Source organism: Szabonella alba (assembly GCF_016765775.1).
Taxonomy (GTDB): Bacteria; Pseudomonadota; Alphaproteobacteria; order Rhodobacterales; family Rhodobacteraceae; genus Szabonella; species Szabonella alba.
The window spans coordinates 1-57671 of record NZ_JAESVN010000001.1; the positions used below are offsets into that span (position 1 = coordinate 1).

Genomic DNA, 57671 nt, shown 5'->3' on the forward strand with positions numbered 1-57671 from the left:
CCTATGGCTATGAACAGCAATGGGTGCAGCGCAGATATGGCGGCGAGGTGCCGGATTTCTGCGCCCATCTGATGCGCGACTATCCGGCGGTGGCAAAGGGGCTCGAACTGCCGGGGAAGCTGCCTTACGCCGATTATGTGCGCCGCCTGTCCGCGATTGACCTGTTTCTTTATCCGCTGCGGCATGGCGTGGCGAATTGGGGCCTGATGGAAATTCTGGGCCGGGGCGGTTGCGTTATCGCGCCCGATCGCGGCTATCCTGCCGAACTGATCACCAGCGGCGTGAACGGTGTCTTGCTGCCCGATGATCCCGAGGCATGGGTGGCGTCGATCAAGGCCCTGAAGGCCGCGCCCGAACAGCGCGCCCGTCTGGGCCATGCGGCGCGCATCCTTGGTCAGGGGCAGACGCTGCAGGCCGTTGCCCCGCGCTACATGGCGCTGTTCCGGCAGGCGATGAACACCCGCGACCGGCGTCGGGTGGCAGGCTGATCCGGGGGCGCACAGGGCGGCCGCGTGTCAGAACTGCTGGCCCGTCCACACGCCGGCAAGAGCGATGGCCGCGCCGAGTCCCAGCCAGATCAACGGTTGCCAGCGCGAGGGCCGTTCAGGCTGCGGCGCATCGGTGGATTGTCGGATCAGTTGCGCTTCGACCAGTCGCGGAAGTTTCGGGCCGAACCGCGCCAGCACCAGCGCGGTGCGCTGCAGGTCGCGCAGCAATGCCATCGGCCCGACATTGCGCTTGATGTAATCCTCGACCACCGGGCGGGCGACCTGCCAGATGTTGATATTGGGGTCCAGACTGCGCGCGACCCCCTCGACCACGACCATCGTGCGTTGCAACAGGATCAGTTCGGTCCGCGTCTGCATCCCGAAACGTTCTGTCACCTCGAACAGATAGGCCAGCAGCCGCGCCATGGAAATGCGGCTGGCATCCATGCCGAAGATCGGTTCCCCCACCACGCGCAGCGCGCGGGCGAATTCGTCGATATCGCGGTCGGCAGGCACATAGCCCGCCTCGAAATGCACCTCGGCCACCCGGCGATAATCGCGACGGATGAAGCCGAACAGAATCTCGGCATAGACGCGGCGGGTATATTCATCCAGCCGCCCCATGATGCCGAAATCCAGCGCCACGATGGCACCGTCCGCTGCGACCTTGAGATTGCCCTGATGCATGTCGGCATGAAAGAATCCGTCGCGCAGCGCATGGCGCAGGAACAGCGACAGCACCCTTGCCGCCAGCGCGCGGCGGTCATGGCCCGCGCCGTCCAGCGCGGCATTGTCGGCCATCGCGATGCCCTCGACCCAGCCCAGTGTCATCACCTGCCGCGCCGACAGGTTCCACAGCGGGCGGGGCACGCGGAACCCTTCATCCCCTTCGGTATTGGCGGCGAATTCCCCGGCGGCGGCGGATTCGAGCCGCAGGTCCAGCTCCCCCAGCACCACCCCCTCGAAATGGGCGATCACCTCCATCGGGCGCAGGCGGCGGGAAAAGGGGGCAATCGTTTCAATCGCACGCGCCGCGAAATAGAAGGCGTCAATATCCTTGCGGAAGGCGCGGTCGATGCCCGGCCGCAGCACCTTGACGGCGACATCCTCACCGGTTTCGGCCAGCCGCGCGTGATGCACCTGCGCGATGGAGGCGGCGGCAACCGGTTCGGAAAATTCGGAAAAGATCGTATCGACCGGCAGACCCAGTTCCTGCTCGATCATCACCCGGGCGGTTGCGGTGGGAAAGGGCGGCAGCTTGTCCTGCAGGTATTTCAGTTGCAGCGCCATTTCATCGCCGACGATATCGGGGCGGGTCGAAAGGATCTGGCCGAATTTGATATAAGCCGGGCCAAGGGCTGTCAGCGCCCGCGTTGCGGGGGGCAGGGCGGGATCGCCCCGCAGCCCCAGCCATTTGAACGGCCAGCCCAGTATCCGGGCGGCAACCCGCAGGCGGGGCGGCGCCTTGAACGCCTCAAGCACCACGCCGATCGCGCCGGTACGTTCCAGCGTGGCAAGGGTCCGGACCAGCCGGATGATATTATGCGGACCGCGCATCAGCCGCGCCTCTCTGGCCCTGCGGGCGCCCCGATCATGACCGCGCGCTGCGCCACCATCAGAGTTTCCATCCCGAATGCAGCGCCGCGACCCCCAGCGTCAGGTTGCGGTACTTCACCTGACCGAACCCCGCCGCGCGGATCATCGCGGCGAAACTGTCCTGATCGGGGAAATTGCGGATGCTTTCCACCAGATATTGATAGCTGTCACGATCCCCGGCGATCACCTGCCCCATGACCGGGATCACGTTGAAGGAATAAAGATCATAGGCCTTTTGCAGCATCGGATTGGGGAGCTGGCTGAACTCCAGCACCATCAGCCGCCCGCCGGGTTTCAGCACGCGGTAAGCCTCGGCCAGTGCATCATGGATGCGCGTCACGTTCCGGATGCCGAAGGATATCGTATAAGTGTCAAAACTGCGATCCGCGAAGGGCAGCGCCATCGCATCGCCCACCACCCAGTCCAGCCGGTCGCCCATCTTTTCGGCCTCGGCGCGGTTCCGGCCCTCGACCAGCATCTGCTCGGTCATGTCGCAGACGGTCGCACTGGCCCCCGGCGCACGGCCAAGAAAACGGAAGGCCACATCGCCCGTCCCTCCGGCCACATCCAGCAGCCGTTGCCCCGGCCGCGGCGCAAGCCAGTCCATCATCGCGTCCTTCCACAGCCGGTGCACGCCGCCCGACATGACATCGTTCATGACGTCATATTTGCTGGCGACCCGGGTGAAGACGCCATGCACCATTCCGGCCTTGGCGGTTTCATCGACGGTGCGGAACCCGAAATGGGTGGTCTTTCCCTCGCCCTGATCCATGCTGTCCAATCCGCTGGCCTGTGATCCCTGACCTTTGGGGATATACCCAAGCGCGGCAAAGGAAAACACCAGAACGCCGGGCGCGGCATCGCGTTCCGCAGGCGACCCGCGCAATCCACTCTCCGATCCGCCCCTTCGCCCCTTTGCGGTTTGACCCTTGCCGCAGGCCGCACTTGCCCCCTTATTGTCCGCATCCGCCTTTCCGGCTCCGGCCCGGGCCCCGATCCGGGGTGGTGCAGTCATGAGGATCCCGATGCCCGAACTTCCCGAAGTCGAGACTGTGCGGCGCGGGTTGATCCCCGCGATGGAGGGGCGCGCGATCCTGCAGGCCGCCGTGAACCGCCCCGACCTGCGCTGGCCCTTTCCCCCGCGCATGGCCGAACGCCTGACAGGGGCGCGGGTGCTGGGGCTGCGGCGGCGGTCGAAATACATCCTTGCCGATCTGTCGGGCGGTGAGGCGCTGCTGATCCATCTGGGCATGTCGGGGCGGATGCTGATCTCGGGCGTGCAGATCGGGGAATTTCATCACCCTCACCCCGCGCCGTCAAAACATGACCATGTGTTGCTGGACATGGAGGGCGGCGCGCGCGTCACCTTCAACGATGCGCGCCGCTTCGGGGCTATGGACCTGATCGCGGCGGGGACCGAGGCGGATCATCCACTGCTGGCGCGGATCGGGCCGGAACCTTTGGGCAATGCCTTTGACGGGCCCTATCTGGCGGACCGGCTGGCCGGGCGGAACACACCGATAAAATCGGCGCTGCTGGATCAGCAGATCGTTGCCGGTCTGGGCAATATCTATGTCTGCGAGGTGCTGTTCCGGGCCGGGCTGCACCCGGCGCAGAAAGCAGGCCGAATCGCCCGGGCGCAGATCGAGGCGCTGGTGCCCATCATCCGCGAGGTGCTGTCCGAAGCGATTGAGGCGGGCGGATCCTCCTTGCGCGACTACCGGCAGGCGGATGGCGAACTGGGCTATTTCCAGCATGTTTTCCGCGTCTACGGGTGTGAGGGCCAGCCCTGCACGACACCCGGCTGCGGCGGGACCGTGGCGCGGATCGTGCAGTCGGGGCGGTCGTCCTTCTTCTGCCCGCAATGCCAGAGATGACTTGATCCTCCGGCCCTGCCTGCTACAGAGTCGCCCCCAAGCCGCAAACGAGGGGACATCGGATGGCCTATGAAACGCTGATCGTCGAGATCGAGGACGAAATCGCCCTGATCCGGCTGAACCGTCCCGAGGCGCTGAACGCGCTGAACGCCAAGCTGATGTCCGAACTGACCGCCGTGCTGGCGGCCGCGGATGCCAATGACAAGGTGCGCTGCATCATCCTGACCGGATCGGACAAGGCCTTTGCCGCCGGGGCGGATATCAAGGAAATGGCGGAACGGTCCTTCGTTGATGTCTTCGGCGGGGATTTCTTTGCCCCCGAGGCCGAGGCGCTGTTGCGTGTGCGCAAACCGATGATTGCCGCCGTTGCGGGCTATGCGCTTGGGGGCGGCTGCGAACTGGCGATGATCTGCGATTTCATCATCGCGGCTGACACCGCCAAATTCGGCCAGCCCGAGATCAATCTGGGCGTGGTGGCGGGCCTTGGCGGCACGCAGCGACTGACCCGTTTTGTGGGCAAGTCGAAATCCATGGACATGCATCTGACCGGGCGCAACATGGATGCCGCCGAGGCCGAACGCTGCGGGCTGGTCAGCCGTGTCGTGCCCGCCAAGGACCTGATTTCCGAGGCGCGCAAATCCGCCGCCAAGATTGCCGGGAAATCGGCACTGACCGTCATGGCCGTGAAAGAAGCGGTGAACCGCAGCTATGAGACGACGCTGCGCGAAGGGCTGCTGTTCGAGCGCCGCCTGTTCCACGCCCTGTTCGCGACCGAGGACCAGAAAGAGGGCATGGCCGCCTTTCTGGAAAAGCGCACCGCGCAGTTCCGCGACCGCTGACCGGCGGGGCGGCGACCGTGCGGGGTTTCCGGGGCCGCGCGGCATGGCCCTTTCATGGGCCGGGTTTGCAGGCTGGGGCGATTCGGGGCTTTTCTTTCTGCCCGTTATCGCCTAAAGGCAGCGCCAGACATGCGCGTGAGGCCCGCTCTGGCCAGATCTTCCGGTGATTAACCCGGGGACGGGATATCCCGCGTGAATGACTTTTGAACGCGACCCGACCCGAAACCAGACGAGAGAAGATAAAAGCCTATGGCCAATACGACCCAGTCCAAGAAACGCGCCCGCCAGTCCGAGACCCGCTTTGCCATCAACAAGGCCCGCCGTTCGCGCATCCGCACCTTCCTGCGCAAGGTCGAGGAAGCCATCGCATCGGGCGACGAATCCGCGGCCAAGGCCGCCCTGCACAACGCCCAGCCGGAACTGGCCCGCGGCGTATCCAAGGGCGTGCTGCACAAGAACACCGTTGCGCGGAAAATGTCGCGCCTCGCCAAGCGCGTGAAAGCGGTCGAAGCACCCGCTTCCTGAAAACTCAAATATTTTCAATATGTTGTAAGGGCGCATCCGGGATGCGCCCTTTTGCATTCATGGCCCCGGACAACAGAATCGTTGCCGATTTGCACAGCAGCCGGGATTCGCCCCGACGGATTCAGTGTCAACTGCGAAGATCGGTTGCCCTTGCCTTGTCGGGATTGGTAGCGTCATCAGGCGATTCACTTCGTCCTGGGGGACATGACTTGACCGCAACCCGTTCCGGACCGGATGCCGTGGTATCCGGATTATCTTTGGTTGGGTTGTGATTGGGGCATCAGGGTCTGTGCCGACGTAGAACCAGTGAAACAGTCTTCTGAGCCTCCGTATCCCGCGATACGGGTCTCTAGACTGTTTTAACGGCTCTGTCCTGCCGGATCCCGGACTGTGCGATTCGCGCGATTGGGTCCAACCCCGTCCGGGGTCGGAAATGCAGGTAGAGCTGGACAGGTCTTTTGGAATGACAAACGAGAATTGGGTGCAGGTCCGTGAAGAATTGCGCAAGCGGGTCGGCAAGAACAATTACACCAACTGGATCGAACCGCTTGAGTTCAGCGCCCTGAAGAACGGTGTTGCACGTTTTTCCGTGCCGACCAGCTTCTTTGGCGACTGGGTCTCGCGCAATTTCTCGGACCAGATCCTGCAGCATCTGCTGCGCGCCGGGGCCGAGGTGGAGCGGATCGAATTCGCGACCGCCCCCGTCACCCGCCCGCAGAAATCGGCAGCCCAGCCCGCAAGCGCACATCCGGCATCACCTGCGACCGGCACCGCCGAGCAGGACGCCCCCGAGCGCGGCCCCGCCGAGCGTCCCGCCACCGAGGAGGAAGTGCCCGGCGCGCCGCTGGACCGGCGCTTCACCTTTGATTCCTTCGTTGTCGGCAAGCCGAACGAACTGGCCCATGCCGCCGCGCGCCGCGTGGCCGAGGGCGGGCCTGTCACCTTCAACCCGCTGTTCCTCTACGGCGGGGTCGGTCTGGGCAAGACCCACCTGATGCATGCCATCGCCCATGAATTGCAGCTGCGCCGCCCCGATCTGCGCGTGCTTTACCTGTCGGCCGAACAGTTCATGTATCGCTTCGTGCAGGCGCTGCGCGAAAAGCAGGTCATGGATTTCAAGTCGCTGTTCCGGTCGGTCGATGTGCTGATGGTCGATGACGTGCAGTTCATCGCCGGCAAGGAAAGCACGCAGGAAGAATTCTTCCACACCTTCAACGCGCTGGTCGATCAGAACAAACAGATCGTCATTTCCGCCGACCGCGCGCCCTCGGAGATCAAGGGGCTGGAAGAGCGCATCCGGTCCCGCCTGCAATGCGGGCTGATCGTGGATCTGCACCCGACCGATTACGAATTGCGTCTGGGGATCCTGCAGCAAAAGGCGGAATTCTATCACAGCCAGTACAAGGGACTGGTGATTGCGCCGGGGGTTCTGGAATTCCTTGCGCATCGCATCTCGACCAATGTGCGGGTGCTGGAAGGTGCGCTGACGCGGCTTTTCGCCTTTGCATCCCTGGTCGGACGTGAAATTTCGATGGATCTCACGCAGGATTGCCTTGCCGATATCCTGCGCGCCTCGGACCGCAAGCTGACGGTCGAGGAAATTCAGCGCAAGGTGGCCGAACATTACAATGTGCGCCTGTCCGACCTGATCGGACCCAAACGGGTGCGCACCATCGCGCGGCCCCGGCAGATCGCCATGTATCTGTCCAAGGCGCTGACCTCGCGGTCCCTGCCCGATATCGGGCGGCGCTTTGGCGGACGCGACCATACCACGATCATGCATGGCGTGAAGAAGATCGAGGAACTGATGGCCACGGACAGCCAGTTGTCCGACGATCTTCAGATGCTCAAGCGCGCGCTGCAGGGATAAGCCTGCGATTCGCCGGGCAATGCTTGCCAAGACCGGCAAAACCCGGCTTAACTGCCGCAAATTCGGGGCATCCGGCCCGGCAGAGGATCAAGGGGCGGCAAATGCCCCGCCCTTTTCCTGCTTGGCCTTGTGAAATGACACGGAACCGCTAATTTCGGCATCCCGGCAACGGGGATGGGCCAGAGGGACGGATATGAAGATCAGCATCGAACGCGGCACGCTTCTGAAAGCGGTGGGACAGGCGCAATCGGTCGTCGAACGGCGCAACACGATTCCGATTCTGGCCAATGTCCTGATCGAGGCAGAGGGGGACAGTGTTTCGTTCCGCGCGACCGATCTGGATATCGAGGTGGTGGACCGCGCGCCCGCCATGGTGGAACGCGCCGGCGCGACCACGGTTTCGGCGGTGATGCTGCATGAAATCGTGCGCAAACTGCCCGACGGCGCATTGATCGTGCTGTCCGAGGATGCGGCCTCGGGGCGGCTGACGGTTGCGGCGGGCCGGTCCACCTTCAGCCTTGCGACGCTGCCGCGCGAGGATTTTCCAGTGATGGCCAGCTCGGAATATTCGTCGAATTTCGCGGCCCCCGCGCCTGTGCTGCGCCGCCTGTTCGACAAGGCGAAATTCGCTATCTCGACCGAAGAGACGCGCTATTACCTGAACGGCGTCTATATGCATGTCTCGACCGGTGAGGATGGCCCCGTGCTGCGCTGTGTCGCGACCGACGGGCACCGTCTGGCGCGCATCGACGCGCCCCTGCCCGAAGGCGCGCAGGGAATGCCCGGCGTGATCGTGCCGCGCAAGACCGTGAATGAGTTGCGCAAACTGCTGGATGACGATTCGGCGACCATCGCGGTTTCGGTTTCGGAAACCAAGGTGCGGTTTGCAACGCCCGCCATCTCGCTGACCTCAAAGGTGATTGACGGCACCTTTCCCGATTACACCCGTGTGATCCCGACCGGAAACACCCGGCGGCTTGAGGTGGATGCCAGTGAATTTGCCAAGGCGGTGGACCGTGTCGCCACGGTTTCCTCGGAACGCTCCCGCGCGGTGAAGCTGAGCCTGGATGAGGACCGGCTGGTGCTGTCGGTCAACGCCCCCGACAGCGGTGCCGCCGAGGAAGAACTGGCCGTGGCTTACGGCGATGAGCGGCTGGAGATCGGTTTCAACGCGAAATACCTGCTGGAGATTGCCAGTCAGGTGGATCGGGAGAATGCGGTTTTCCTGTTCAATTCTTCCGCCGATCCGACGCTGATGCGCGAAGGCAATGATACCAGCGCCATCTATGTCGTGATGCCGATGCGCGTGTAACCCGGCCTGACAAGGGGGGCGCTGCCCCCCTCGGCCCTGGCGGGCCACCACCCGGGATACTTTTCGGACAGAAAAAGACGCACAGAAAAAGGAGCAGCCCCTGCGTGGTCTGGCCATTACGTCGCTGACGCTGTCGCATTTCCGCAGTCACCGGCTGACGCGGATGGAATTCGATGGCCGTCCGGTCGCGATCCGGGGGCCGAACGGCGCGGGCAAGACCAATGTGCTTGAGGCCGTTTCGCTGTTGTCGCCCGGTCGCGGGATGCGCCGCGCGGCGACCGAGGATTTTGCGCGGCGGCCCGAGACCATCGGCTGGAAGATCCGCGCGACACTGGACGGGTTCGAGGCCGGGCATGAGGTTGAAACCACGGCCGAGGGCGTTGAGGCGCGGCAGGTGCGTATCGACGGCAAGGCGGCCCCGCAACTGGCCCTTGCCCGGGTGCTGCGCGTGGTATGGCTGGTGCCCGCGATGGACCGGCTGTGGATCGAGGCGGCCGAGGGGCGGCGGCGGTTTCTGGACCGGCTTGTGCTGAGCTTCCGGCCCGATCATGCCGAGGTTTCGCTGGATTATGAAAAGGCGATGCGCGACCGCAACCGCCTGCTGCGCGATCAGGTGACCGATCCGCATTGGTATGCAGCGCTTGAGGCGCGCATGGCCGCGGCGGCGGCCCGCATTGACGAAAATCGCGTGGCCACGCTGACCCGGCTGGCGGCGGCGCAGGACGGGGCCGAAACCGGCTTTCCCCGCGCCGATCTGGCGCTGGACTTCCCCGAACCCGAACCGGAGGATCTGGCAGCAGCCCTTGCCACGGGGCGGCGGCGCGACATGGCGGCGGGGCGCACGCTGAACGGGCCGCATCGCGCCGATCTGGCCGCCACCCATCGCGACAAGGGCATGGCCGCCGCGCACTGTTCGACCGGGGAACAGAAGGCGCTGCTGATCTCGCTGATCCTTGCCAATGCCCGCGCGCTGGCCGCCGATCAGGGCCGCGCGCCGGTGATCCTGCTGGATGAGGTCGCGGCCCATCTGGACGAAACCCGCCGCGCGATGCTTTATGACGAGATCTGTGCGCTTGGCGCGCAGGCCCTGATGACCGGCACCGAGGCGCATCTGTTCGCGGATCTCGGGGCGCGCGGGCAATGGTTCGAGGTGGCGGAATCCGACGGGATTTCACTGGTAAAGGAGTGCAGCCCATGACGCCGCCGATGAAGCAGCAGCGCGTGACCCTGATAACCCTTGGTGTGGCCGATCTGGCGGCAGCGCGTTCGTTTTATGCAAGGCTGGGCTGGACAGAACATTCCGAAAGTCAGGAAACGGTCGCGTTTTTCCAGATGCACGGTGCGGCGCTGGCCCTGTTCGGGATGGATGACCTTGCCGCCGATCAGGGCCGCGCGGGGGCCGGGCTTGGCGCCGGGGCGGTGACGCTGGCACAGAATTTCAATACGACGGAAGAGGTGGACGCCGCCTTTGCCGCCGCCATCGCTGCGGGCGGCACGGCGCTGAAAGCCCCCGAGAAAGTCTTCTGGGGCGGCTATTCCGGCTATTGGGCCGATCCCGATGGCCATGTCTGGGAGGTCGCGCATAACCCGTTCTGGCCGCTGGCCGAGGATGGGAGCCTGACCTTGCCATGCCCGACGCTGCCATGACCGTTACCGCGCAACAGTTGATGCTTTATGCGCTGGCCATGGCGGGCCTTTGGGCCGTGCCGGGGCCGGTCTGGGTGGCGCTGATCGCGCGGGCCCTGTCGGGTGGCATGGCCGCCGCATGGCCACTGGCCGTGGGCGTCGCGCTTGGCGATCTGCTTTGGCCATTCCTGGCCATCATGGGGCTGGCATGGGTGCTGACGCTTTATGGTGATGCGCTGGAACTTTTGCGCTGGATCGCGGCGGCGGTCTTCATCGTGATGGGGGTGCTGCTGATCCGCGCCCCGGCCCGCGCCCCGGGAACCGACAGCCGCATGACGCGGCCCGGGCTTTGGGCCGGTTTTTCGGTCGGTGTGGCGGCGGTGATCGGCAATCCCAAGGCGATCCTGTTCTATATGGGGTTTCTGCCCGGGTTTTTCGATCTGGGCCGGGTCAATGCCTGGGACATCGCCGCGATTCTGGCGATTTCGGCTGTGGTGCCGATGCTGGGCAATCTGGGCCTTGCGCTGTTTCTGGACCGCGCCAGACGACTGCTGCAAAGCCCTGAAGCCATTGGCCGGATGAACACCGGATCGGGCATCCTTCTGATCCTTGTCGGGCTGGTGATCCCCTTCACCTGAGCGGCATGACGGCCGGGCGCGCAGGGGCAGATCACCTGCTGCGCGGCCCGGTGCCGCCTTGACCCGGCTTACCCCTAAATCTTGTGTCCAAGGCGTGACAATCCCCCCCCGAACCGCTATAAATCGCGGGCAATTACAAGGGTGCAGTGCACATGGCCGAAGTCGCCAGGAAACCAGCCGAATACGGCGCCGATTCCATCAAGGTTCTCAGAGGGTTGGAGGCGGTCCGCAAGCGTCCGGGCATGTATATCGGCGATACCGATGACGGGTCGGGCCTGCATCATATGGTGTATGAGGTCGTGGATAACGGCATCGACGAGGCGCTGGCCGGTCATGCCACCGCCGTTACCGTCAAGATCCACGCCGATAACAGCGTTTCGGTGCGCGACAACGGTCGTGGGATTCCCGTTGATCTGCATGAGGAAGAGGGCGTTTCCGCCGCCGAGGTCATCATGACCCAGCTGCATGCGGGCGGGAAGTTCAACAACACCGACGATTCCGGCAATGCCTATAAGGTGTCGGGCGGTCTGCATGGTGTCGGCGTCTCGGTCGTGAACGCCCTGTCGGACTGGCTGGAGCTGCGGGTCTGGCGCGATGAGACCGAATATTACGCCCGTTTCGAAAACGGCGAAACGGTGGAACATGTCCGCGAGGTCGGCCCGGCACCCGGACAGAAGGGCACCGAAGTGCGCTTCATGGCCTCCTCCAAGACCAACCGGGAAGACGGCACGTTCTCAAACCTCGAATACAGCTTCAAGACGCTGGAAACGCGGCTGCGCGAACTGGCCTTCCTGAATTCCGGGGTGCGGATCATCATCGAGGATGAACGCCCGGCAGAACCGCTGGTGACCGAGCTTTTCTATGAGGGCGGGGTCCGGGAATTCGTCAAATATCTCGACCGCTCAAAAAGCTCCATCATGGCCGAACCGATCTACATGATCGGCGAACGCAACGGCATCACGGTCGAGGTGGCGATGTGGTGGAATGACACCTATCATGAGAATGTGCTGCCCTTCACCAACAACATCCCGCAGCGCGACGGCGGCACCCATCTGGCGGGTTTCCGGGGCGCGCTGACGCGGACGATCAACCTTTATGCGCAATCCTCGGGTATCGCGAAAAGGGAAAAGATTGATTTCACCGGCGACGACGCCCGCGAAGGGCTGACCTGCGTGTTGTCGGTCAAGGTTCCGGACCCGAAATTCTCAAGCCAGACCAAGGATAAACTGGTCTCAAGCGAGGTGCGGCCCGCGGTCGAGAACCTTGTGAACGAGAAGATGGCCGAGTGGTTTGAGGAAAATCCGACGCAGGCGCGGGTGATCGTCGGCAAGATCATCGAGGCGGCCCTTGCACGGGAGGCGGCCCGGAAAGCGCGCGAACTGACCCGGCGCAAGACCGCGCTGGATGTGGCCAGCCTGCCCGGCAAGCTGGCGGATTGTCAGGAACGCGATCCCGCGAAATCCGAACTTTTCCTCGTCGAGGGGGACAGTGCGGGCGGATCGGCCAAACAGGGCCGTTCGCGCGCCAATCAGGCGGTGCTGCCGCTGAAGGGCAAGATCCTGAATGTCGAGCGCGCGCGCTTCGACCGGATGCTGGGCAGTCAGGAAATCGGCACGCTGATCACCGCGCTTGGCACCGGGATCGGTCGGGATGAATTCGACATCAAGAAGCTGCGTTACCACAAGATTGTCATCATGACCGATGCCGATGTGGATGGCGCCCATATCCGCACCTTGCTGCTGACCTTCTTCTTCCGGCAGATGCCGGAACTGATCGAAGGGGGCTATCTCTATATCGCGCAGCCGCCGCTTTACAAAGTGGCACGCGGCAAGTCCGAAGTCTACCTGAAGGATCAGGCCGGGCTGGAGGATTACCTGATCGCGATGGGGCTGGAAGGGGCTGTTCTGCGGCTCAGGGACGGCACCGATATCGCGGGCAATGATCTGGCCCGGGTGATCGAGGGTGCGCGGCAGTTCCGCCGGGTGCTGGACGCTTTCCCGACGCATTACCCCCGCGCCATTCTGGAACAGGCGGCCCTTGCGGGGGCCTTCGATGCGGGTAAGGCGGATGCCGATCTGCAGATGCTGGCGGATTCGGTGGCGACACGGCTGGACATGGTGGCGCTGGAATATGAACGCGGCTGGCAGGGGCGGATCACGCAGGATCACGGCATCCGTCTGGCCCGCGTGCTGCGCGGGGTTGAGGAAGTGCGCACGCTGGATGGCGCGGTCCTTCGGTCGGGTGAGGCACGGCGTCTGGGATCGGTGGCCGGGCAATCGGGTGGCGTATATCGCGACCCGTCGCGCCTGATGCGCAAGGATCGCGATCAGGTGATCCACGGGCCGACCGACCTGCTAAAGGCCATTCTGAGCGAGGGTGAGAAGGGCCTGTCGCTGCAACGCTACAAGGGTCTGGGGGAAATGAACCCCGAACAGCTTTGGGAAACCACGCTGGACCCCGAGGCGCGGACGCTGTTGCAGGTCAAGGTCGAAGACCTGGCCGAGGCTGATGACATCTTCACCAAGCTGATGGGCGATGTGGTCGAACCCCGCCGCGAATTCATCCAGCAGAACGCGCTGAACGTGGAACATCTGGATTTCTGAACCGGGCCCCATCATCCAGGCCCGGTTTCCGCGCCGGGATGACGGGGCCGGCCGGGGGGCACGAAACGGATGCAGCCCCTTGCCGGATGGGATGCATCGGTACCGCCAAGGCGCATCATGAAGTGTCAGGACGCATAGGCCCTCGCAGCAACCTGCGGGGGGCGGTGCCGTCGTGGATGCCGGGTCAGCGAGAAGAAGCGGTGTTACCTTGTATTCAGGGACGCTGTTCTATGTGCTTGGGCCCGTCACAATGGCGCTTGCTCTCCGGTTCGGCCACATCCCGGGGCCAGCCCCTGACCGGTAATATCGACACAGCCATCATGCAGATGCAGACCAAAGCTCACATCGGGATGGGCGGTCTGGAATGCGTCCAGCACCGGAGCAATCCGGGTGCGGCCCAGATCCACCGTGGCAGACAGCCGGATGGGTCCGGCGACACGGTCGATCCCGTATTTAATGCGGGTGTCCAGCGCGTCGGATTCGGACAGCAGGCGAAGCGCGCCTTCGGCCAGCGCGCGGCCTTCCTCGGTCGGGCTGATGGCGCGGGTCGTGCGGTTCAAAAGCCGCGTGCCATAATGCGCCTCCAGCGCGGCAAGCCGTTCGGACACGGTGGCCGGTGTCAGCCCGGTCTCACGCCCGGTGGCGGCGAGGCTGCCCTTTTCCAGGATGGTCAGAAACAGGCGCAGATTGACGAGCAGCACTGTTCGGAAACTCCGAATGATAACTTCGGAAACCTGTCAATTCCGCGGGCTTGCCGGAAGGCGTATCTCGGATCCGCCAACCCGGGGGATCGCCGCACAGATCGACGCGGGCCGCATCCGCACCATGCTGACCAGATGTTCCTGACCCATAACGGGCAGAACATGACGATCTGCCGCACCGACAACAGCGGCAGGGTGGAAGAACTGTTCGCCTATGGTTGAGTGTTCCGGCGGGGGCACGACCCATGACCCCGCAGCCCCCGAAAGCAAGGCAGATCGCCGATGTCTGAAAAACCGGATTTCCCCTTTTGCGCCGGTCGGCCCGTCTTTTTGGAAGGGGCGGCACTGGCTGATCCTGCGGGCGGCGCTGGCGCTGGGTTTTGCGGTGTTGCTCTGGCAGGCGTATCTGATCGGATTGATCGCTCATGGGATCCGTCGTCTGTTCAGTCGCAGCGGGTCGAATTCCAGGTTGGCGCAGGCCTGCTGACCGGCCTTGTCGCGGCGCCCGGCTGGTGGCTTGTGCTGCACCCGCCAGCGCTGCCCCGCGTGACACTGGGCAATGGCAAGTGGTGTTCCAAGGCATGGTGCATGTCGGATCGGAACAATTCTGCCGCTCGGTCAGCCATGACCTGACGCCCTGACTGATCACGGGCCGATTGTGACCGGCACGCTGGGCAAGGACCGCGCCAAAAGGAATGCTCCCTACGGGCGCATGCATATCGCGCTTCACGATGGCGGTCACATGCTATCCGGGTCGGAGAACTATACTCCGGATGGCGTGACCGTCTCCCCACCCGAACCGACATAGACGTCAACTGTGATATCGGAATGGGCGTTCAGGCTGCCCGAAAAACTTCCCGAGACCGGGACGACCTGATGGATGTCGCGGCCCACTGCGACCGGTATCAGGTTCTGTGACCCGACGCTGCGGTTCGTGGGATCGAAGGCGATCCAACCAGCACCCGGAACAAATATCTCGACCCAGGCATGGGTTGATCCCGAACCGGCAGAGCCAATAAGGCTCGATTCAGGATCGGACAAGTAGCCGGAGACAATGCGGGCACCAAGGCCAAGACTGCGGGCTGCCTCGGCCAGCAGAACGGCAAAATCACGGCAAGTGCCCCATCGCCTGTCGAGTGTCTCGATCGGCGACTGGGTGCCTTCCTCGTCGCGGCTTTGATAGGAAATCTGCGTGAACACACCGGTGCTGATGTCCTTCAGCAGCGACAGCGTGTCGGTCGGGCGCGCCATGACAAAGCCCCTGACCCAATGGGCAAGCCGTCCCCCGGGATCACTGTATTGCGGGATGGTCAGCGCCCCCAGATCGGTCCATTCATCGGCGGCATAGGCAAACGGATATTCGATGGCCGAGGATGCGATGGCAAAGACAGGCCATGCGGGTGCGGTCAGTTCCACGCGGGCACGGCTTTCGATCATCAGAAGATCGGTCGGAGTGTCAAACGTGGCAGTGGCAATGGCATTGCCGGAGACATCATGCGCCCAGTTCACGGTTGCCACGGGAGTGATGGACAGATCATGCGAGAGAAGCCGCAATTCCCGTGTTTCCCGGGGACGCAGCATCAATCTGTGCGGCCCCAGAAGGACCGCGTGACGGTATCGGTAGGTTGTGGTGTGAAGGATATCGAGACAGGCCAAGTTGGGTTCCAATATGGTTGAAGAAGCACGGCATGCGTCCCGATGCCCGTCAGCGGCGCCGTGATGCACCCGGTCTGACCGGCACGGCGCAATGACCGTCAGTAGACCCTTTGCAGCGCGGACGAACCGCCGGACAGGCCGCTTGCCCTGATACGCGGTATCGTATCGCCGCGCGGTGACGCATCCGCGTCCGGTCACCCCGGATCCGTGCGGCTGCGGGACGACCGGCTTTCGTTCTCAGCACCCCTGACTGAGATGCTGTCCGGAACTCTCAGATATTGCGCGTCCCGGTCCGGTATGGGCGCGTCGGGACCGGATATTGCAACCCCGGAATAGAGCTGCCGAAGATGCGCCTCAGACACTTCGTCGGCCTTCATCACAAGACGCACCATCGGATCGGCCAGCATTTCCTCAAGGAAGAAGTCGGACAACGCCTTGCCCGTCAGCTTGTCCCTCGCCCGTGCAAGGTCCAGTTCGGCAAGCGAAACCGTCAGGGTCCGTGCCAGACCGGGATGCGATATCCGGGAATGAAGCCTGACCAGAACCGAGGCTTTCCAGTCGTCGGGCTGCACATGGTCCGGCGGCGAAACCAGTTCGGTTTCAATATCATACTCGCCCGCAGGCAGTGTTTCGCCAAATCCTGAAACGGTGAACGGACGGGCGAACACCGCGACAGTCTTGCTGATCAGATCGTCCATTTATATGTTCCGTTTCTGGCTGCCGGACCTGGCTGCCGGGCGGGTCCCGCGCGCCCAATGTCCGCAAGGGGCGCGCAGCTTTTGATGCCTCAGGATGCCTTGGTCCCCGGTACCGGCGCCTTGCAGTCCACCTTGGGGCCTTTTTCTGCGGCAGGGGTCTTTTTGGTTTCAGCGGGCTTCGGCGGCACAGCCACCGCTGCCTTGGCGCTCAGGTCCTTGAAGGACATGTCATTGATCCCTAGATTGCCCGGCCCCGGTTTCCTGCCCATTGCGGTCAGGACGACCCGAGGCCGGTATCAAGGATATGGGGACCGGTCAGCCCGATTGCGATGAAGCGCTGCAAGAAACCCCGGTCAGACCACTTCGTCGGTCCAGACCTTGAACTCCGTAAGCGTGTTCTGGCCGAATGTCTGGGTCAGAGGCACGTCAGCGGCGTCACGCCCGCGTGCGATCAGAACCCTTGCAAAGCGTGGTTTGTTGTTGCGGGGGTCGAACATGTGCCATTCGCCTGACAGAAACACCTCCATCCAGGCGGCGAAATCCCCGGGCGGATGCGGAAGGGGTTCTCCGATATCGCTTACATATCCCGTGCAATAGCGGGCCGGAATGTTCATGCAACGACACAAGGCTATCGCAAGATGGGCAAAGTCGCGGCAGACGCCCTGTCGTTCGGCCAAGGTCCGCGATGCGGTGCGCGTCGCATCCGCCAGCATGTAGTCGAAGGCAACATGCCCATGGACGAAATCACAGATGGCCTGAACCCGTGACCATCCGGGGGCCGTGTTGCCGAACCGACGCCACGCCTCGTCAGACACAAGGTCGGTATCACAATACCGGCTTCCCTGCAGGAAGACGAGTGTTTCCGAGGGTAGATCCTGCACCGCATGCTCGCGCGCGTCCGGAAATACGGGATCGGGCTGGCCGGTGTCGCGGATGATGCCATCCGTTGACAGACAGAACTCCCCCGCCGGGGCCGTCATGCGCGTGCACCAGTTGCCAAAACCATCCCGGTAACTTTCAATCGGCACCGCGGGCGAGGTTACCAGATAGTCAGTGCGCTCCAGATCGCCGAAACGCGAGTAATGGACGTTAAGCAGCGCGATCAATGGCGTGGGCTGGGCGAAGCTGTAGCGCAGGCGGCAGCCGATGCTGATGCGCATGGCGGAATCGGGGTCGCGTGCTGTTCTGTCCGGGGTATCTTCCAAGTATGCATGTTCCTTCTGAAAGCCGGGAACCCCGGCTGCAGGTCCACCGGTTGCCGGACCGGTCCAGATAGACGTTCTTCGGCAGTGCAATGCCGATGCAGGCACCGCCCATAGACGCATATCCACGCCCGCAGCGCCAGCCCGGCCCGCAGGTGTCCGGGTCAGGAAAGGCATGCGCTGGCAAGAATAGCGCCTCGCATCGGTCTGCGGCCTTTCTGCGGTTTCCACGAACCCGCACTCACAGGCCCATATGGTGCCGTAATCCGCGTTTGCAAGGTAACCGTTTTCCGGCACCATGATAGGCAGGCCGTTTCCGGCATCCGCCCTGAAACCGCGATCGCAGCTGCAGCCCCAGCGGTCCTCTGTCAGGCAGGCGTGTTCCGGCAGGGTTATGGTCACGCAGGCCTCACGCCCGCGTCGGTACGGCCCCATCCCGGCTCAGTGCTTCCTGCAGGTCCATTTCAGTGATGATGCGCATCTCGGTCTTGCCTCCATGACCACCCTTGCCCTCGACCATCAGATAGGTTGCCGTCCGCCGGTAGGCTTCGAAGCTCAATCCCTGAAGGAGCTCCTCTTCGATCAGAATATCGTAGCAGCCTGCGGGCAATTCGCCGGGATATCCCGCCAGTGTGAACGGGTTGGCAAATATCACTGTCGATCTGGACGAGCGCATGATCATCTCTGATCCCCGTATCTGACACGCGTGATTTCCGGGGCCTCGGGACCTGTTCTGGCCTTGGTGGTTTTGGTCTTCGTCATCAGGTCAGCGCCGCCGCGCATCACTGCCTGCGGCAGGGATCAGCAGCCCGCACAATCGAAGACGGTCCTTCATGTTCGGTCAGGATCATCCGGGCTGCGCTGACGCAGGTTAGTGCCGGACCCCGAACTGCGCCCGGCGACCGGCACTCCAGCCCCGATAATCCTGTGGGTGGTCGGCAAAACTGACCTGTGTAAGGGCGCGGGGACCGAACTGCCCCTAATGTCGGAAAGCACGAAAGCCCTGTGCTTCTTCAGCCAAGAAAAGGACCGACATCATGGCCGATCCCGGTATTCTCAATCCCCACCCCCCCGAGTTTGAGCGTTTTCTCTACGCATCGGTCGGCGAGGACCGGAATGGACATGCGGTAACGGTCCTGTCTGCCTTTGCGCGCAAGGGCCTCGATCCATGGAGGGAAACCGCCGATCTGGTCGCGCTGAGGCGCGATGCCGCGCGATTGCGCCTGGGGCAACTGCTTGCCCGATTTCGCGACGTTCCCGCGCTGGCAACCGATCACGGCAGGGTCGCGCGGGATCTGAGCCAGCTGCTGCCAGAGCGCCCGTCACAACGCAGCCTGAAACACGTCGCCGGAACCGTCACCGATGGCCGCGCGGGCACAAGCCGGGCAATCCTGACGATCCTTGCGATCAGTTTTGTGCTGGTGCAGGTGCTGATGGTCGCCGGATCGGGGTCGGGCGAATGACCGGTTCAACCGGCACGATAAGCACATTGGCCCACGCCGCGCACAAGGCCGGGACAATGTCACCGCGCGAACAGGGTGTTCTGTGGGACATGGAGGAAAAATTCTGGACCAGTGGCGGCGAAAGTGCCCGGGCGACGACAGCGACCAATGCCGTCATGATCTTCCCTTATCCGCCCGGCATCCTTCAGGGGGATCAGATCTGGCCCCATCTTCGGCAAAGGACGGGCTGGCGGTCCGTCGTCATGGCCGAGCGTCGCGTGACGCGCTGTCGTGATTTCGCCATCCTGTCCTATCGGGTCTCGGCAGAGAAGCCCGACGAGCCGACGCTGAAGGCGCTTTGCGCCTCAACATATCTGCAGGATGAGGACCGGTGGCTGCGGATCTCCCATCAGCAGACCGTCGCGACCTGAATCATCACAGCCGCAAAGCGGGACCGGCAGGGTTCGTTCCCGGCCTCATCCCCTGAGGTCGTCTGACCTTTCGTCATCGCCATCATAGCCGTCATCATCCACGGCGCTGTCGGCGTCATCCTCGGCACTGTTGTCGGACATTTCATCATCGCCATCATAGCCGTCATCGTCCGCGGAACTGTCAGCGTCATCCGCGTCACTGTCGTCCTCCGCCAGGGCATCGGCGATTGCCTGTTGTTGTTCCTTGAACGCGGCGTGCCGTTCCCTGTCATTGGCGCATTCGCCCTGGATCATCTGGACCTGTGCGGTCAGACTTTCGACGATTTCCACGAACTCCTTATGCGCCATGCCGCCCGTCCATCCGTCACCGTCACCCGGATCGGCATTGACGGGCTGATAGGCACGAAGCTGTGCGACCACTGCCTTGGCCGTCTGATCGACCTCGTCCAGAAAGTCGTCGTATTCGCTGGTCTGGCGCGCGAGATTCGTCGGATCATATTCGGGGAACCGTGCGTCGCGCGTCGCGGCATAGTCGGCATCAGATCCCAGGACCCCGACCAGCCTGCTCAACGCGCCATCAACGCCGGGGGTCTTGGTCGAGGCGGCGGCCAGCGGCGGGCTGGCCCGCGCCGAAGCGGCGGCTTTGAAGCGAAGCCAGCTGACCAGCGTAGGCACCGGTGTTCCCGGATGCCAGTTCTGCGGGATCGGCACGCGTTTCAGCACCTTGGGGTCATCGCTGTACAGGGTCTCAAAATAGGTCACGACCTTGGGGCAGACATTTTTCTGATCGGCCAGCACCTCGGGCGTGATGCCGCAGCTTCGCGCGACCTCCTTGGCAATCGGATCGCCGTCGACCACGACCCCATAGGCGATCACGCATTTCGACAGGGTAGAGTTCCATTTCATCGCCGTGCGCGCCTTCTTGCGGTCGCCCGGTGAGGCAAGGGCCTTCTTGTACAGTTTCCACCCCTCGTCGATTTGGGATTCCTTGTGCATCTTGTAGGCGAATTCTGTCAGCGCGCGGGCCATCGTGGTGCCCGATTGCATCGCAATTCCCGCCGCCATGCCGCCGCCCATGCTGACGCCGCTGGCATCGGCTAGCTTGATCGATTCCGCAGTCAGCCCGACCACGTCATAGATCACCCGCAGCGTCTGCAGGCTGACCTGAACCCGCGCCGAGTTCAGCCTTCCGTTGATCGCCGGCCCGTAGACCGAACTGTTGCCCACGGTCAGCGCCATATTGTCCATCCACTTGTTCAACTGCAGGGACTTGCGCAGCAGCGTTGTGGCATCGATCAGCAGTTTCTGGATTGCCACCGCGATACCGGCACCGGGCAGGGCGGCGGCCAGAACCGTGGCCCCGACACCGGTGATCACCTCAAGCGCCTGCCACATCATGTTGCAGCGATTGGCCTCGGCGATCAGCTTGTCCATCGCGGCCATCGCGCGCTGTTCCTGCTCAACGCTTTTCGGATCCTGCGAGGGTTGGCCCGCTTCGTCGAGCAGTTTGTTCAGCACTTCCAGTTCGCGGTCGCTGGCATCCGAGATCTGCCTGAAGAATTCGTCGCGGCGGGCGGGGTCCTTCATCGAGTCCTTGAAATCACCAAGAGCAGCCGCCTTGCGCGCGTTCTCCTGTTCCACGAACCGGATCTTCTGCTCCAGAAGAAAGGCCGGGTCATCGGTGGGTGCGGTCAGTGGCAACTGCGGCCCAGCCTTGGCCGCCACGCCGCTCGCGCCATCGGCATCGTTGTTGAAGAGTTCCATCTCAAGCGTGGTTTTCTGCAACAGGGCGTTGGCGGAGCCGCGGTCGACAGTCCCGTCGGCCGGAACCGAATAGACCTGTCCGGTGATCTCGCTCATCGTGCCGGCCATCGCGCCGCTGATGGCAGACAGGCCAAGATTGGCAATGATGACCTTGATATCGACCTTGCCGCCATTCGACTTGACGACCTCATAGATATGGTTGGCGATGGCCGGAATGTTGGCCGAGGCCGCGATGCCCGCCTGGACCGAGGCGCCGATCTGCTGCCACTGGCCTTGCGTGCCGATCGAGGTCGTTGTCACACCATCCTCGACCACGGTGCCGCGCTTGACGTCGACCGCCGCAAAGCTGGAGCCGACCGCGCCGGCGACGCTGGCGATGACCTCCTGCAGGGCCGCGGTGCCGCCGGCCTTGTCTCCGTCGGCGAATTTCTGCACGGCGGTCATCAGGCTGAAACCCGCATTGCCCGCCCCAAGGATTGCCTGCACCGATTTTGATGCGATTGACATCTGGGTCTGGAAAGCCTGCGAGAACGCCTTGTCGGCATCCGTCGCCGTTACCTGTGCCGAATAGACCGAGATGCCGCTGGCCGCTGCCGCGCCAAGGGCATTGAACACCGACTTGGCAATAGCCGCGACATAGGTCGACTTGCGTTTGTCTCCGGGGTTTGTCAGCGCGGTATCGAGGATCGACATGCCGCCATTGATGACAGTTGTCGCCAGCGTGACCGCCGCGATCTGCGTACCCGCTTCGCGCGCCTGCTGCTTCATGTCGCCCATGCGCTCGATATTGGCAAGCTGCTCGGGCGAGGCCGTGCCATCCGCAGCAGCCGCATTGTCGGCGGCAAAGGCCAGGCCCTCTGCCCGGCTCGTGCTCGACACCTGGGCTGACAGGCTTTCCAGCCGGATGGACTCGCTCGCAAGGGTACCCAGCAGGTTGACCACGTCGGTTCCGATGCGGATCACCCGCTTGGCGTCTTCGTGTTTCGACGCAGTCTTGGAATAATCCTCAAGCTTTTTCTTGTAGATCTCGCAGGCGCCGTTGAAAACTTGGGCTTCCTGACTGTACTTGTCCGCGACGGCGTTTGACGGGATCACGTCGGACTGGACAAGCGGCGTCCACAATTCGCGCGTGATATCCGCAGGCTTGAACAGCGGGTTGCCATCGGCATCGACGGCCGTTTCCATCCGGGTCTGCAACTCGATCAGCTTTTCGTGCAGCTTCTGCACCTGTTTGGCGGCCGCCTCGTCAACCTGATACTTTCCCTTCAGGTCATGCTTTGTATCGACTTCATCGTCGCGGTCGCCGTTCATCCAGTCCATCGAGCGGTTCGACCGTTCGATCAGGCCCAGAAACTTGTCGCGCGGCCATTCCACCTTGAGATTGGTCGAGGCGGCGATCAGGTCGTCCTGAAGCCCGGTGATCTCGCCGCTCATCTCGGCAAGTGCGCTGTTGCGCTCATCCTGGCGGGCGATGATCGCGTCAAATGTCTGGGCGCTGCCAGCGGTTTCCGTGAGCCAGTCGCGCTGTGGTTTGGAAAAGGGCATGTTCTCTCCGAAATCCTGGGGCCGGATCAATCCTTGATGGCGGTCAATAGGCGCATTTCCAGCCGGGGCATTGCCTGGCGTGCGCTGGCGGCGCGGGTGCTGGCGTCACCGGTCGAAAAGGGATGGCTGCGGAAATGCAGCATGGGCTGAAACGAATCGAACAACGCCATCAGCTTGCGCAGTTCCGACAGCGCGGCCTCTCGGGCCTTCTTGCGGGCCGGGATGCCTGCCGAACGGTCCGCGACAATGGCGGCATTGGTTTTCAGGGCGTCGGTACCGGTGCCACGCACCGCCTGGGCCAGCTTGGTGAAGAACGACATGATCTTGTCCTTATCGAACGTGTCGAATTCGTTGCTGCCATCGGTCTGACCGGCCGGAAGGATCGCGTCGGCGACGAAGGTGTCGAGTTTGGTGACAAAGCCATCGACCATATGGACGCAGGCGGCTGCCGCTTGCGCCAGACCGGCATCCAGCACCGCGGCCGCGCTTTCGGTGTCGTCATGCACCTGATTGACGCGGCTTTTCAATGCCTTGGCCTCTTCAAGGCCGGCCTTGAACTTTCCTGTTTTTCCGACATCGGCCTTCAGGGCCGTACGCTTTGCTTCAAGCGTCAAAATCTCTCCGGGGTCGGCCTTGAGCTTTTCAAGCATCTTCTTGACCGAAGCGATGTCGCCGCCCAGCGTCTTCACCGCGCTTTCGAAATCGGTCTTGGCGGCCTCGTCAGCGTCATGGGCCGTCTGGCCCTGGCGCGCCTCGGACAGCAGCGTGTCCAGCGCGCTGATGCCCGCATCGTCCAGCCCCTTTTTCGCCGCCCAGTTTCTGGCCGAGTCGAGTGCCAGCAGAAGTTTGGCCTGCATCGAGATGATGTCGGTTTCGGCATTGCTCAGCGATTGTTCGGTGCGTTCGGCAATCTGATCGCGGACCTGCATCATCTGGCCGATTTCGGGCCCGTAATATCCGTCCAGATCGACGAAGGCTTTCTTGCCCTTGAGCACCTTGCCGATATTCTTGATCAGGTCGTCCACAGCATCAGCCCTCGTGGCCAGCGCACGCTTTCTGACCTGAAGGCTCCTCACTTCGGTGCCGAGCGCCTCGACCTTTTCGGCCAGCTTCTCGGTATCTCTATTTACCGTGTCCTGGGGACGTGTGTACTGACCGTCGCGCAGATCGGTCAGCTTTGCCATCAGGTCCAGCCGGTCACCGGGCAGGTACAGCCGATAGTCGCTTTCCAGCTTCTTGATTGCCGTCTCGACCTTCTTGAAGCCGTCTTCAAGGTGGGAATACACCTTGGGATCATTCTCGATCGTGGTGACAAAGGTATTCACGCCTTGCAGATAATCATCTGCCGTCCGCAGCGCCTCGACCGAGTCGCTGTCAAGCAACTGCCGCGCCGCCATCAACTGAAGCTCGATCTCGTCCAAAGCGGCGCGGGGGATGTCCTTGTTGGCGCGGACATTCTTCTTTTCCTGCGATTTTGTGTCGGTCTGGGTGCGGATTTTGCCGGTGAAGATGTTGTGACTGAAGAACGTGCCAAACCGCCCGGCAAGCTCCTCGACATCAGCCCGCATGTCGTCCCGGTCCAGACCCTCCAAGGCCAGATCGGCATCGGTGGCGTCTTTCAGCCGCTGACGGATTTCGGTTGCCAGTTCATGCGCGCGCCCGACCGTGATGCTGGTCTGCGACTGCGCGGCTGCGTCCTTCAGGAAATCGGCGACAAGGGTGCGCTCATCATCGACCCGATGGCCATTGGCGACCAGCGTGGCAATGTCTGTGTTGACCCCGGCAAGCACTGACTGGATCGCAACCGCATCGTCCCGCGCCCGCTGCGCTCCGGACACGATGACCTCGATCAGGTCAAGATATCCCTCCCTGATCCCATCCTCCTTGGCCAGTACCGCCGCCTCGACATCGCGGTAAAGATCATCGCGGGCGGTTTGCAGGGCCGTTGCCGTCGCATCAAGGCCGCGCTGGCGGATGCCGTCGATCAGGTCTCGGGCATTGCGGAACGGCCCATCCAGCCCCGACCCCTCGATCGGGCTGGGAGGGGCGGTGTTCACTGTTCCCCCGGTCCGGGCGCTGCGGTAGTTGCCCAGAAGGGTCTGCACCTCCAGAATTTTCTGATAAGCCCTTTCCACCCCCTCGGTCTGCAGGACCAGCAGGGACTGTTCCAGCAGGCCATACAAAACCTTGTATTCCTTGCCGTTGATGATGGCATAGCTGCGGGTCTTGCCGGTCTTGTCGGTGGTGATCGTCATCACCTCGGCGCGGGCATTGTCGATGTTCTTCTGCATGTCGACATGCGCCCGCCGGAATCCGGCAAGCTGTTTCTGGTCAAGCGCGGCGGGGTCGAATCCGGCCTCGGCGGCCCGGTCGCGCAGGGCGACATTGTCCTTGCGGACCTTCTTGAGATCGTCGGGCAGGTTGCCTTCCATCATCACAAGACGGGCCAGACGCTTTTCGATCCGTTCCACGATGGCCAGATTGGCGCGCTGTTCCGAAAGGCCGGCACGCAGCTGTTCAAGCTGGACCTGCAATGCGTCAATATCATCACCCGGCTGCGCCGCCGCGACCCGGCGTTCCAGATCCTTGAGCGCGATATCATCCTTGCTGATCGCATCGGTCAGCGCCTGTTTGTCATCACCCGCAAGGCGCGCCGCCATTTCCCCGGCCAGTTGCCGGTCGGGAGAGCTGCGCAAATCTGTGGCCTTCGGCACTACGGGATTCTTGCGCAGCGTTTCCCAGCCCTTTGCGCGGTTGAAGGCCGCGATCCAGTCGGTGACGGAACTCTTGAGGTCGAGCGTTGGGTCGGGCATCGGTCTCTCCAGTCAGTCAGAATGGTATTGCAGAAGCCGCCGGATGGCGTCTCCCTCAGGCGGCAAGCCGGTCAATCTCGGCAAGTGCCGTGCCAAGCGGGCCGCGCAGATCGACCGCGACGCCAAAGGGGTTGTTCTCACACAGGTCAATCAGCTCATTCGATTGCAGGAAGGCCCGGTAGGCGGCGGTCTGGCTGCGCAGGGCCGCGGCGGCCTTTGCGCGGGCCTCGCCGGTGGACTGACGGTATGCAAACAGATGCTTCATCAGTGCCGTCTGATTGCCCTCGGTTATGCCGTTCAGGCCAAACTTGGCGATCCGCTCAAGATCGGGGTCAGCGATCTGGCCCAGCTTTGACTGAAGGGCGCCAATGGCTACATCGGTAGCCTCCTTGGCCGCGTTCCAGACATCCAGCGGGTCGCGGGTGCTGTCCGCGCCTTGGCCCTCCGCCAGCAACAGATCCCGCTGCACCTGCTTCATGCCATTGATCGCACGCTCCACCGCAGCCTCGCGGATCGCACTGACCACATCCTTCATCCGGGCAATCAGGCTGGCCCGTGCGGTTTCTTCGCCCAACGCATTGATCCGCTTGACCAAAGCGGCGGCGGCCTCCAGCAGCTTGCGTTCGGCGGTCGATCCGGCGGGATCTGTCGGCTGATCGGTCTGCTGGGCCGGGGCGGGATCACTGGTGGCGGCCGACATCCGGGTCAGAACATCCTCAATCCTGTCCAGCGCCGCAACTGCACCCGCGTCGTCGCCCGACCGGATCAGACCGCCCGCCCCGGCAAAGGCCTGCCGGAGCTTCTGGCCCGCCGGGTCGGGTATGGCCATGACGCGGGGATGCAGCGCCTTTGCCCGGGCCGCCAGATCGGCCGAGGGTTGGGCCGGGTCGGTTTCGGGCCCCTCCGCGTCCTGATCCTCTGCCTCGGGGGCCTCGGCGACGTCAACGGCGCTTTCGTCCTGATCCTCCGGACCGGTGTCGGGCAGGTCCTCGATATCCTCTTCGATGACATTGCCATTGGCATCCAGAATACGGACATTCCGGTTGAGCTGATTGGCGCGGAGAAACTTCTTGAGCTTCTTGGCGAGCGACGGAAGCAGCCTGTCGCAGCGCAGTGAAACCAGCTTTCCCTCCACCTCGGCCGTGCCGAAAGCCACCTTGTTGCCATCGCCCGCCGCCCGCAGCGATTTGGCCAGAACCTCGCCTGATTTGGTCCGGTGCAGCGCAAACAGGTCGCCCTCGACATTCGGTCCCGGGCAATAGGCGAAGGGAAGGGGGGATTTTGCCGCCATCTTCAGAAGCCGCTTGAGTTCGTCAGCTGAAACAGAAAGGTCTGACATTCAATGCTCCGCGTAGTTCCAATGTGCCGCTCAGAATAGATTGCTTCATTCAGCAACATGTGGCCAGCGGTTGCAACCGACAATCTGGCACTCGCGCAACGCGATCATGACATCCGGTGCAGCCTTTCGGGCGTAGGTATCGTGGCGGGGCAACCGCTATCCGCTCGGTTCAGCCCCGGATGCTGCTTTGTCCTGATGCAATCGGACGGGGTCCTGACGGCCCGCTGCGCCGTCCGGAATGGGGCCGGGAACGGGGATTGCGGCGCATGAGCGGAAATAACGACCGTAACTGCGCCGTCTGTTCGGCGGTCAGCAAAGATTTCGCATCACCACAACGTCAGTGCGGGAACCTGAATCACTCAGATTGGACAGAAACAGGCCCATCAATGGGTCCTGACCCTGGCAAAGCCCCTTGCGATCCAAGGGTTTTTTGCGAATTCAACGATTTAGGGTGGGGGAGGGTGAGAGGCTGGACAACGACCCAAGCGGGGCTCGTTACGGCTGCTTCCTTCCGGACCTGACCGGGTTGGCGAGGCGCTCGCCCGCGCCAACCTCTCGCGTTCCATATAGGCCGCAGCGTCGGGCGGTGCAAGATGCGATGGGGGGGTCAGACAGGCAGAAGCCCGATCCGCCTTGCCCCGTCCAGCAGACTGTCGGCCACAAGATGCGCGAAACGGCCCGAGGCGGGCAGGATGTCAGGAACCTGCACCACGGTCATGCCTGCCGCATGGGCGGCTTCGGCGCCCGCCTCACTGTCCTCGAAGGCGACACAGGCCGAGGGCGGATGCCCCAGCAGCCTTGCCGCCAGCAGGAAAGCATCCGGTGCGGGTTTGGGCCGTTCCACATCATCCACGGTCACGACCTGCGCAAAGGCCGAGGTCAGCCCTGTGAGGTCCAGTTTCCGCCTTGCCTGCAGGCGTGAGGAGGAGGTGGCCAGCGCGCGCGGATGGTCCAGACGCGCAAAAAGTTCGTGCACGCCGGGTTTCAGCGGGATGCCCGCCGCGTAGGCAAGGTCGATCTCCCGCCCCCAGTCGTCGCGCAGGGCGGTGATGTCGAGACCCGGAAACTGCTGGCCCAGAATCAGGTCGCAGGCCTTTTCATCCTTGCCGATCATGCAATGCAGAAAATCCTGCTCCAGTTCGATGCCGAAACGCGAAAAGGCGCGCAGACCGGCCTCACCGGTGCAGCGTTCCGTATCCAGAAGTGTTCCGTCTAGGTCAAAGATCACGGCACTGAACATCGGGTTTCCTCGGTCTGCCATGCCATCACGGCTCAAGGGTGGGGCACCGGGAGGGCGGGGCACAAGGGGCGGGGCACTTGGGGCGGGTCGTCAGGCGGAAACCTAACCCGCCGTGACAGCGAAGGGAAGCAGTCGCGCGGGGCATCCGCTTGCTGCATCTGGCGGGTTCACAGATGCAGCCGGTATTGGGCGAAGCCGCCTTCGGTCATCCCGGCGGGCTCCAGCCGCAGATGGGTCGGAAGATCGGCCAGATGCGCGCAGGCGCGGGGGCTGGTCTCGAACAGGGCGGTTGTGTCGCGGATCGGGGTGAAGCGCCAGTTCACGCTGGCAGGGCAGGGGTCAGAGACGGTGACCGGGCCGCCGGGCATTTCGTCGCGGGCCGCGATATAGCGCATCAGAATATCGCGATTGGTGATCGGGGCCTCATGGATCACGCGGCTGCGTCCGGGGCCTGCCAGATCATCGCAGATATTCACCCGGTAATTGTTCGTGGCGACGATGAATTCTGCATCGGGATCGACGGGCCTGCCAAGATGGCGCAATCGGCGGATCCGACCGGCGCGCCGGTCGAGCGGCCGGCCCAGAGGGTCAAAGCGGGGTGCGCGGGACAGGTCGATCTCATAAGTGATGCCGGTGATGGTGTCGAAGTTGTAGGACGGAAATTCCGGGTCGATCAGGGGCTGATCGGTCGCGCCGGGGCGGATCTGCCGGAAGATCGCGGCCGAGCGTTCCAGCCAGTCGCGCAGCAGTTTCCCGGTGATGCGGACCGCGCAGATCGTATTGGGAAAGCTGTAAAGATCGGCAAGGTTGCGCCATTGCAGGCCGCCTGCGGGGACGCTGGTGTAATGGTCCGGCCCGGCCCGGCCACCGGCCTTGAACGGGGCGGCGGCCGACAGAATCGGCAGTCCGGCATGGGGTGTGCCCTCCAGCAGCGGCCGCAGATGCCATTCCTGCGCGCGGCAGACCAGTTGCACAGATTCCGACTGCGCGACGAGCGCGAAATAGCTGTGCAGCGGCGATTTGGTGACCCCGACCTTGCGGCGCATGAAGTCAAGCGTTTCGGTATGGATGCGTCCGACACTGTCCAGCACGCGATCTGACGCCGGGACAAGCGGGCGAAGCGTGCCGGACTGGTCGCGCCGTGCCACGGGCCGGACAGAACTGGCATGGGCCGCAACCCGCCAGCCCCGGTCCGCAGGGGTCAGCAGCAGGTCGATCACCCCCAGATGCGAGCCCCAGAATCCGGGCATGACCGCAGGTTTTCCCGCCAGCCGGCCTGCCACCGCATCCACCCCGGCGATGCCTTCGAACAGAGGCGAGGGAAACACCAGATGCGAATGCCCGGTGATCAGCGCGTCGATCCCGTCAAGGCGGGCCAGCGGCAGGGCGGCGTTCTCCATCCCGTCCTCGGCGGGCTGGCCGCTGATCCCGCTATGGGCCAGTGCCACGATCAGATCCGCACCCGCCTCGCGCAGTTCCGGCAGCAGCGCGCGGGCGGTCTCGATCATGCAGCGGGTCTCAATCCGGCCACGAAGCAGGCAGCGGTCCCATGTCGTGATCTGCGGCGGCAACAGACCGATGACCCCGATCCGCAACCGGTGCGGGCGGCCCGAACCATCGGTCAGGATACGGTCCAGCAACGCGTAGGGCGCAAAGCTGCGGGTGTCGCGGCGCGGATCGCTGCCCCGCCGGGTGACCGCATTGGCCGAAAGGACCGGAAATCCGGCCCGGGCCAGCGCGCGGTCCAGAAAGGGCACCCCGTAGTTGAATTCGTGATTGCCAAGCGCTGCGGCATCATAGCCAAGCAGGTTCATCGCCGCGAGGATCGGATGCAGATCGCCCTCTTTAAGGCCCCTTGCATGGGCGATGTAATCGCCCATCGGACTGCCTTGCAGAAAGTCGCCATTGTCCAGCAGCAGGCTGTTCGGCGCTTCGGCCCGCAGCTGGTCGATCAGCGTTGCGGTGCGTGCCAGCCCTGCATTCGCAATTTCGGTTTCGTGGTAATAGTCGAACGAACCGACATGCACATGCAGATCCGAAGTGGCCATAAGCCGCAAGTGAATCTCTGCTGCGCCCGGACAGCGCGGATCAAGGTCGGGCTGGGTTGCCGTCATGGCATTGATCACATGATTGTCCCCTGCGGTCTCGACATGCCCACCGGGCGCATCGGGGCTCCTCCATGTAGGGCCAGCTAGATCATGGTTGCCTAATTCGACGGGACCGTAATCGATTTCGGTCAGGCCTTCTACTTGGACCAACGTCGCAGGCGGTCGATTCATGTCTGGGTTGCGCCGGGTCTTCGGTAGCGGGGTGATTGCGCAAATGCCTTGGGCATGCGACCCCTTGGCGGAAATGTCGGAGGGAAGGTCTTTCATGAAACAGGGATTCGCCATGGCCTTCGCGGGCGGCGGGCTGGACCGGGACGCCGCCCTGCGCTGTGATGCGGCGGAACTTGCGCGGCTGCTGGCGGCGGGCGGGCGCGTGCTGCCGGTCTGGCGGGGCAAGCCGCTGGTGGTCGAACGTGATCTTGGGGCCGGGCCCGAGGTGGCCGGGCTGGGCTGGGTCGCAGCGGACAGCCCGGCACTGGCCCATGGCGCAGAACCGCTGTTTCTGGGCCGCATCGACGGTGTGGCGCATTTCGCCTGTGACATTTCCGACTGGTCGCCCGAGGCGGGGGCCGAGGCGGTGCAGGCGGGGTTTTTCGACCCCTCGCGGCAGGTCCATCCTGCCCTGCCCGGGGATCACGGCTTTGTCGAGTTGCGCGGTGTGATGCTGGCCTTGTCGGCGCCCGAGGCCGAACTGGCCGCCACAGCCAAGGCGCTGTTGCACTGGCATCGCTCGCACCGCCATTGTGCGGTTTGCGGTGCGGCCTCGGAACCGGTCAATGGCGGCTGGCAGCGCGGCTGCGCCGCCTGCGGGGCGCAGCATTTCCCGCGCACCGATCCGGTTGTCATCATGCTGGTCACGCGGGGCAATTCGGTGCTGATGGGGCGCTCTCCGGGCTGGCCCGAGGGGATGTATTCCTGCCTTGCGGGCTTTGTCGAACCCGGCGAGACGCTGGAGGCCGCCGTGCGCCGCGAGGTGATGGAGGAGACCGGCATCCCGGTCGGCGCGGTGCGCTATGTCGCCTGTCAGCCCTGGCCGTTTCCGGCCTCGCTGATGATCGGATTTCAGGCCGAGGCGGAAGGCGAAGAGATCCGCATTGATCCGGCCGAACTGGAAGATGCCTTCTGGGTCAGCCGCGAAGAGATGGTCGCGGCGATGGCCGGAACCCATCCGCGGATCAAACCGGCCCGCAAAGGCGCGATTGCCCATGCGCTGATCGCCAACTGGCTTGCAGACTGGCAGGATTGAGGCCAGAATCCCGCGCGGCGCGATCCCTGAAAGGCGCGCGCGCAGGGCAAGGCCGGAGAAACCGGCCGGAAATGACAGCCGCCGGGGCGGCGCAAACGGGGTGAAGGGGCGGACAACACATGAAATTCTCGACACGGGAAGATATCGAAGCCCCTTTGGACAATGTCTTTGCCGCCCTGTCGGATTTTGAGACATGGGAACGCGCGGCCATGCGGCGCGGCGCCGAGGTGATCCGCACCGACCGTATGGCCGCGCCCGGCCCCGGCATGGGCTGGCATGTCGAATTCATCTATCGCGGCAAACTGCGCAAGATGGACATCGCACTGGCGGAAATGCTGCCCGGTCAACGGCTGATTCTGGACGGCAAGGCCGCGCCCGCCGATGGGCGACTGGAATTTGATCTGGTGGAAATGGGGCCGCGCCGGACGCGGATCACGGTGGGGTTTGAGGTCAAGCCGCGCAGCTTGGCCGCGCGCCTGTTCCTGCAATCATTGAAACTGGCGAAATCCAGGGTCAACCGCCGGTTTGACCTGCGCGTCGCCCGGATGGCCGCCGATATCGAAGATCGTTACCGCGCCTCGCTGCGGGGCTGACCGGTTGCTGTGGGGCTGACCGGTGGCAAGGGCCGCCCCGGGGCCTGTCAGATGTGAACCCGGTCAGATGCGGCGCGGATCGGCCGGATAGACGCCGAGGATATCCATCGCCGAGGTGAAATAGCGCAATTCCTCCATCGCAAGGCGGACATTGGCATCGTCGGGATGGCCCTCGATATCGGCATAGAATTCCGTCGCGGTGAAACTGCCGCCGACCATATAGCTTTCCAGCTTGGTCATGTTCACGCCATTGGTCGCGAAACCGCCCATGGCCTTGTAAAGGGCTGCCGGGATGTTGCGGACGCGGAAGGTGAACGTTGTCATCATCTGCGCGCCGCGACGGGAATGATCGGCCTCGCGCGCCATGACAAGAAACCGGGTCGTGTTGTTCGACTGGTCCTCGATCTGCCGGGCCAGCACGTCCAGCCCGTAAATCTCACCTGCCAGTTCCGAGGCAAGGGCCGCCAGTTTCGGATCCCCCCGTTCCGCCACGATCTTGGCCGAACCGGCGGTGTCGGCGCCGGTCATCGCCTTCAGGCCGTGGTCTTTCAGAAACCCTCGGCACTGGCCCAGCAGGACAGTATGACTCATGGCCGCCTCGACCTGCGACAGCGGCGTGCCCTTCACCGACAACAATGCGATATGCACGCGCACGAAGGCCTCGTCGATGATGCGCAGCCCCGATCCGGGCAAAAGCGCATGGATATCGGCCACCCGCCCATAGGTCGAGTTCTCGACCGGAAGCATGGCCAGATCCGCCTCACCGGCGCGGCAGGCCTCGATCGCATCCTCGAAGGTGCGGCAGGGCAGAACCTCATACCCGGGCCGTGCCTGACGGCAGGCCTCATGCGAATAGGCGCCCAATTCCCCCTGAAAGGCGATGCGTCCGGTCATAATCTGCCATCCTGCCTGTCAAAAGCCCCGACAGGGGCGTTTCGTCGCGCTAGTATACCTTGAAACCGGCAGGGGGAAGCGGTTAGAAGCCCTCAAAGAGCTTGCTGACATGAGGCGCGACATGTTCGACACGATGACGATGACCAAGGTGGTGGGTGCGGGTTGCGGCTCGCTGCTCGTGTTCATGCTGGGCGGTTGGGCTGCAGAAATCATTTATCATCCCGGCGGGGCCCATGGGGCCGAGAATCAGGCCTATGTCATCGACACCGGTGTCGAGGAAGCGCCCGCCGAAGGCGAAGGCCCGAGCTTTGAGGAAATCTTTGCCAGCGCCGATGCCGCCGCGGGTGAGCGCGCATGGTCGAAATGCCGGGCCTGTCACAAGCTGGACGGCACCGACGGTACCGGTCCGCATCTGGACGGAATCGTGAACAAGGCCAAGGCCGCCTCGGAGGGCTATGCCTATTCGCCGGTTCTGGCGGGCATGGCCTCGGAGACCTGGACACCGGAAAGTCTCGACGCCTTCATCCAGAGCCCGCGCAACTATGCGCCCGGCACAAAAATGAGCTTTGCCGGGATCCCGCGCGCGCAGGAACGCGCCGATCTGATTGCCTATCTGGCCACGCAGAACTGATATCGCGCGGAATTTGCGCATCGGGCCGTCCGCAGGGGCGGCCCTTTTCACATCTGCCGTCACGCGCGATCACAGATTCGAAACTTCCGCCTCTGATCGCGGCTTGAGGCATCGACATTCCGCGTTCTAGGGTAAGATATTCGGAATGCCGCCCGCCCGGGACCCGATCAAAGGGGATCAGGCAGCGCGCGCGCCAACAGGAAGGATCTATTGCCATGAAGCCACAGACCCCAACGCCCCCGAAGCGCCGTGCCGCAACCGCGACGGCCCTGCCGGACCGGGCGGGGGTTGCCCGGGTTCTGGGAGTATCCCTGTTGGCGCTGGCCGCGGTTGTCGGCATGGCGCGGTCGGAAACCATTGTATCGCACGGGATCTCGACCTTCGGCGAATTGAAATATCCCGCCGATTTCCCGCATTTCGATCTGGTCGACCCCAACGCACCACAGGGCGGACGCATGACCTTTCGCGGCACCGGGGCCTCGACCACGTTTGACAGTCTGAACCCTTTCATCCTCAAGGGACAGGCTGCGCAGGGTCTTGGCCTTTTGTATGACAGCCTGCTGGCCGGTTCCACGGATGAACCGGACGCGGCCTATGGGCTGGTGGCGGAAACGCTGGAATATCCCGAAGACCGCAGTTGGGTGATCTTCAACTTGCGCCCCGAGGCGCGGTTTTCCGACGGCACGCCGATCACCGCCGAGGATGTGGTGTTTACCCATCAGGTGCTGGTCGAAAAGGGTTCGCCCTCCTATCAGGTGATCCTGCGCGACATCGAAAGCGTCGAGGCGCTGGAGCCGCATCGCGTAAAATTCACCTTCCGCGAAGGCGCCTCGACCCGCGATCTGCCCGCCCTGGCGGGGGGGCTGTCGATCCTGCCGAAACATTATTATGAAACGGTGGAATTCGCGGAATCGACCATGGTGCCGCCGGTCGGGTCGGGCCAGTTCGTCATCCGCGACGCGCAGCCGGGCCGGTCCATCGAGTATTGCAGGAATCCCGATTACTGGGCCAAGGATCTGCCGGTGAATATCGGGTCCGGCAATTTCGAATGCTATGTCTATGAATATTATCAGGATTCAACGGCGGCTTTCGAGGCGTTCAAATCCGGCGGCTATCTGTTCCATCAGGAATTTTCCTCGCTGATCTGGGCCACGGGATATGATTTCCCCGCCGTGTCGCGTGGCTGGGTCGTCAAGGAGGAACTGCCCGACAACCGCCCCGCCGGAACGCAGGGCTTCTGGTTCAACCTGCGTCTGGCCAAGTTTCAGGACCCCCGCGTGCGTGAGGCGCTGGGGATGATGTTCAATTTCGAATGGTCAAATGAAACGCTGTTCTTCGGTCTGTATAACCGCACTGACAGTTTCTTTGAAAACTCGCCGCTGCAGGCCGAAGGTCTGCCCGAGGGGGAGGAACTGGCGCTGCTGGAGGAATTTCGCGACCAGTTGCCGCCCGAAATCTTTACCGAGCCTGCCTTCACCCCCACCGAAAGCACGACCCGGCAGCTTGACCGGCGCGCGCTGCGGGCCGCCTCGGCCCTGATGGATGAGGCGGGATGGGAGGTTGGCGCCGACGGCCTGCGCCGCAATGCGGCCGGAGAGGTTTTCACGCTGGAATTCATCGAGGACCAGCCCACGATGGAACGGGTGCTGGCGCCCTATGTGTCCAACCTCCGCGCCCTTGGCGTCGACGCGAAGATCACGCGCATCGACGCGGCGCAGATCCAGCAGCGGCAGGATGATTTCAACTATGACATCATGTCCGGGCGTTTCGTCATGTCGCTGACGCCCTCGATGGAATTGCGGCAGATTTTCTCATCCGCTGCGGCCGAGGCAAAAGGCTCGGCCAATCTGGCTGGTGTCGCTGATCCGGTGGTCGATGCGCTGATCGAAAAGATCATCGCATCGAAAACCCGCGAAGAGGTGGAGATCCGGTCCCGCGCGCTGGACCGTGTGCTGCGCGCGAAACATATCTGGGTGCCCAACTGGTATAGCGGGCAGCATCTGGTTGCCTATTGGGATGTCTTCGGCAAACCGGGCCAGCAGCCGCCCTATTCGCGCGGCGATGAATTGTGGTGGTCGGACACGGAAAAGCTGGGCAGCCTGAGGGCGCAGGGGGCGCTCCGCTAAGATGGGTGCCTATATTCTCCGGCGGTTGCTGCTGATCATTCCGACATTGATCGGCATCATGGTCATCAATTTCACGCTGGTCCAGTTCGTGCCCGGCGGGCCGGTGGAACAGGTGCTTGCCCGGCTTGAAGGCGGCGGCGACGCGCTGCAGGGCATTTCGGGCAGCGGCGGCGACCTTCCGGCAGCGGGTGGCGATGACCGCTATCTTGGCTCACGCGGTCTGCCGCCCGAATTCATCGAGGAACTGGAACGCCAGTTCGGCTTCGACAAACCGCCGCTGGAGCGGTTTTTCGACATGCTGTGGAATTACATGCGCTTCGATTTCGGCGAAAGCTATTTCCGCTCGATCTCGGTCGTCGATCTGGTGCTGGAAAAGATGCCGGTCTCTATCACGCTGGGGCTGTGGTCGACGGTGATCGCCTATCTGGTCTCGATCCCGCTGGGTATCCGCAAGGCGGTGAAGGATGGCACCAGTTTCGATACATGGACCTCGGGGCTGATCATCGTGGCCTATGCGATTCCGGGATTTCTGTTCGCGATCCTGCTGCTGGTGTTGTTCGCGGGCGGTTCTTACTGGCAGATCTTTCCGCTGCGGGGGCTGACCTCGGATAACTTCAGCGAATTGTCCCTTCTGGGCAAGATCGGCGATTATCTGTGGCATATCACCCTGCCGGTGCTGGCCTCGACCATCGCATCCTTCGCGACGCTGACCCTGCTGACCAAGAACAGCTTTCTGGACGAGATCAAGAAACAATACGTCATGACCGCACGCGCCAAGGGCCTGACCGAGGGGGCGGTGCTGTACGGCCATGTGTTCCGCAATGCGATGCTGATCATCATCGCATCTTTCCCGGCGGTGTTCGTGTCGGTCTTTTTCGGCGGTTCGCTGATCATCGAGACGATCTTTTCGCTGGACGGGCTGGGGCAGCTTGGCTTCCGTGCGGCGGTGGAACGGGATTATCCGGTGATCTTCGGCACATTGTTCTTCTTTTCGCTGATGGGGCTGCTGGTGGGGATCCTTTCGGACCTGATGTATGTCTGGATCGACCCGCGCATTGATTTCGAGAGGCGCGGCTGACATGGCGCTTTCCCCGCTCAATCAGCGCCGTTGGCGCAATTTCAAGGCCAACCGCCGGGCCTTCTGGTCGCTGTGGATTTTTGCCGTGTTGTTCGGCCTGTCGCTGATGGCCGAACTGATCGCGAATGAGCGTCCGCTGATGGTCAATTACAAGGGTGAATGGCGCACGCCCTTCCTGACCTTCTATCCCGAGACCGCCTTTGGCGGCGATTTCCGGACCGAGGCGAAATACCGCGACCCAGAAGTGCGCTGCCTGATCCAGAGCGGCGGGATGGAGGATTGCCTCTATGAGCCCGAGGCGACGATGGAGGCGCTTGAGGCCGGAACGCTGGAGGGGGCCGAACCGGGCTGGATCCTCTGGGCGCCGATCCCCTACAGCTATAACACGATCAACGATCTGGGCCGCGCGGCCCCGTCGCCCCCCGATGGCAATCATCTGCTGGGCACCGACAACACCGCGCGCGACGTGCTGGCGCGGGTGATCTACGGCTTCCGGCTGTCGGTGTCCTTCGCGCTGATCGTGACCTTCCTGACCTCGGTTCTGGGGATCACGGCGGGGGCGGTGCAGGGCTATTTCGGCGGGCTGACCGATCTGATCTTCCAGCGGCTGATCGAGATCTGGGGGGCGACGCCCAGCCTTTACATCATCATCATCGTCGCCGCGATCTGGGCTATGGATTTCTGGCTGCTGGTCGGGCTGATGGTGCTGTTCGGGTGGACGGCGCTGGTGGGTGTGGTGCGGGCCGAATTCCTGCGGGCGCGGAATTTCGAATATGTCCGGGCCGCCCGCGCGCTGGGAGTTTCCGATGCGGTCATCATGTTCCGCCATGTGCTGCCAAATGCGATGGTGGCGACGCTGACCATGCTGCCCTTCATTATCACCGGCACGATCGGATCGCTTGCGGCGCTGGATTTTCTGGGCTTCGGCCTGCCCGCATCGGCCCCCAGCCTTGGGGAGCTGACGCTGCAGGCCAAGAACAACCTTCAGGCGCCCTGGCTTGCCTTTACCGCCTTCACGGTCTTTGCCGTAATGCTGTCGCTGCTGGTCTTCATCTTCGAGGGCGTGCGCGATGCCTTTGATCCGCGAAAGACGTTCCGATGAATGCCCCCGAGACCGTTCTGAGCGTTGAAAACCTGTCGGTGCGTTTCCGGCAGGATGGCCGCGTGACCGAGGCGGTGCGCGGCGTGTCCTTTACCGTGGGGCGCGGGGAAACCGTGGCGCTGGTGGGGGAAAGCGGATCGGGCAAATCGGTCACGGCGCTGTCGACCGTGTCGCTGCTGCCCGACAGCGCCGAGGTTTCGGGCTCGGTGCTGTATAACGGCACGCAGATGGTCGGCGCGCCTGAGCCTGACCTGCGCCGGGTGCGCGGCAATGATATCAGCTTCATCTTTCAGGAGCCGATGACATCGCTGAACCCCTTGCACACGATTGAAAAGCAGCTTGCCGAAAGCCTGCACCTGCATCAGGGGCTTGAAGGTGCTGCGGCACGGGCGCGGATTCTGGATCTGCTGAACAAGGTCGGAATCCGCGATGCCGAAAGCCGCCTGACCGCCTATCCGCATCAGTTGTCGGGCGGGCAGCGGCAACGGGTGATGATCGCGATGGCGCTGGCCAACGGGCCGGAACTGCTGGTCGCGGATGAACCCACGACCGCACTGGATGTGACGATTCAGGCGCAGATCCTCGATCTGCTGAAGGATCTGAAGGACCGCGAAGGGCTGTCCCTGCTGTTCATCACCCATGATCTGGGCATCGTGCGCCGCATCGCCGACCGGGTTTGCGTGATGCAGGGCGGGCAGATTGTCGAACAGGGGCCGACCGCCGCGATCTTCGCCGATCCGCAGCATCCCTATACCCGCAAACTGCTGGCGGCAGAACCGAAGGGTCACCCCGACCCGGTGCCGGATGATGCGCCCGAGATCGTGCGGACTGACAATCTGCGCGTCTGGTTCCCGATCCAGCAGGGATTTCTGCGTCGCACTGTGGGCCATGTGAAGGCGGTGAACGGGGCCAGCCTGTCGATCCGCGCGGGCGAAACACTGGGCGTCGTCGGGGAAAGCGGTTCGGGCAAGACCACGCTGGCGCTGGCCATTCTGCGGCTGATCCGGTCCGAGGGGCCGGTGGTGTTCATGGGGCGTGACGTGCAGGGCTGGTCCTCGCGTCAGATGCGCGATCTGCGGCGCGACATGCAGGTGGTGTTTCAGGATCCGTTCGGCAGCCTGTCGCCGCGCATGACAATCGAACAGATCATCGCCGAGGGTCTGGGCGTGCATGGACTGGAACCGGGCCGCAACCGGCGCGACATGGTGGCCGAAATCCTGACCGAGGTGGGGCTGGATCCGGCCATGATGGGCCGCTATCCGCATGAATTTTCCGGCGGGCAGCGCCAGCGTGTCGCGATTGCCCGCGCGATGATCCTGCGGCCGAAACTGGTCGTGCTGGATGAACCGACCTCGGCGCTGGACATGACGGTTCAGGTGCAGATCGTGGACCTGCTGCGCGAATTGCAGCGCAGGCAGGGGCTGGCCTATCTGTTCATCAGTCACGATCTGCGCGTTGTCCGCGCAATGGCCCATAAGGTGATGGTGATGAAAGCGGGCGATGTGGTCGAGGCAGGCGGCGGTGCCGAGATATTCGGCGCGCCGCGCGATCCCTATACCCGCGCCCTGATGGCGGCGGCCTTTGGCGAGGTGCCTGCGTGAAAGTGCTGTTCGTTCATCAGAATTTTCCCGGCCAGTTTCTGCATCTGGCCCCGGCGATGCAGGCGCGCGGGCATGACTGTCTTGCGTTGACCGATGCCGTCAATCAGCGGACCGCTCCCGTGCCGGTGCTGCGCTACCGGCATGAGGCGCAGAAGGTTGACCCGGCGGCGACCCGGCTGGGGCGGAACTTCACCCAGATGTCGGACCGGGGCGTCACCGTGGCCCGCGCAGCCCTGCAACTGCGCGAGAAGAAAGGCTATGTGCCCGATGTCATCTTCGGTCATTCCGGCTGGGGCGAGACGCTGTTTCTGAAAGAGGTCTGGCCTGAGGCGAAACTGATCGTCTATGCCGAGTTCTATTATCGGGGCATCGGGCGGGATGTGGGCTTTGATCCCGAATTTTCCCGCACGGGCTTCGATCCGGTCATCATTGCGCAGGGCCGGGCGGCGCATCTGGGGCAGGCGATGCTGCATGCCGATGCGGGGCTCGCGCCGACGCGCTGGCAGGCCAGCACCTATCCCGAGGTTCTGCAGGACCGGATCCGCGTCATCTTTGACGGCGTGGACACCCGGCGGCTGCGCCCCGACCCCGCGGCCAGCCTGACCCTGCCAGATGGCACGGTCTTGCGCGCGGGGGATGAGGTTCTGACTTTCGTGAACCGCAATCTGGAACCCTATCGCGGCTATCACATCTTCATGCGCGCGCTGCCTGAAATCCTTGCGGCCCGGCCGCAGGCGCAGGTCGTCATCGTCGGCGGCGATGATGTCAGCTATGGCTCTCCGGCCCCGGGCGGAAAGACATGGAAGGACATCTTTCTGGATGAAGTCCGCGACCGGCTTGACCTGTCGCGCGTGCATTTTCTGGGCCGCGTGCCCTATCCTGAATTTGTCTCGCTTTTGCAGATCAGCCGCGCCCATGCCTATCTGACCTATCCTTTCGTTCTGTCATGGTCGATGCTTGAGGCGATGGCGGCGGGCTGTCTGGTCGTGGGGTCGCGCACGGCACCGGTCGAGGAATTGCTGACCGAAGGGGAAACCGGACTGCTGGTCGATTTCTTCGATGTGGCAGGCTGGTCGGCGCGGCTGATCGAGGCACTGGCCGAGCCTGAGAAATTCATCCCGTTGCGAGAGGCCGCGCGCCGCCGCATCGTTGAGGGCTATGACCTGCAGACCGTCTGCCTGCCGCAGATGGTCGATTATGTCGAGGCGGTGGCGCGCGGTGAATGGCCTGCCCGCCGGGTCTGAACGGCGCGAGGCCCCGGCCCGTCACTGTATTGGATTGCCGCCGGGCGGCGGCGAACAGGCGGATCAGAGTTCCAGAAGGCCCCGCAGCCGATAGGGGGGACTTTCAGGCGGTCAGTCGGGGCTTCCGCCCCCGCTCAGCGCCGCGATTTCGCGAAACGCAGCATCGTGTCCGCAATCAGCCAGAGCAGGATCACCGCAGGCAGAAGCGAGATCATCGCCCCGTCGATGCCGCCGATCTCCTGCCCCTTCTTCATTTCCTTCAGAAGCGTGCCGATCCCCTTGGGCAGGGATTTCGCATCCGAGGCCGGGCCGCGACCGGATTTGACCAGCAGCGTGTAAACCTTGCCCGGATCCTTGCCCACCCGGCCCTTGGCCTTCTTGGCCAGTTTCAGGGCGGCGAAAAGCTCAGCCTCCAGTTCTAGCAGTTCCGACAGCATGGCCTCGGCCCAGACGACATCGCCCTGAACCTCTTCGGGCCATTTTGCGAAGTCCTTGCTGTCCTGCGCCTTGGCCAGCGCCTTGTAGCGCTTCAGGAAGGCCGAGACCTTGGCCGCCGCCGCCTTGGCCTTCTTTTCATCCAATGCCCCTGCCTTCAGCAGTTTGGCGGGCTTGCGCATCTCGGTTTCAAGTTTGCGAAGCGCCGATTGCGCCTCCTTGACCTGCTTGCGAATAGTGTCCTGATCCATGGCTTTGTCCGAAATGACTTCTCTTTCCTCTAGGATGAAAACCCTGCCGCGCCAAGTATTTCGACCCCGTTGCGGGGCGTGGACGTGTAATTTGACGCTCTGCTCGCGGAACCGTGACGGGATCGGGCGCGTTTGGCTTGCAAGACCCGACCGGACCTGCCCCGGGACTGCAGCCCCACCGGACCTTCCCGGCAAGGCCATTTCCGGATCACGAAAACCCACGCCCAACCGATTCGCCGCTTCGCGCGCGAAAACCAAGGAGAATTGCCATGAGCCTCGGGACCATTCTGCTGATCGTCCTGATCCTAGCCCTGATCGGTGTTCTGCCGACATGGGGCCATTCGCGCAGCTGGGGCTACGGACCCAGCGGAGGACTTGGCCTTGTGCTGATCGTCGTGCTGATCCTGCTTCTGATGGGCCGGATCTGATCTGCCAGACGCTTTGTCCGCCGCAACGGCCGTGAAGGCCGCCCGGCCCCCTAACGAACCAAACAGAAAGGACCTGCCATGAAAGGCATTCTTGCATGGATGATCGGCCTGCCGATCCCGATCATTATTCTGCTGTATCTTTTCGGCGTGTTCTAATCCTGCGCGGACGATCCTGAACACCTTGCCGAACCCCGGACCCTGATCCGTTGACGCGGTATCAGGGGCCGGGGTTTCGCACCAGATGCGGGTCGCACCGGGATTCCGCCCCGCGACTCACTCGACGCTCCGGATCCCGCGCATCCATTTCTTGAAACGTCGGAACAGAGAATTGCGGCCCGGTGTGGTCGAGCGCCCGTCATCGCCAATATGGCGGCAGGCCTCCGGGATAAGGAAAACGACATAGCGGCCCTTTGCGCGAAGGAAACGCGACACATGCCGTTCCTTCCTGAATTGAGAAAAACCGCCAAGCTCTTCCCATAGACGTTTCTCTGACAGATGTGGGTTGAAGCTGAAGCCATGCCATTGTTCATGCACCGCTTCCATGCGTTCGATCACGATGTTTCCCCGTGTCTCAGTGACCACCAGCTTCCGGTCAACATCCGAAAGCGGAATATCCTTGGTCGCCCGAAAGCACACGAGCGAGATGAACGGATCGGATTGCAGCAGCGTAAGTGCGTCTTCCAGAAAATCGGTGCGGGTAAAGCCCCAGTCATCCTCGCCATGGAAGATGTAGGGGGTCTTCACTTCCGCATACATCAGATCGACTGCGGCGTGATGGCCCAGATGACGGCCCGGCTCGATCAGGCGACCGTGAGGACACATCTCCCTGAATACGGCGTTGGTCTCCTCGTCGCCAAAATCGTTGATCGCCAGCACCGGAATTTGTGGCAGCCCCTGCAGGCTTTCAAATGTCCGCCGCAAAAGGTCCGGACGTCGCCCGATCGTCAGGCACAAGGTGATCTTGTCTTCCAGCATGCAGCACCTTTGATTTCCATGGCGTGGTAGTCATAGCGCAGCATTGCAGCAAGACCGAAAACAACCGGCATGGAATGCTGCGCCCGCTTCATGCCGGATATCCGGACTGCACCTGTGCCGGTTTGATGGCTGTGCCTCACATTCTGGCACCCTGGCCCACGACAGAGTCCCGCTTTCCACGCTCTTCCCGCCTTTGTCACCATTCCCTGTCTTTTCCCGCCGCCCGCAAGCGGCTATATGCGCTCAATGTCGCAAAACCCGCCTGACCTCCGCCCCGACCTTGCCCCGCGTCCCGTGTTCGATACGGCGCGGCGTGACGGCCAGCCGACCATCGGCATGGTCTCGCTGGGCTGCCCCAAGGCGCTGGTGGACAGCGAACGCATCCTGACCCGCCTGCGTGCCGAGGGTTATGCCATCTCACCCGATTATGCCGGGGCCGATGCCGTGATCGTCAATACCTGCGGCTTTCTGGACAGCGCCAAGGCCGAAAGCCTTGAGGCGATCGGTGAGGCACTTGCCTCGAACGGCCGGGTGATCGTCACCGGCTGTCTTGGGGCGGAACCCGAATACATCACCGGCGCGCATCCCAAGGTGCTGGCGGTGACCGGGCCACATCAATATGAACAGGTGCTGGATGCGGTGCATGTCGCGGTGCCGCCCGCGCCCGATCCGTTCATTGACCTGATGCCGGCGGCGGGGGTGAAACTGACCCCGCGCCATTACAGCTATCTGAAGATTTCCGAAGGCTGCAATCACAAGTGCAAGTTCTGCATCATCCCCGACATGCGCGGACGGCTGGCCTCACGCCCGGCCCATGCGGTGATGCGTGAGGCGGAAAAGCTGGTGGAAAGCGGTGTAAAGGAACTGCTGGTCATCAGTCAGGATACATCCGCTTATGGCGTCGATGTGAAACATGCCACGACCGCAGGTCGGGACGGGCGCGCGCACCGCGCCCATATCACCGATCTGGCGCGTGATCTGGGATCCCTGGGCGCATGGGTCCGGCTGCATTACGTCTATCCCTATCCGCATGTGCGCGACCTGATTCCGTTGATGGCGGAAGGTCTGGTGCTGCCCTATCTGGATATTCCGTTCCAGCACGCCCATCCCGATGTGCTGCGCCGGATGGCGCGACCCGCTGCGGCGGCGAAAACACTGGATGAGATCGCGGCATGGCGCGCGGCCTGCCCTGATATCACCCTGCGATCCACCTTCATCGTCGGCTATCCCGGTGAGACCGAGGCCGAATTCCAGACGCTGGTGGACTGGCTGGATGAGGCGCAGCTGGATCGGGTCGGCTGTTTTCAGTATGAAAACGTCGCAGGCGCGCGGTCCAATGCGCTGCCGGACCATGTGCCGCCGGATGTGAAACAGGACCGCTGGGACCGTTTCATGGAAAAGGCGCAGGCGATTTCCGAGGCGAAACTGGCCGCCAAAGTGGGCCGCACCCTGCAGGTGCTGGTCGATGAGGTGGATGCCGAGGGCGCGACCTGCCGCACCATGGCCGATGCGCCCGAGATTGACGGAAACCTGTTCATCGACGAAGGTTTCGAAGGGCTTGCCGCCGGCGATCTGGTCACGGTGCAGGTCGATGAGGCGGGCGAATACGACCTTTGGGGCCACCGCCTCTGACTACCCGGGGCAGGGGGCTGTCTGCCCCCTCGGATTTGCGGGACGCAAATCCTCACCCCCGAGGATATTTCAGGACAGAAAAAGGGCGCAGAAAAAGGGCGTGGCCGCGCCGCCTCGCCCATTTCTTCTTTTTCTGTCTGAAAATATCCTCGGGGGGAATTGGCGCGTCAGCGCCAAGGGGGGCGGAAAGCCCCCGCCTTGCTGCCAATTACAACCGCGCAGCCTGATAAAGCCCCGTGATATCCCCGCCCCAGTCTGCCAGCAACCGGTCGGCCTGCACCCTGCCTGTGGCAAGGCTTTCCTGAAGGGGGGCAAGCAGCGCCTCCTCTCCCAGCCCGCGCGCGGCAAGGCCCGCGTGGGACAGCGACACCGTTGCCCGGGCCAGATCCATCAGGCGAACGCCGCCTGCCTGCCCCTCAAGGGCACTGACCGAGGCTGCGACGCGCAGCCCTTCACGCGTTGCGGCATCCAGACCCTTGACCAGATCCCATGCTGCATCCAGTGCTGCATCATCATACATCAGCCCGACCCAGAAGGCGGGAAGGGCGACGATATGGCCGCGATCCCCGCAATCGGCGCCGCGCATCTCGATGTATTTCTTCACCCGCGCCTCGGGGAACACCGTCGTCATATGGTCGGCCCAGTCCGACAGGGTGGGCTTTTCGCCGGGCAGGGCGGGCAATTCGCCCTTCAGGAAATCGCGGAAACTTTGCCCCAGCGCGTCGATATACTTGCCGTCGCGATAGACGAAATACATCGGCACATCGAGAACCCAGTCGACATAGCGCTGAAAGCCCATGCCGTCCTCGAAAACAAAGGGCAGCATTCCGGTGCGGCTGTCATCCAGCCCGCGCCAGATCCGGCTGCGCCAGCTGCGATGCCCGTTCGGCGCGCCCTCAAAGAAGGGGGATGACGCGAAAAGAGCGGTCGCCACAGGCTGCAGCGCCAGCGCCACGCGCAGCTTTTTCACCATGTCGGATTCTGACGCGAAATCGAGATTAACCTGCACCGTCGAGGTGCGATACATCATCTGCGTGCCATGGGTGCCGACGCGGCCCATGTAATCGGTCATCAGCCGGTAACGGCCCTTGGGCATGCGGGGCATGTCCTCATGCCGCCAGACCGGGGCTGCGCCCAGCCCCAGAAAGGCCACGCCCATCGGATCGGCAATCGCGCGGACCTCGGCCATGTGGTTGTCAAATTCATCGGCGGTCTGGTGCAGAGTTTCCAGCGGCGCACCCGACAGTTCAAACTGCCCGCCCGGTTCAAGGCTGACATTCGCGCCATTGCGGCTGAGGCCGATTAGCTCGCCCTGTTCTTCAACCCCGGTCCAGCCGAAGCGGTCGCGCAGACCTTCCAGCAGCGCGCGGATCGAGCGGTCGCCGGAATAGGGCAGGGGCGCCAGAGTGTCGGTCAGGAAACCGAATTTCTCATGCTCGGTGCCGATGCGGAAATCTGCGGGCGGTTTGCAGCCCTGTTCCATATAGGCGGCAAGCTGGTCGAAGCTTTCAATGGGTCCGCCGCCGGACTGGGGAATGGACATCTGCGCGCTCCGGTCAGCGTTACTGGTTTCGGCGCTCAGACCTGTCGTCTTGGCGCGGTCAAGTCAAGACCGCACGCGCGGGACGCCGCCAGATCACGCGGCTGTCAACGGCCTGCAGACGGGGCAGATTGCCGGACCCGGGCGCGGCGCTCAGACCCTCGGCGGCGGCAAGCAGCCGTCCGGTGTCCATTCCCGGCAGGCCCGCAAGCACATCGTAAAGTGCAGCCTCGCCCCCCGCGCCGACCGGGATCAGCAGCGTTTCACCCTCAGCCCCGGTCAGCCGCCACAGACGGCGCGACCCTGCGCTGACAAGCCGCAGTTCGGTCAGGTCCGCCACCGCGATCAGCCCGCCGAAGGCCGGACCGAAATAGCCGATCTGCCCCTCTATCACCTCGACCATGCCGGGGGCAGCGGAGGATTGAACGAAGCGCAGGCGGCGTTCGGCCAGCCAGGCCAGCGTGACCGAGGCCGCGATCAGCAGCAGACCCAGTGGCAGCAGCAGATAGCCGCCCAGCCAGACCAGCCAGAAACCCGGCAGCGACAGGGCCCCAAGGGCCGCGACCTCGCGCCGGCGATAAAGGGCGTCGCGCAGTTCGGGGCGGATCATTCCGGGCTTTCCCGCCAATCGCCCTGCGCGATCTGCCACAGAGTGAGCGCAGCCACGGCGGCGGTATCGGCGCGCAGGATGCGCGGACCAAGACTGGCCTGCACGACCTGCGGCAGGCCGGCAAGGCGTGCCTGTTCAGGGGCGGCAAAGCCGCCTTCGGGGCCGATCAGGATGGCCCATGGCCCGGCTGGCAGCGCCGTCAGCGTGGCCAGTGTGACCGGCTGACCGGCCTGATGTTCGTCGCACCACAGGATCCGCCGTTCGGCGGGCCAGCGATCCAAGAGCCGGTCCAGCGGCTGCAGTTCCGCCACTTCGGGCACGAAGGTGCCGCCGCATTGTTCGGCCGCCTCGACCGCATGGGCCTGCAGCCGGTCCTGCCGGATGCGGTCGGCATTGGTGTAGCGGGTCTGCACTGGCAGAATGCGCGCCGCCCCCATCTCGGCCGCCTTTTCCACGATGAAATCGGTGCGGGCCTTCTTGATCGGGGCGAAAAGCAGCCACAGGTCCGGGGGCAGGCGCAACGGTGCTGTCTGTGTCTCACAGGTCAGGATGCCCGCGCGCTTGCCCGCCTCGGCCACGACCGCGCGCCATTCCCCATCGCGCCCGTTAAACAGCAGCACCGCAGCCCCCCGGGACAGCCGCATGACCGAGAACAGATAATGCGCCTGATCGCCGTTCAGGGCCACGGGTTGCCCCGGCCCAAGCGGCTGATCTACAAAGAGCCTGATTTTCGCATCTGACATGGGCGCAGTTTATGACCGACCCCGAGGGAACGCCAGAGCCACAGCTTGCCGGAACGGTGGCCGATGCACCGCGCGGCAACTGGGTGGACCGGCGCGCCCCAGCGGCGACACGCCCCTTCCTGCGGCTGAGTCGGGCCGACCGGCCGATCGGCACATGGCTTTTGCTCATCCCCTGTTTCTGGGGACTGGCGCTGGCGGCTGCGGCGGATCCGGCGGGGTACCGGCTGTGGGATCTGTGGATCGCGGGGGGCTGCACGCTGGGGGCGTTTCTGATGCGCGGTGCGGGCTGCACATGGAATGACATCACCGACCGCGAGATTGATGCCGCCGTGGCGCGCACCAAAAGCCGCCCGATCCCGTCGGGGCAGGTAACGGTGCGGCAGGCGGCGGTCTGGATGGTGGCGCAGGCGCTGATCGCGGCGCTGATTCTGTTCACCTACAATCCGGTGACCATCGGGCTTGGTGTCGCGTCATTGGCGTTGGTCGCGATCTATCCCTTTGCCAAACGCTTTACTTGGTGGCCGCAGATCTTTCTGGGTCTGGCCTTCAACTGGGGCGCGCTGCTGGCCTGGACCGCGCATGCGGGCAGTTTTGGCCCGGCTGCGGTGGTGCTGTGGCTGTCCGGCATTGCCTGGACGTTGTTCTATGACACGATCTATGCGCATCAGGACAAGGAAGATGACGCGCTGATCGGGGTGAAATCCACGGCGCGCCTGTTCGGCGATGCAGGCAGCCTGCCCTGGATGCGGGGTTTTCTGGTGGCCACGGTGCTGCTGATGGCGGCGGCGGTGCTGCTGGCGCTGCTGCCAGTGGGGGCAGGGCTGGCCAAGATCCTGCTGGCGCTGGCCGGGGTCTGGGTCTTTGGCTGGCATATGGCCTGGCAACTGGGTCAGCTTGACACCACCGACCCCGACCGCTGCCTGCGCCTTTTCCGCAGCAATCGCGATGCCGGGCTGCTGGCTGCGCTGTTTCTTGCCGGTGCGGCACTGCTTTGATTGATCCGGAGCGCCCATGCGCCTATTCATCAGTCAGCCGGAAGTCAGAAAAAGTGCAACCGATGCAAATGAGAAACAGTTTCCTTGCCATCGGCGCCGTTATCGCGGGTTCCACCCTTGCCATGCTGGGGGCGACATGGGCGGCCACGGCAATCGAAAGCCGGTCTGCAGCCGCAGCGCGTTCAAAACTGCTGGAATCAGGCATCACCTGGGTTGCGGTTGATTCGGACGGGTTGCAGGTCCGGCTGACCGGCACCGCCCCGAATGAGGCCGCGCGTTTCCGTGTCGTCAATCTGGTGGGATCGGTCGTGCAGTCCAGCCGCATCCGCGACGAACTGGACGTGACCGCGATGCGCGCAATCGAGGCGCCGCGATTCTCGGTCGAGATGCTGCGCAATGATGATGGCATCTCGTTGATCGGGCTGGTGCCGGGCGACGGGCGCGATGACACGATTTCATCCCGCGTTGCGGGGCTGGCACCGGACCTGCCGGTTTCGGACATGCTGGAGGCCGCCGATTACGCCGAACCCGAAAGCTGGTCCGCTGCGGTTGATTTCGGGCTTGAGGCCCTGTCGATGCTGCCGCGTTCCAAGATCTCGGTGGCTGAGGACCGCGTGGCGATCACCGCGATTTCCGCCAGCGCCGAGGAAAAGCGCAGGCTTGAGGCCGATCTGGCCCGCCGCGCCCCGCAGGGGGTGCAGTTGCAGATGGATATTTCCGCGCCGCGCCCGGTCCTGACGCCGTTCACGCTGCGCTTCGTGATGGATGAAAGCGGATCCCGTTTCGACGCCTGTTCCGCCGATTCCGATGCGGCCCGTGCCCGGATCATCGCCGCTGGCCGCCTTGCTGGGGCCGAGGGCAAGCTGCAATGCACCGTGGGTCTGGGCGTTCCGACCCCGCGCTGGGCGGCTGCGGTCGAGGCCGGGATTGCCGCCGTGGCCGAACTGGAGGGCGGCACGATCACCTTTTCGGATGCCGATGTTACGCTGCTTGCGACGGTCGACACGCCGCAGGCGCTGTTCGACCGCGTTGTGGGGGAATTGCAGACCAAGCTGCCCGGTGTCTTCTCGCTTGAGGCGACCCTGCCACCCAAGCGCGACCCGGCCCTTCAGGGGCCTGCCGAATTCACCGCGCAACTGGACGACAAGGGCATGGTCGAGCTGCGCGGCCGTCTGACCGATGAATTGCTGCGTGAGGCGGTGGACAGTTTCGCCCGGGCCCGCTTTGGCGCCGACCGCGTCTATATCGCAACGCGGCTGGATTCCGAAATGCCCGAGGGCTGGGCCGTGCGGGTGCTGGCGGGGCTTGAATCGCTGGCGCTGCTGCATCAGGGCAGGTTGGTGGTCCGGCAGGATCTGGTCGAGGTTTCGGGTGTCACCGGCAACAGCGATGCGCGCGACCGGATTTCGCGCATCCTGTCCGAACGGCTGGGTCAGGGAGAGACGTTCCGCGTTGGCGTGCGCTATGATGAGGCGTTCGATCCGCTGGCCGCCTTGCCCACGCCACAGGAATGTGTGGCCGGTCTGAATGCGGTGCTGGCCCAGCAGAAGATCACCTTCTCACCGGGGTCGGCCGAGGTGGACGGGGCCGCGCGTGAGGTGATCGACGCGCTGGCCGAGGTGCTGACCGATTGTCCGCCGCTGGAAATGGAAGTGTCGGGCCATACCGACAGTCAGGGCAGCGCGGGCGGTAACCGCTCGCTCAGTCAGGCGCGCGCCGAGGCGGTTCTGTCGGCCCTGCAGGGGCGGCGTCTGCCGGTGCAGGCCTTCGTGGCGGTGGGCCATGGCGAGGACCTCCCAATTGCGGATAATGAGACCGAGGAAGGGCGCGAGGCCAATCGCCGGATCGAGTTCAACCTGCTGCGCGAACCCGAGCCGGGTCCTGCACCTTCGCCGGTGGCCGAGGCGGAAGCGGCGGTTGCTGCGGCACGCGCCGAAGCGGAATCCGGGGCCGAGGCCGAGGCCGAGGACGGCACCGAGACCACGACCACTGCGGGAGCTAACGCCGATGCGGCAGACAGCGACGGCGGTGACGGGGCGGAAGGTGAAGAGATCACCATTGCCGCGGCTGAGGTGGACCCGGTCAACGGGGCCGTGCGTTCGGTCACCATTCCTGCGGGCGATGCGTCAGAGGCCGGGGCCAATGCCGAGGACGGGGATGAGGCGCTGGAGTTCGTCGCCTCGGACGAATCCTATCCGCGCCCGCCCCGCAGGCCCTGAGCCCGCAGGTTCTGATATGCTGCGGCACAAGGCAGAGCCGGACATCACGGAACCGGCTTCTCCGCACAGGGTCATTCACCTGCAAAGACTTGTGGCCGGCAGTGGCTTTCGCCGCCTTGCCCCACCGGTTTGCCCGATGTAGAACCGGCTCATGAACCGTACCGAATTCATCATCGCGACGACGATCATTCTGTTTGTGGCCTTCATGCTGGGCTGGTTCACCCATTGGATTTTGCACCGGTTCACCCGGGTTGCGGGCGGCGATGTTGCGGAGCTGGATACACTGGCGCAATCGCTGCATGAGGCCGAGGAGATGCGCGATCAGGCGATCCTCTATCTGGAACAGCGTGAGGCGGAACTGTCCAACCAGATCTCGCAGACCGAGGCCGAGCTTCGCGCCGCGATGGAAGGGCTGCGCGATGCGCGCCATGAGGCCGAAGAAATGCGCGCCTATATCGAACGGATGCACGCGTCGTCCTGATCCGCGCAATCGCGGTATTCCTTGTGTTTTCCTTGCCCCGTGCGTCTGAAATATCCTAGGTTCCGCACCAAGGATATTTCAAAGGAGCCCATCATGACCCGTTCGATTTCTCGCAGCCTGATTCTTGCCGCCGCTTTCGCCTTCACCGCCCCAGCCGTTCAGGCCGACCAGATCACTGAAACGATCCAGAGCGCGCTGGACGCCTATGCTGCGGGCGATGTGCAATATGCGATGGACGAGCTGGCCTATGCGCAGCAGCAATTGCAGGCGCTGAAGGCCGACAGTCTGGCAGTGTTCCTGCCCGAGGCCGCCGATGGCTGGACGCGCACCGTGAATACCGAAATGAATGCAGGGCTGATGATGATGGGCGGCGGCACCGGGGCCGAGGCCAGCTATGAAGGCCCGGGGGGCAGCTTCAAGATCTCGCTGACGGCTGACAATCCCATGGTTGCCTCGATGGGGGCCATGCTGGGCAATGCGACGCTGATGGCGCAGATGGGCAAGATTGAACGTGTGGGGCGGCAGCGGTTCCTCAATCAGGACGGGTCGCTTTCGGCCCTGATCGGAAACCGCGTGCTGGTGCAGGCGCAGGGCGGGGACGTGGCCGACATGCTGCCGGCACTGGAAATGATCGACTATGCCGGTCTGGAAAAGTTCGGAAGCTGAATCCGCAAAGGCCCGGCCGGACCGTTCCGGCCGGGCCGCGTTCGGCGACGGGGCTTGCCGTCGGGTTTGCAATCCAACGGGCTGGCAAGTCCTGGTTGCCTCACCGCGTGGAAAGCAGAGCTTTTGCCTATACGGGGCAGATGCGCGGGGGGCTGTGCGATCAGGAACGCGGCGCGGGACAACCTGCGATCTCAACCGCGCGATTGCGGCCCAGAACATTGACCATGATGCTTTGACGATCCAGCACCATTGCCGATCCGGCCGGGGCAATCATGTCGACCCTTGCCAGCAGCCGGTTGCCGCTGCGCTGAACCTCGGCCTCTGACACCCAGATGCCGTTTTGCCCGGGTTCAACCACCACAGTTTCGGGGCCCCCGGTCGAGGGCATGTCGATCTCGACATCCAGACGCATCCCCCGGGGTGCAGGCGACAGGCTGCAGCCGATCCGGCGCAACCCGGCCTCTTTCGGGGTTGAAGGGCGCTGACGCAGCGCCTGCGTGATTGCGGGGTCTTTCGTGCCCGGTCCGGGCAGGGTCACGCTGAAGCCGAATCGGGCTGGCACGCAGATATCCTTGCACACCCCCAGTTCGACCTCGCCTTCCAGATGCACCGGTTCTCCCTTGCGGGCAGGGCGCACCTCCATCGGCAGAATCAATTCGTGGCTGTAGCCGATGGTGCGGCCCGCCGCCCCGTTGCTGACCTCGGGGCGCGGCCAGTGAAACTGCACCGCGCCGACATTGCGCGACCCGGTCCAGTCGAAACTGGGCGGAATGCCGGTATCCCCCGGCGCGCGCCAATAGGTTTTCCAGCCGGGTTTCAGCTGCAGATGCAGCGCCGCCATGCGGTTGCCGTTCTCCATCACCCAGCCCGGGCGAATGGTGCCTTCGAAACCCGGGGGCGTGGCCTGCGCGGGCAATGCCATGGCCATCAGCGCCGCGAAAAGCATGAACGGGGCGAGCATCCTGAATGCTGGCCCGTTTGCCGGCGGATATGTGGAATGATCCTTCATCAAGGGATCAGATAGGCCCGGTCGGCGGGCAATGACAATCACATTGCAGCGAGACCCGGCCAATCGACCCGCCCTGTTGCGATTCCAACGCTGCGGGTGGCTTGAGCCGCCGCGCACATCAGCGCATGGTGGGCGCATGATGGTGCACCCTGACTGGTCTTTGGATGGCAAGCTATTGATAGCGATGCCGGGTATGGGCGATCCGAGGTTCGAATCCTCGGTCATCCTGATTTGCGCGCATTCCGCGGATGGGGCGATGGGGCTGATCGTCAACAAGCCCACTCCGGAACTGAGCTTTGCGGGCCTTCTGGAACAGCTTGGCATCGCGCATGATGACAGCGCCCCCGCAATCCGGGTGCATTTCGGCGGCCCCGTCGAACGGGGGCGCGGTTTCGTGCTGCACAGCCCGGATTATCAGGCCGATGGCGTGACGATGGATATCGGCGGCGCCTATGGCATGACCGCGACGCAGGATGTGCTGACCGCCCTGGGCCGGGGCGAGGGGCCACGCTCGGCCCTGCTGGCGCTTGGCTATGCGGGCTGGGGTCCGGGACAGCTGGAACAGGAAATCGCGCGCAATGACTGGCTGACCGGTGACGCGGCGGATGATCTGATCTTCGCGGATGAGGATGCCGGGAAATGGGCAGCGGCGCTGCGCCATCTGGGGATTGAACCTTCGGCCCTGTCAGCGACGGGCGGGCGGGCCTGACCTATCTGCCCGACCCTTACGCGAATCGGCTCAGGGGCGGGAATGTACGGAGCGTCTCTGCCGGACCGGTCCTTGCCGGAACCCGGTTCAGGGCCCCAGCGTGAAGCAGGTCACCGCACGCGCCTGCAGCCTGCGACAGGCCAGATCGGCCTGATCCTGCGACAGACCCACGAAATTCGCCTCATACCCGCCTTGCCGCTGCACGACCTTGCGCAGGCTTTCGCGCAGCACGACGCTTTCTGACAGGGCCGTGCGCATCAGAACCCTTTCCGCCGAAGACCGTGTGTTGAAACGGCCCAGATTGATCGCCCAGTGGCGTCCGCCCGAGGTGGAAATGCGCGTCACGACCTCGGGTTCCGGTGGGGGCGGAGGGGCCGCAGCGGCGGGCGCGATCGGCGCCATCAGGGCCACGATCTCCCCTTCCGGCTGGACGGTGCCGCTGCGTGCAGGGGGCTGAGGCGATGTGGAGGCAGCGGTCTGGATGACCGCAGGCCGGGCCGTTGCGCCGGCGGTTGCCGCCGGATCAGACGCCGCCCCGGCCAGCACGGTTTCCGTCGCCGGATCAGCGCGGTCAGGTCGGGGGGAGGGGCGCAGGCCGGGGCCGTCAATGGCAAGCTGTTGCGAGTCCTGCGGTAGCGCCGTCTCCGGGGGCGCGGCCACCGGTGTTTCGGCGGCCACAAATGTTTCGGCAGGGGCATCGGCTTCGGTTGCGCCTTCGGGGTCTGCTCCGACCAGTTCAAAGGGCAGTTCGGCCTCAGCCGCTGTCGCAGGCTCATCCGCTGCATCGACCACCGCAAAGGGCAGGGCCTCAGGCACGGCTGCCGGGCGCGGCGCCGTGGCGGGGGCAAGGGATGCGGTTTCGACTGCTGCGGCAGGCGGCGGATCGGTGGCCAGCGCCAGCGCGCCGTCAATGCTGTCCTGCATCGACAGGACCAGTTCGGCGGCAGCATCGGCCTGCCCCGGATCGCCGGGCCGGGGCCGGGGCCGGATCGAACGCGCCACGACGGTGACCAGACGGATCGTCTTGCCCGCCGCCCGCGCGCCGCTGTCATTCGCCGCAGCTGAGGCCACGGCCTCGGCGGGAAGATCGACCGGTGCCGGTTTGCGCACGGTTGCCGTGCCCGGTGCGGTGCGGAAGCCCAGATCCATTAGTTCGGCCATCCGCGCATTGCGATGCGCCGTTGATTTGCCGCCGAAGACGGTGGCGATGATGCGCCGGTTGCCGCGTTCCGCCGAAGCCGTCAGGTTGAAGCCCGCCGCATTGGTATAGCCGGTCTTGATTCCGTCCGCGCCCTTGTAGGCGGCCAGAAAGCGGCTGTTGGTATTGGTCACCCGGGCCACGCCCGCATCATCGCTGCGGCGCGAGAAGATGTTGTAATATTGCGGGAAATCGTAGAACAGGCGCCGCCCGAGATGGTTCATGTCTGCGGCGGTGGACAGATGGCCCGCCGCCGTCAGCCCATTGGCGTTCTTGAAGGTCGAGTTCTTCATGCCCAGGGCGCGTGCGGTGCGGTTCATCCGCTCGGCAAAGGCGGCCTCGGACCCCGACAGCGCGTCACCGATGGCCGATGCTGCATCATTGCCCGAGCGCAGCGCCGCAGCCCGGATCAGGTGGCGCAGGGCAATGCGCTGGCCGGCCCGCAGGCCAAGGCGTGAGGGGGGTTGCGCCGCCGCGTTCTTGGACACCACGACCATTGTATCCAGCGAGATTTCCCCGCGTTGCACCGCGTCGAACGCGATGTAAAGCGTCAGCATCTTGGTCAGCGAGGCGGGATGCAGCCGGGTATTCGCATTTTCGGAATGCAGGATCTCCCCGGTTCGCGCATCGGCAACGATTGCCGCGAAAGGGGCCGAATCAGCCATTCTGACCGACAGCGCCGCTGTCAGCATGAGAATGGCCATGAATATCCAGATGCGGGCGAAAAGCCCTTTAAGCGATGCCACGTCGCCGGTCCCTTGTTCCTGCCTCGGATGGCCCCGGTTTTTTAGTGGGGCCTTGTCTGCTTGATCAAAGGCTAGCATGCGACAGGGAATCGGAAAACCCCAAAATCTCAATGACTTTCGGGCCGTTCCGGATGTTGCCGATCTGCAAGGCTCATCTAGTGGCGCGCGCCCGGTGACACCCTATCCCTAGGTCAGGCGTCGGGCGGGCGGCGGGTCAGTGCTCAAACTCATCCAGCATCAGGGTCAGGGCGCCCAAATCGGGCAGGGTGCGGAACCTTGGATGGCCCTCGGGCGGGTCGGCATGGTCCAGCGCCCAGGTCAGGCCATGGGGCACATGAACACCCCAACCCCCGGCCTCGATCACCGGCAGCACATCGGATTTCAGCGAATTGCCAACCATCAGCGCGAATTCGGCCGCAGTGCCATGGCGCTGGAACACCCGGCGATAAACCTCGGGCGTCTTGTCTGACACGATCTCGACCCCGTGGAACAGATCCCCCAGCCCCGATTGCGCCAGTTTGCGTTCCTGATCCAGCAGATCGCCCTTGGTGATCAGCAGCACCGGGTGACGTTCGGCCACAGCCTCGACCGCCGCGCGGGCATGGGGCAGCAATTCGATGGGATGCGACAGCATTTCACGCCCTGCCGCCATGATTTCGGCAATGACGCTGGCGGGAACCCGGCCATCGGTCACCTCGATGGCGGTTTCGATCATCGACAGCACGAACCCCTTCACGCCAAACCCGTAATGGCCCAGATTGCGCCGCTCGGCCTCCAGCAGACGTTCGGCCAGATGGTCCCGTTCGGCGTGATCGGCCAGAAGTGCGGTAAAATGCTCCTGCGTCAGGCGGAAAAAGGTCTCATTCTGCCAGAGCGTGTCATCGGCATCGAAACCGACCATGCGGATGCTGTGCGCCATGATGCGCCCCCCCTCCTTGCCTGTGCTGCGCTTTGCGGTTCTGTCCGCGACCGGGTCGGGACGGGCGGAGAATTTGCGGTGTCGCGGGGCCAAGTGCAAGCCCGCAACCGGCCTGCAACGGATGGAATCGGCCTCCCCCCTTTTCGCAGAGGCAAAATGACTTATATTGCAAGCCTGCGCTTTAAATGCGAATCCCTGCCTGACGGAGCCACCTGACCGTGACCCAGACGCCTTTCAGCCTTTCGGAAAAGCCGGGTGGAACCGATGGCGATGCCTCGCTTTTGACCAAGCCCAAGACGAAGTCGCAGCGCCCGCCGCTGTACAAGGTGCTGCTGCTGAATGACGACTATACGCCGATGGAATTCGTCGTGCATGTGCTGGAACGGTTCTTCGGACTGAACCATTCGCAGGCCTTCGAGATCATGCTGACGGTCCACAAGAAGGGCGTCGCGGTCGTGGGTGTGTTCAGCCATGAGATCGCGGAAACCAAGGTCGCGCAGGTGATGGATTTCGCGCGGCGCCACCAGCATCCCTTGCAATGCACGATGGAAAAGGAATAGGCATCCGCCTTTCCGGAGCAGAAGGAGCCTGGCCGCATCTTGCGGCTGCCCATGCGATCATCCCGACTGACCCTTGCGCTTGACGGCGCACTTGCCGCCTTGCCCGAACGTGGCGATATCCTGATCCTGCGCCCGCGCGGCCCTGAGGAAATCGTGCCGCTGCCCAATGCGCGGCTGCGTGTCGTGCAGGGGTTCCGCCCTGAACATGATGCGCTGGCCGCGCGCGGCTATCGCTGCTTTGCGAGCGCCGCCGAGGAAGAGGCGCTGCCCCCGCCGGTGGCCGCACTGGTCTGCCTGCCACGGTCGAAGGCCGAGGCGCGGGCGCTGTTGTATCACGCGGCGCGCCGCGTGGTGCCGGGTGGCCCGGTCTGGGTCGACGGGCAAAAGACTGACGGAATCGATTCGGTGCTGCGCGATCTGCGGGGCCATGTCACGCTGACGGAAACCGTGTCCAAGGCACATGGCAAACTGTTCGGCTTTGCGGCGGCGGCTGATGCGCTGCCCGCCGTGTGGCAGGCGTCGGAACGGCAGGTCGAGGGTGGTTTCGTCACCCTGCCGGGGGTGTTTTCTGCTGACGGGCCGGATGCGGCATCGGTGATGCTGGCAGCGGCGCTTCCCGACAAGCTCAACGGTGAGGTGGTCGATCTGGGCGCGGGCTGGGGTTATCTGTCCCGCGCGGGACTGTCCCGCAACGGCGTGCGCAAACTGCATCTGGTCGAGGCCGAGG

51 protein-coding genes and 1 other RNA gene (1 of these 52 running past the window's edge) are annotated in these 57671 nt (G+C 63.8%); 29 read left to right on the forward strand and 23 right to left on the reverse strand.

Annotated features, from left to right (window positions below; translation table 11 throughout):
* A partial coding sequence (locus tag JL811_RS00005) for a glycosyltransferase (protein ID WP_202686159.1) occupies positions 1-488 on the forward strand: 488 nt, incomplete at its 5' end.
* A 27-nt stretch (positions 489-515) separates the two neighbouring features.
* On the opposite strand, the gene ubiB is transcribed toward JL811_RS00005, so the two are convergent.
* Complete coding sequence (gene ubiB / locus JL811_RS00010) at positions 516-2045, reverse strand: 2-polyprenylphenol 6-hydroxylase (protein WP_202686161.1); 1530 nt, start codon at positions 2043-2045, stop codon at positions 516-518.
* Between the two features lie 58 nt (positions 2046-2103).
* Positions 2104-2856, reverse strand: coding sequence for a bifunctional demethylmenaquinone methyltransferase/2-methoxy-6-polyprenyl-1,4-benzoquinol methylase UbiE (gene ubiE, locus JL811_RS00015; protein ID WP_202687125.1), 753 nt, complete (start codon positions 2854-2856; stop codon positions 2104-2106).
* 253 nt (positions 2857-3109) lie between these two features.
* Between ubiE and mutM the strand changes: the two genes are divergently transcribed.
* The 9 genes from mutM (at position 3110) to gyrB (ending at position 13374) form a co-directional block, all read left to right on the forward strand.
* Positions 3110-3961, forward strand: a complete 852-nt coding sequence (gene mutM, locus JL811_RS00020; RefSeq protein WP_202686163.1) for a bifunctional DNA-formamidopyrimidine glycosylase/DNA-(apurinic or apyrimidinic site) lyase — start codon at positions 3110-3112, stop codon at positions 3959-3961.
* 62 nt (positions 3962-4023) lie between these two features.
* Entirely contained in the window at positions 4024-4800 is a 777-nt protein-coding gene (locus tag JL811_RS00025) for an enoyl-CoA hydratase (protein ID WP_202686165.1), read from the forward strand.
* Positions 4801-5049: 249 nt separating this feature from the next.
* The gene (gene rpsT / locus JL811_RS00030) at positions 5050-5325 is read left to right on the forward strand and encodes a 30S ribosomal protein S20 (protein ID WP_202686167.1); all 276 of its coding nucleotides are present in this window, start codon (positions 5050-5052) and stop codon (positions 5323-5325) included.
* A 463-nt stretch (positions 5326-5788) separates the two neighbouring features.
* The gene (gene dnaA / locus JL811_RS00035) at positions 5789-7195 is read left to right on the forward strand and encodes a chromosomal replication initiator protein DnaA (RefSeq protein ID WP_202686169.1); all 1407 of its coding nucleotides are present in this window, start codon (positions 5789-5791) and stop codon (positions 7193-7195) included.
* A 193-nt stretch (positions 7196-7388) separates the two neighbouring features.
* Positions 7389-8507 (forward strand): DNA polymerase III subunit beta, encoded by a 1119-nt coding sequence (gene dnaN, locus JL811_RS00040; protein ID WP_202686171.1) that lies wholly within the window; start codon positions 7389-7391, stop codon positions 8505-8507.
* A 100-nt stretch (positions 8508-8607) separates the two neighbouring features.
* Positions 8608-9705 carry a DNA replication/repair protein RecF gene (gene recF / locus JL811_RS00045; RefSeq protein ID WP_202687126.1) on the forward strand — a complete coding sequence of 366 codons (1098 nt, stop codon included), beginning with the start codon at positions 8608-8610 and terminating at the stop codon, positions 9703-9705.
* 8 nt (positions 9706-9713) lie between these two features.
* Entirely contained in the window at positions 9714-10154 is a 441-nt protein-coding gene (locus JL811_RS00050; protein ID WP_202687127.1) for a VOC family protein, read from the forward strand.
* Positions 10151-10771 carry a LysE family translocator gene (locus JL811_RS00055; RefSeq protein WP_202687128.1) on the forward strand — a complete coding sequence of 207 codons (621 nt, stop codon included), beginning with the start codon at positions 10151-10153 and terminating at the stop codon, positions 10769-10771. The genes JL811_RS00050 and JL811_RS00055 overlap by 4 nt, the downstream gene beginning before the upstream one ends.
* Positions 10772-10923: 152 nt before the next feature.
* A complete protein-coding gene (gyrB, locus tag JL811_RS00060) occupies positions 10924-13374 on the forward strand; it encodes a DNA topoisomerase (ATP-hydrolyzing) subunit B (RefSeq protein WP_202686173.1) in 2451 nt (816 codons plus the stop codon).
* A gap of 245 nt (positions 13375-13619) precedes the next feature.
* On the opposite strand, the gene JL811_RS00065 is transcribed toward gyrB, so the two are convergent.
* The 6 genes from JL811_RS00065 to JL811_RS00090 all read right to left on the reverse strand — a co-directional run bounded on the left by JL811_RS00065 (position 13620) and on the right by JL811_RS00090 (position 18313).
* Entirely contained in the window at positions 13620-14075 is a 456-nt protein-coding gene (locus JL811_RS00065; protein ID WP_202686175.1) for a LysR family transcriptional regulator, read from the reverse strand.
* Positions 14076-14837: 762 nt separating this feature from the next.
* Entirely contained in the window at positions 14838-15743 is a 906-nt protein-coding gene (locus JL811_RS00070) for a transglutaminase family protein (RefSeq protein ID WP_337924693.1), read from the reverse strand.
* 182 nt (positions 15744-15925) lie between these two features.
* Positions 15926-16429: a hypothetical protein gene (locus JL811_RS00075; protein ID WP_237684707.1), complete on the reverse strand. Its 504-nt coding sequence runs from the start codon at positions 16427-16429 to the stop codon at positions 15926-15928.
* Positions 16430-16518: 89 nt separating this feature from the next.
* A complete protein-coding gene (locus JL811_RS00080) occupies positions 16519-16656 on the reverse strand; it encodes a hypothetical protein (RefSeq protein WP_202686179.1) in 138 nt (45 codons plus the stop codon).
* A gap of 126 nt (positions 16657-16782) precedes the next feature.
* On the reverse strand, positions 16783-17589 hold the full coding sequence (locus JL811_RS00085) for a transglutaminase-like domain-containing protein (RefSeq protein WP_202687129.1): 807 nt from the start codon (positions 17587-17589) through the stop codon (positions 16783-16785).
* Between the two features lie 451 nt (positions 17590-18040).
* Entirely contained in the window at positions 18041-18313 is a 273-nt protein-coding gene (locus JL811_RS00090) for a hypothetical protein (protein WP_202686180.1), read from the reverse strand.
* Positions 18314-18668: 355 nt separating this feature from the next.
* On the opposite strand from JL811_RS00090, the gene JL811_RS00095 reads away from it, so the two are divergent.
* On the forward strand, positions 18669-19094 hold the full coding sequence (locus JL811_RS00095) for a hypothetical protein (protein ID WP_202686181.1): 426 nt from the start codon (positions 18669-18671) through the stop codon (positions 19092-19094).
* Positions 19095-19150: 56 nt separating this feature from the next.
* Complete coding sequence (locus tag JL811_RS00100; RefSeq protein ID WP_237684708.1) at positions 19151-19504, forward strand: hypothetical protein; 354 nt, start codon at positions 19151-19153, stop codon at positions 19502-19504.
* Between the two features lie 45 nt (positions 19505-19549).
* Here JL811_RS00100 and JL811_RS00105 read toward each other — a convergent pair whose 3' ends face one another.
* The 6 genes from JL811_RS00105 to JL811_RS00130 form a co-directional block, all read right to left on the reverse strand.
* The gene (locus JL811_RS00105) at positions 19550-22813 is read right to left on the reverse strand and encodes a hypothetical protein (protein WP_202686183.1); all 3264 of its coding nucleotides are present in this window, start codon (positions 22811-22813) and stop codon (positions 19550-19552) included.
* A gap of 26 nt (positions 22814-22839) precedes the next feature.
* Complete coding sequence (locus tag JL811_RS00110) at positions 22840-25626, reverse strand: hypothetical protein (protein ID WP_202686185.1); 2787 nt, start codon at positions 25624-25626, stop codon at positions 22840-22842.
* A 55-nt stretch (positions 25627-25681) separates the two neighbouring features.
* Positions 25682-26965 (reverse strand): hypothetical protein, encoded by a 1284-nt coding sequence (locus JL811_RS00115; protein ID WP_202686187.1) that lies wholly within the window; start codon positions 26963-26965, stop codon positions 25682-25684.
* Between the two features lie 460 nt (positions 26966-27425).
* Positions 27426-27522, reverse strand: an RNA gene (ffs, locus tag JL811_RS00120) — signal recognition particle sRNA small type.
* Positions 27523-27572: 50 nt separating this feature from the next.
* The gene (locus tag JL811_RS00125) at positions 27573-28205 is read right to left on the reverse strand and encodes an HAD family hydrolase (protein ID WP_202686189.1); all 633 of its coding nucleotides are present in this window, start codon (positions 28203-28205) and stop codon (positions 27573-27575) included.
* Between the two features lie 167 nt (positions 28206-28372).
* Positions 28373-30331 (reverse strand): bifunctional 2',3'-cyclic-nucleotide 2'-phosphodiesterase/3'-nucleotidase, encoded by a 1959-nt coding sequence (locus JL811_RS00130; protein WP_337924695.1) that lies wholly within the window; start codon positions 30329-30331, stop codon positions 28373-28375.
* Positions 30332-30578: 247 nt separating this feature from the next.
* Here JL811_RS00130 and nudC point away from each other — a divergent pair, with 247 nt between their 5' ends.
* Positions 30579-31559, forward strand: coding sequence for an NAD(+) diphosphatase (gene nudC / locus JL811_RS00135; protein ID WP_202686191.1), 981 nt, complete (start codon positions 30579-30581; stop codon positions 31557-31559).
* A 119-nt stretch (positions 31560-31678) separates the two neighbouring features.
* On the forward strand, positions 31679-32152 hold the full coding sequence (locus JL811_RS00140) for an SRPBCC family protein (protein ID WP_202686193.1): 474 nt from the start codon (positions 31679-31681) through the stop codon (positions 32150-32152).
* A 63-nt stretch (positions 32153-32215) separates the two neighbouring features.
* On the opposite strand, the gene JL811_RS00145 is transcribed toward JL811_RS00140, so the two are convergent.
* Positions 32216-33046: a prephenate dehydratase gene (locus JL811_RS00145; protein WP_202686195.1), complete on the reverse strand. Its 831-nt coding sequence runs from the start codon at positions 33044-33046 to the stop codon at positions 32216-32218.
* Between the two features lie 121 nt (positions 33047-33167).
* Here JL811_RS00145 and JL811_RS00150 point away from each other — a divergent pair, with 121 nt between their 5' ends.
* From JL811_RS00150 to JL811_RS00175, 6 genes are all read left to right on the forward strand, one after another.
* Positions 33168-33677 (forward strand): c-type cytochrome, encoded by a 510-nt coding sequence (locus JL811_RS00150; RefSeq protein ID WP_202687132.1) that lies wholly within the window; start codon positions 33168-33170, stop codon positions 33675-33677.
* 215 nt (positions 33678-33892) lie between these two features.
* On the forward strand, positions 33893-35803 hold the full coding sequence (locus tag JL811_RS00155; RefSeq protein WP_202686197.1) for an extracellular solute-binding protein: 1911 nt from the start codon (positions 33893-33895) through the stop codon (positions 35801-35803).
* A 1-nt stretch (position 35804) separates the two neighbouring features.
* Complete coding sequence (locus JL811_RS00160) at positions 35805-36881, forward strand: microcin C ABC transporter permease YejB (protein WP_202686199.1); 1077 nt, start codon at positions 35805-35807, stop codon at positions 36879-36881.
* Between the two features lies 1 nt (position 36882).
* Positions 36883-37983 carry an ABC transporter permease gene (locus JL811_RS00165; RefSeq protein ID WP_202686201.1) on the forward strand — a complete coding sequence of 367 codons (1101 nt, stop codon included), beginning with the start codon at positions 36883-36885 and terminating at the stop codon, positions 37981-37983.
* Positions 37980-39584, forward strand: coding sequence for an ABC transporter ATP-binding protein (locus tag JL811_RS00170; RefSeq protein ID WP_202686203.1), 1605 nt, complete (start codon positions 37980-37982; stop codon positions 39582-39584). The genes JL811_RS00165 and JL811_RS00170 overlap by 4 nt, the downstream gene beginning before the upstream one ends.
* Positions 39581-40828 carry a glycosyltransferase gene (locus JL811_RS00175; protein WP_202686205.1) on the forward strand — a complete coding sequence of 416 codons (1248 nt, stop codon included), beginning with the start codon at positions 39581-39583 and terminating at the stop codon, positions 40826-40828. Before JL811_RS00170 ends, JL811_RS00175 begins: the two co-directional genes overlap by 4 nt.
* Before the next feature lie 134 nt (positions 40829-40962).
* Here the strand turns inward: JL811_RS00175 and JL811_RS00180 are convergent, their stop codons facing one another.
* On the reverse strand, positions 40963-41514 hold the full coding sequence (locus JL811_RS00180; protein ID WP_202686207.1) for a hypothetical protein: 552 nt from the start codon (positions 41512-41514) through the stop codon (positions 40963-40965).
* Positions 41515-41783: 269 nt separating this feature from the next.
* On the opposite strand from JL811_RS00180, the gene JL811_RS00185 reads away from it, so the two are divergent.
* Positions 41784-41942 (forward strand): DUF3309 family protein, encoded by a 159-nt coding sequence (locus JL811_RS00185; RefSeq protein ID WP_202686209.1) that lies wholly within the window; start codon positions 41784-41786, stop codon positions 41940-41942.
* 273 nt (positions 41943-42215) lie between these two features.
* Here JL811_RS00185 and JL811_RS00190 read toward each other — a convergent pair whose 3' ends face one another.
* Positions 42216-42917 (reverse strand): hypothetical protein, encoded by a 702-nt coding sequence (locus JL811_RS00190; protein WP_202686211.1) that lies wholly within the window; start codon positions 42915-42917, stop codon positions 42216-42218.
* Positions 42918-43163: 246 nt separating this feature from the next.
* Here JL811_RS00190 and rimO point away from each other — a divergent pair, with 246 nt between their 5' ends.
* Positions 43164-44549, forward strand: coding sequence for a 30S ribosomal protein S12 methylthiotransferase RimO (rimO, locus tag JL811_RS00195; RefSeq protein ID WP_202686213.1), 1386 nt, complete (start codon positions 43164-43166; stop codon positions 44547-44549).
* 208 nt (positions 44550-44757) lie between these two features.
* Here rimO and JL811_RS00200 read toward each other — a convergent pair whose 3' ends face one another.
* Genes JL811_RS00200 through JL811_RS00210 form a run of 3 tightly spaced genes read right to left on the reverse strand, consistent with a single transcriptional unit; the run spans position 44758 to position 47442 of the window.
* Positions 44758-46092, reverse strand: a complete 1335-nt coding sequence (locus JL811_RS00200) for a glutamate--cysteine ligase (protein WP_202686215.1) — start codon at positions 46090-46092, stop codon at positions 44758-44760.
* 58 nt (positions 46093-46150) lie between these two features.
* Positions 46151-46699: a hypothetical protein gene (locus JL811_RS00205; protein ID WP_237684709.1), complete on the reverse strand. Its 549-nt coding sequence runs from the start codon at positions 46697-46699 to the stop codon at positions 46151-46153.
* Positions 46696-47442 carry a 16S rRNA (uracil(1498)-N(3))-methyltransferase gene (locus JL811_RS00210; protein WP_202686218.1) on the reverse strand — a complete coding sequence of 249 codons (747 nt, stop codon included), beginning with the start codon at positions 47440-47442 and terminating at the stop codon, positions 46696-46698. Before JL811_RS00210 ends, JL811_RS00205 begins: the two co-directional genes overlap by 4 nt.
* 11 nt (positions 47443-47453) lie before the next feature.
* On the opposite strand from JL811_RS00210, the gene ubiA reads away from it, so the two are divergent.
* The 4 genes from ubiA to JL811_RS00230 all read left to right on the forward strand — a co-directional run bounded on the left by ubiA (position 47454) and on the right by JL811_RS00230 (position 51803).
* Positions 47454-48437 (forward strand): 4-hydroxybenzoate octaprenyltransferase, encoded by a 984-nt coding sequence (gene ubiA, locus JL811_RS00215; RefSeq protein WP_202686219.1) that lies wholly within the window; start codon positions 47454-47456, stop codon positions 48435-48437.
* Positions 48438-48499: 62 nt separating this feature from the next.
* The gene (locus JL811_RS00220; protein WP_202686220.1) at positions 48500-50656 is read left to right on the forward strand and encodes an OmpA family protein; all 2157 of its coding nucleotides are present in this window, start codon (positions 48500-48502) and stop codon (positions 50654-50656) included.
* A gap of 151 nt (positions 50657-50807) precedes the next feature.
* Entirely contained in the window at positions 50808-51137 is a 330-nt protein-coding gene (locus tag JL811_RS00225) for a hypothetical protein (RefSeq protein WP_202686221.1), read from the forward strand.
* Positions 51138-51230: 93 nt separating this feature from the next.
* Positions 51231-51803 carry a hypothetical protein gene (locus tag JL811_RS00230; RefSeq protein WP_202686222.1) on the forward strand — a complete coding sequence of 191 codons (573 nt, stop codon included), beginning with the start codon at positions 51231-51233 and terminating at the stop codon, positions 51801-51803.
* Between the two features lie 160 nt (positions 51804-51963).
* Here JL811_RS00230 and JL811_RS00235 read toward each other — a convergent pair whose 3' ends face one another.
* Positions 51964-52764, reverse strand: a complete 801-nt coding sequence (locus tag JL811_RS00235) for a protein-disulfide reductase DsbD domain-containing protein (RefSeq protein WP_202686223.1) — start codon at positions 52762-52764, stop codon at positions 51964-51966.
* A gap of 187 nt (positions 52765-52951) precedes the next feature.
* Between JL811_RS00235 and JL811_RS00240 the strand changes: the two genes are divergently transcribed.
* Complete coding sequence (locus JL811_RS00240; protein WP_202687133.1) at positions 52952-53521, forward strand: YqgE/AlgH family protein; 570 nt, start codon at positions 52952-52954, stop codon at positions 53519-53521.
* Between the two features lie 87 nt (positions 53522-53608).
* On the opposite strand, the gene JL811_RS19895 is transcribed toward JL811_RS00240, so the two are convergent.
* Complete coding sequence (locus tag JL811_RS19895; RefSeq protein WP_237684762.1) at positions 53609-55423, reverse strand: serine hydrolase; 1815 nt, start codon at positions 55421-55423, stop codon at positions 53609-53611.
* 256 nt (positions 55424-55679) lie between these two features.
* Positions 55680-56384, reverse strand: coding sequence for an HAD family hydrolase (locus tag JL811_RS00250; RefSeq protein WP_202686224.1), 705 nt, complete (start codon positions 56382-56384; stop codon positions 55680-55682).
* 218 nt (positions 56385-56602) lie between these two features.
* On the opposite strand from JL811_RS00250, the gene clpS reads away from it, so the two are divergent.
* Both clpS and JL811_RS00260 read left to right on the forward strand, forming a co-directional pair.
* Positions 56603-56944, forward strand: a complete 342-nt coding sequence (gene clpS, locus JL811_RS00255; RefSeq protein WP_202686225.1) for an ATP-dependent Clp protease adapter ClpS — start codon at positions 56603-56605, stop codon at positions 56942-56944.
* 51 nt (positions 56945-56995) lie between these two features.
* Positions 56996-57671 carry the 5' portion of a class I SAM-dependent methyltransferase gene (locus JL811_RS00260; protein ID WP_202686226.1) on the forward strand. It continues 332 nt past the right edge of the window, so only the first 676 of its 1008 coding nucleotides appear in the window; the start codon lies at positions 56996-56998; its stop codon lies beyond the right edge, outside the window.

Bases quoted from the DNA above. Each gene is read 5' to 3' on its own strand.
- JL811_RS00165 (WP_202686201.1), top strand. From the start codon at position 36,883: ATGGCGCTTTCCCCGCTCAATCAGCGCCGTTGGCGCAATTTCAAGGCC.
- rpsT (WP_202686167.1), top strand. From the start codon at position 5,050: ATGGCCAATACGACCCAGTCCAAGAAACGCGCCCGCCAGTCCGAGACC.
- JL811_RS00085 (WP_202687129.1), bottom strand. From the start codon at position 17,589: ATGCGCATCAGCATCGGCTGCCGCCTGCGCTACAGCTTCGCCCAGCCC.
- JL811_RS00225 (WP_202686221.1), top strand. From the start codon at position 50,808: ATGAACCGTACCGAATTCATCATCGCGACGACGATCATTCTGTTTGTG.
- JL811_RS00105 (WP_202686183.1), bottom strand. From the start codon at position 22,813: ATGCCCTTTTCCAAACCACAGCGCGACTGGCTCACGGAAACCGCTGGC.
- JL811_RS00160 (WP_202686199.1), top strand. From the start codon at position 35,805: ATGGGTGCCTATATTCTCCGGCGGTTGCTGCTGATCATTCCGACATTG.
- mutM (WP_202686163.1), top strand. From the start codon at position 3,110: ATGCCCGAACTTCCCGAAGTCGAGACTGTGCGGCGCGGGTTGATCCCC.
- JL811_RS00205 (WP_237684709.1), bottom strand. From the start codon at position 46,699: ATGATCCGCCCCGAACTGCGCGACGCCCTTTATCGCCGGCGCGAGGTC.
- nudC (WP_202686191.1), top strand. From the start codon at position 30,579: ATGAAACAGGGATTCGCCATGGCCTTCGCGGGCGGCGGGCTGGACCGG.
- dnaN (WP_202686171.1), top strand. From the start codon at position 7,389: ATGAAGATCAGCATCGAACGCGGCACGCTTCTGAAAGCGGTGGGACAG.
- JL811_RS00115 (WP_202686187.1), bottom strand. From the start codon at position 26,965: ATGTCAGACCTTTCTGTTTCAGCTGACGAACTCAAGCGGCTTCTGAAG.
- JL811_RS00055 (WP_202687128.1), top strand. From the start codon at position 10,151: ATGACCGTTACCGCGCAACAGTTGATGCTTTATGCGCTGGCCATGGCG.
- JL811_RS00185 (WP_202686209.1), top strand. From the start codon at position 41,784: ATGAGCCTCGGGACCATTCTGCTGATCGTCCTGATCCTAGCCCTGATC.
- JL811_RS00250 (WP_202686224.1), bottom strand. From the start codon at position 56,384: ATGGCGCACAGCATCCGCATGGTCGGTTTCGATGCCGATGACACGCTC.
- ubiB (WP_202686161.1), bottom strand. From the start codon at position 2,045: ATGCGCGGTCCGCATAATATCATCCGGCTGGTCCGGACCCTTGCCACG.
- JL811_RS00025 (WP_202686165.1), top strand. From the start codon at position 4,024: ATGGCCTATGAAACGCTGATCGTCGAGATCGAGGACGAAATCGCCCTG.
- ubiA (WP_202686219.1), top strand. From the start codon at position 47,454: ATGACCGACCCCGAGGGAACGCCAGAGCCACAGCTTGCCGGAACGGTG.
- JL811_RS00110 (WP_202686185.1), bottom strand. From the start codon at position 25,626: ATGCCCGACCCAACGCTCGACCTCAAGAGTTCCGTCACCGACTGGATC.
- JL811_RS00170 (WP_202686203.1), top strand. From the start codon at position 37,980: ATGAATGCCCCCGAGACCGTTCTGAGCGTTGAAAACCTGTCGGTGCGT.
- JL811_RS00230 (WP_202686222.1), top strand. From the start codon at position 51,231: ATGACCCGTTCGATTTCTCGCAGCCTGATTCTTGCCGCCGCTTTCGCC.
- ubiE (WP_202687125.1), bottom strand. From the start codon at position 2,856: ATGGATCAGGGCGAGGGAAAGACCACCCATTTCGGGTTCCGCACCGTC.
- JL811_RS00095 (WP_202686181.1), top strand. From the start codon at position 18,669: ATGGCCGATCCCGGTATTCTCAATCCCCACCCCCCCGAGTTTGAGCGT.
- JL811_RS00140 (WP_202686193.1), top strand. From the start codon at position 31,679: ATGAAATTCTCGACACGGGAAGATATCGAAGCCCCTTTGGACAATGTC.
- JL811_RS00240 (WP_202687133.1), top strand. From the start codon at position 52,952: ATGGTGCACCCTGACTGGTCTTTGGATGGCAAGCTATTGATAGCGATG.
- JL811_RS00090 (WP_202686180.1), bottom strand. From the start codon at position 18,313: ATGATCATGCGCTCGTCCAGATCGACAGTGATATTTGCCAACCCGTTC.
- JL811_RS00080 (WP_202686179.1), bottom strand. From the start codon at position 16,656: ATGTCCTTCAAGGACCTGAGCGCCAAGGCAGCGGTGGCTGTGCCGCCG.
- JL811_RS00075 (WP_237684707.1), bottom strand. From the start codon at position 16,429: ATGGACGATCTGATCAGCAAGACTGTCGCGGTGTTCGCCCGTCCGTTC.
- gyrB (WP_202686173.1), top strand. From the start codon at position 10,924: ATGGCCGAAGTCGCCAGGAAACCAGCCGAATACGGCGCCGATTCCATC.
- JL811_RS00150 (WP_202687132.1), top strand. From the start codon at position 33,168: ATGTTCGACACGATGACGATGACCAAGGTGGTGGGTGCGGGTTGCGGC.
- JL811_RS00210 (WP_202686218.1), bottom strand. From the start codon at position 47,442: ATGTCAGATGCGAAAATCAGGCTCTTTGTAGATCAGCCGCTTGGGCCG.
- JL811_RS00145 (WP_202686195.1), bottom strand. From the start codon at position 33,046: ATGACCGGACGCATCGCCTTTCAGGGGGAATTGGGCGCCTATTCGCAT.
- dnaA (WP_202686169.1), top strand. From the start codon at position 5,789: ATGACAAACGAGAATTGGGTGCAGGTCCGTGAAGAATTGCGCAAGCGG.
- JL811_RS19895 (WP_237684762.1), bottom strand. From the start codon at position 55,423: ATGGCCATTCTCATGCTGACAGCGGCGCTGTCGGTCAGAATGGCTGAT.
- JL811_RS00050 (WP_202687127.1), top strand. From the start codon at position 9,714: ATGAAGCAGCAGCGCGTGACCCTGATAACCCTTGGTGTGGCCGATCTG.
- JL811_RS00100 (WP_237684708.1), top strand. From the start codon at position 19,151: ATGTCACCGCGCGAACAGGGTGTTCTGTGGGACATGGAGGAAAAATTC.
- rimO (WP_202686213.1), top strand. From the start codon at position 43,164: ATGTCGCAAAACCCGCCTGACCTCCGCCCCGACCTTGCCCCGCGTCCC.
- JL811_RS00190 (WP_202686211.1), bottom strand. From the start codon at position 42,917: ATGCTGGAAGACAAGATCACCTTGTGCCTGACGATCGGGCGACGTCCG.
- JL811_RS00125 (WP_202686189.1), bottom strand. From the start codon at position 28,205: ATGTTCAGTGCCGTGATCTTTGACCTAGACGGAACACTTCTGGATACG.
- JL811_RS00200 (WP_202686215.1), bottom strand. From the start codon at position 46,092: ATGTCCATTCCCCAGTCCGGCGGCGGACCCATTGAAAGCTTCGACCAG.
- JL811_RS00155 (WP_202686197.1), top strand. From the start codon at position 33,893: ATGAAGCCACAGACCCCAACGCCCCCGAAGCGCCGTGCCGCAACCGCG.
- JL811_RS00220 (WP_202686220.1), top strand. From the start codon at position 48,500: ATGCAAATGAGAAACAGTTTCCTTGCCATCGGCGCCGTTATCGCGGGT.
- JL811_RS00180 (WP_202686207.1), bottom strand. From the start codon at position 41,514: ATGGATCAGGACACTATTCGCAAGCAGGTCAAGGAGGCGCAATCGGCG.
- JL811_RS00235 (WP_202686223.1), bottom strand. From the start codon at position 52,764: ATGCTCGCCCCGTTCATGCTTTTCGCGGCGCTGATGGCCATGGCATTG.